The sequence below is a fragment of the Siccirubricoccus soli genome (assembly GCF_024178315.1).
In the GTDB taxonomy this organism is placed as follows: Bacteria; Pseudomonadota; Alphaproteobacteria; order Acetobacterales; family Acetobacteraceae; genus Siccirubricoccus; species Siccirubricoccus soli.
The window spans coordinates 55,228-103,317 of the sequence record NZ_JAMZIK010000009.1 but is presented as its reverse complement, the minus strand read 5'-3'; the positions used below and the strand labels follow the sequence as shown (position 1 = coordinate 103,317).

The 48,090-nt window shown below is 71.6% G+C and carries 45 protein-coding genes and 1 pseudogene (1 of these 46 only partly in view); 23 read left to right on the top strand and 23 right to left on the bottom strand.

What is annotated here, in order from left to right; all coding sequences use genetic code 11:
• The 6 genes and pseudogenes from NJ376_RS01935 to NJ376_RS01910 all read right to left on the bottom strand — a co-directional run.
• A partial coding sequence (locus NJ376_RS01935) for a Bug family tripartite tricarboxylate transporter substrate binding protein (protein WP_252951523.1) occupies positions 1-481 on the bottom strand: 481 nt, incomplete at its 3' end.
• A gap of 293 nt (positions 482-774) precedes the next feature.
• Positions 775-1,755: a Bug family tripartite tricarboxylate transporter substrate binding protein gene (locus NJ376_RS01930; RefSeq protein ID WP_252951522.1), complete on the bottom strand. Its 981-nt coding sequence runs from the start codon at positions 1,753-1,755 to the stop codon at positions 775-777.
• A gap of 5 nt (positions 1,756-1,760) precedes the next feature.
• Complete coding sequence (locus tag NJ376_RS01925) at positions 1,761-2,753, bottom strand: Bug family tripartite tricarboxylate transporter substrate binding protein (protein WP_252951525.1); 993 nt, start codon at positions 2,751-2,753, stop codon at positions 1,761-1,763.
• 269 nt (positions 2,754-3,022) lie between these two features.
• Positions 3,023-3,835, bottom strand: coding sequence for a Gfo/Idh/MocA family protein (locus NJ376_RS01920; protein ID WP_252951521.1), 813 nt, complete (start codon positions 3,833-3,835; stop codon positions 3,023-3,025).
• Between the two features lie 61 nt (positions 3,836-3,896).
• Positions 3,897-4,301 (bottom strand): annotated as a pseudogene (locus NJ376_RS01915) (gfo/Idh/MocA family oxidoreductase); the annotation flags it as partial.
• A 240-nt stretch (positions 4,302-4,541) separates the two neighbouring features.
• Positions 4,542-5,516 (bottom strand): Bug family tripartite tricarboxylate transporter substrate binding protein, encoded by a 975-nt coding sequence (locus NJ376_RS01910; protein ID WP_252951520.1) that lies wholly within the window; start codon positions 5,514-5,516, stop codon positions 4,542-4,544.
• A gap of 286 nt (positions 5,517-5,802) precedes the next feature.
• Here NJ376_RS01910 and NJ376_RS01905 point away from each other — a divergent pair, with 286 nt between their 5' ends.
• From NJ376_RS01905 to obgE, 4 genes are all read left to right on the top strand, one after another.
• Positions 5,803-7,569, top strand: a complete 1,767-nt coding sequence (locus NJ376_RS01905; protein ID WP_252951518.1) for a glucan ABC transporter ATP-binding protein/ permease — start codon at positions 5,803-5,805, stop codon at positions 7,567-7,569.
• 488 nt (positions 7,570-8,057) lie between these two features.
• Positions 8,058-8,375, top strand: coding sequence for a 50S ribosomal protein L21 (gene rplU / locus NJ376_RS01900; RefSeq protein WP_252951517.1), 318 nt, complete (start codon positions 8,058-8,060; stop codon positions 8,373-8,375).
• 15 nt (positions 8,376-8,390) lie between these two features.
• Complete coding sequence (rpmA, locus tag NJ376_RS01895; RefSeq protein ID WP_252951516.1) at positions 8,391-8,660, top strand: 50S ribosomal protein L27; 270 nt, start codon at positions 8,391-8,393, stop codon at positions 8,658-8,660.
• Between the two features lie 225 nt (positions 8,661-8,885).
• Positions 8,886-9,890 carry a GTPase ObgE gene (gene obgE / locus NJ376_RS01890; protein WP_252951515.1) on the top strand — a complete coding sequence of 335 codons (1,005 nt, stop codon included), beginning with the start codon at positions 8,886-8,888 and terminating at the stop codon, positions 9,888-9,890.
• A 166-nt stretch (positions 9,891-10,056) separates the two neighbouring features.
• On the opposite strand, the gene NJ376_RS01885 is transcribed toward obgE, so the two are convergent.
• Positions 10,057-10,857: a class I SAM-dependent methyltransferase gene (locus NJ376_RS01885; protein ID WP_252951514.1), complete on the bottom strand. Its 801-nt coding sequence runs from the start codon at positions 10,855-10,857 to the stop codon at positions 10,057-10,059.
• Positions 10,858-10,927: 70 nt separating this feature from the next.
• A complete protein-coding gene (gene denD / locus NJ376_RS01880; RefSeq protein ID WP_252951513.1) occupies positions 10,928-11,914 on the bottom strand; it encodes a D-erythronate dehydrogenase in 987 nt (328 codons plus the stop codon).
• A 153-nt stretch (positions 11,915-12,067) separates the two neighbouring features.
• On the opposite strand from denD, the gene NJ376_RS01875 reads away from it, so the two are divergent.
• A complete protein-coding gene (locus tag NJ376_RS01875) occupies positions 12,068-13,261 on the top strand; it encodes a diaminopropionate ammonia-lyase (protein ID WP_252951512.1) in 1,194 nt (397 codons plus the stop codon).
• Between the two features lie 75 nt (positions 13,262-13,336).
• Complete coding sequence (ugpB, locus tag NJ376_RS01870; RefSeq protein WP_252951511.1) at positions 13,337-14,668, top strand: sn-glycerol-3-phosphate ABC transporter substrate-binding protein UgpB; 1,332 nt, start codon at positions 13,337-13,339, stop codon at positions 14,666-14,668.
• A 72-nt stretch (positions 14,669-14,740) separates the two neighbouring features.
• Here ugpB and NJ376_RS01865 read toward each other — a convergent pair whose 3' ends face one another.
• Entirely contained in the window at positions 14,741-15,193 is a 453-nt protein-coding gene (locus NJ376_RS01865; protein ID WP_252951510.1) for a MarR family winged helix-turn-helix transcriptional regulator, read from the bottom strand.
• Positions 15,194-15,249: 56 nt separating this feature from the next.
• On the opposite strand from NJ376_RS01865, the gene NJ376_RS01860 reads away from it, so the two are divergent.
• Positions 15,250-15,648 (top strand): nuclear transport factor 2 family protein, encoded by a 399-nt coding sequence (locus NJ376_RS01860; RefSeq protein ID WP_252951509.1) that lies wholly within the window; start codon positions 15,250-15,252, stop codon positions 15,646-15,648.
• 90 nt (positions 15,649-15,738) lie between these two features.
• On the opposite strand, the gene NJ376_RS01855 is transcribed toward NJ376_RS01860, so the two are convergent.
• Both NJ376_RS01855 and mdoH read right to left on the bottom strand, forming a co-directional pair.
• Positions 15,739-16,464 carry a class I SAM-dependent methyltransferase gene (locus tag NJ376_RS01855; protein WP_252951508.1) on the bottom strand — a complete coding sequence of 242 codons (726 nt, stop codon included), beginning with the start codon at positions 16,462-16,464 and terminating at the stop codon, positions 15,739-15,741.
• 87 nt (positions 16,465-16,551) lie between these two features.
• Positions 16,552-18,252 (bottom strand): glucans biosynthesis glucosyltransferase MdoH, encoded by a 1,701-nt coding sequence (gene mdoH / locus NJ376_RS01850; RefSeq protein ID WP_256476090.1) that lies wholly within the window; start codon positions 18,250-18,252, stop codon positions 16,552-16,554.
• 98 nt (positions 18,253-18,350) lie between these two features.
• Between mdoH and NJ376_RS01845 the strand changes: the two genes are divergently transcribed.
• Both NJ376_RS01845 and NJ376_RS01840 read left to right on the top strand, forming a co-directional pair.
• Positions 18,351-19,961 (top strand): GMC family oxidoreductase, encoded by a 1,611-nt coding sequence (locus NJ376_RS01845; protein WP_252951506.1) that lies wholly within the window; start codon positions 18,351-18,353, stop codon positions 19,959-19,961.
• A gap of 95 nt (positions 19,962-20,056) precedes the next feature.
• The gene (locus NJ376_RS01840; RefSeq protein ID WP_252951505.1) at positions 20,057-20,782 is read left to right on the top strand and encodes an MgtC/SapB family protein; all 726 of its coding nucleotides are present in this window, start codon (positions 20,057-20,059) and stop codon (positions 20,780-20,782) included.
• 276 nt (positions 20,783-21,058) lie between these two features.
• Here the strand turns inward: NJ376_RS01840 and NJ376_RS01835 are convergent, their stop codons facing one another.
• Positions 21,059-22,231, bottom strand: coding sequence for an MFS transporter (locus NJ376_RS01835; RefSeq protein ID WP_252951504.1), 1,173 nt, complete (start codon positions 22,229-22,231; stop codon positions 21,059-21,061).
• Between the two features lie 299 nt (positions 22,232-22,530).
• Here NJ376_RS01835 and NJ376_RS01830 point away from each other — a divergent pair, with 299 nt between their 5' ends.
• A complete protein-coding gene (locus NJ376_RS01830; protein ID WP_252951503.1) occupies positions 22,531-23,181 on the top strand; it encodes a MarC family protein in 651 nt (216 codons plus the stop codon).
• 9 nt (positions 23,182-23,190) lie between these two features.
• Here the strand turns inward: NJ376_RS01830 and NJ376_RS01825 are convergent, their stop codons facing one another.
• Positions 23,191-24,171, bottom strand: a complete 981-nt coding sequence (locus NJ376_RS01825; RefSeq protein WP_252951502.1) for a Bug family tripartite tricarboxylate transporter substrate binding protein — start codon at positions 24,169-24,171, stop codon at positions 23,191-23,193.
• A 104-nt stretch (positions 24,172-24,275) separates the two neighbouring features.
• Here NJ376_RS01825 and NJ376_RS01820 point away from each other — a divergent pair, with 104 nt between their 5' ends.
• Positions 24,276-25,637 (top strand): LLM class flavin-dependent oxidoreductase, encoded by a 1,362-nt coding sequence (locus NJ376_RS01820; protein WP_252951501.1) that lies wholly within the window; start codon positions 24,276-24,278, stop codon positions 25,635-25,637.
• 65 nt (positions 25,638-25,702) lie between these two features.
• Here NJ376_RS01820 and NJ376_RS01815 read toward each other — a convergent pair whose 3' ends face one another.
• Genes NJ376_RS01815 through NJ376_RS01805 form a run of 3 tightly spaced genes read right to left on the bottom strand, consistent with a single transcriptional unit; the run spans position 25,703 to position 27,752 of the window.
• Positions 25,703-26,398, bottom strand: a complete 696-nt coding sequence (locus NJ376_RS01815; RefSeq protein ID WP_252951500.1) for a DUF4142 domain-containing protein — start codon at positions 26,396-26,398, stop codon at positions 25,703-25,705.
• A gap of 53 nt (positions 26,399-26,451) precedes the next feature.
• On the bottom strand, positions 26,452-26,706 hold the full coding sequence (locus tag NJ376_RS01810) for a PGPGW domain-containing protein (RefSeq protein ID WP_252951499.1): 255 nt from the start codon (positions 26,704-26,706) through the stop codon (positions 26,452-26,454).
• The gene (locus NJ376_RS01805; protein WP_252951498.1) at positions 26,706-27,752 is read right to left on the bottom strand and encodes a DNA adenine methylase; all 1,047 of its coding nucleotides are present in this window, start codon (positions 27,750-27,752) and stop codon (positions 26,706-26,708) included. The genes NJ376_RS01810 and NJ376_RS01805 overlap by 1 nt, the downstream gene beginning before the upstream one ends.
• Before the next feature lie 306 nt (positions 27,753-28,058).
• Between NJ376_RS01805 and NJ376_RS01800 the strand changes: the two genes are divergently transcribed.
• The gene (locus tag NJ376_RS01800; protein WP_252951497.1) at positions 28,059-28,316 is read left to right on the top strand and encodes a DUF2798 domain-containing protein; all 258 of its coding nucleotides are present in this window, start codon (positions 28,059-28,061) and stop codon (positions 28,314-28,316) included.
• A 66-nt stretch (positions 28,317-28,382) separates the two neighbouring features.
• Here NJ376_RS01800 and NJ376_RS01795 read toward each other — a convergent pair whose 3' ends face one another.
• From NJ376_RS01795 to NJ376_RS01785, 3 genes are all read right to left on the bottom strand, one after another.
• On the bottom strand, positions 28,383-29,621 hold the full coding sequence (locus tag NJ376_RS01795; protein WP_252951496.1) for an MFS transporter: 1,239 nt from the start codon (positions 29,619-29,621) through the stop codon (positions 28,383-28,385).
• Between the two features lie 230 nt (positions 29,622-29,851).
• Entirely contained in the window at positions 29,852-31,243 is a 1,392-nt protein-coding gene (lpdA, locus tag NJ376_RS01790; RefSeq protein ID WP_252951495.1) for a dihydrolipoyl dehydrogenase, read from the bottom strand.
• 136 nt (positions 31,244-31,379) lie between these two features.
• Positions 31,380-32,690 (bottom strand): MFS family transporter, encoded by a 1,311-nt coding sequence (locus NJ376_RS01785; RefSeq protein ID WP_252951494.1) that lies wholly within the window; start codon positions 32,688-32,690, stop codon positions 31,380-31,382.
• A gap of 158 nt (positions 32,691-32,848) precedes the next feature.
• On the opposite strand from NJ376_RS01785, the gene NJ376_RS01780 reads away from it, so the two are divergent.
• From NJ376_RS01780 to NJ376_RS01755, 6 genes are all read left to right on the top strand, one after another.
• Positions 32,849-33,394, top strand: coding sequence for a GNAT family N-acetyltransferase (locus NJ376_RS01780; protein ID WP_252951493.1), 546 nt, complete (start codon positions 32,849-32,851; stop codon positions 33,392-33,394).
• 266 nt (positions 33,395-33,660) lie between these two features.
• Positions 33,661-36,267, top strand: coding sequence for a hybrid sensor histidine kinase/response regulator (locus NJ376_RS01775; protein ID WP_252951492.1), 2,607 nt, complete (start codon positions 33,661-33,663; stop codon positions 36,265-36,267).
• A gap of 16 nt (positions 36,268-36,283) precedes the next feature.
• Positions 36,284-36,787 (top strand): chemotaxis protein CheW, encoded by a 504-nt coding sequence (locus NJ376_RS01770; protein WP_252951491.1) that lies wholly within the window; start codon positions 36,284-36,286, stop codon positions 36,785-36,787.
• Positions 36,788-36,798: 11 nt separating this feature from the next.
• Complete coding sequence (locus tag NJ376_RS01765) at positions 36,799-37,197, top strand: response regulator (RefSeq protein WP_252951490.1); 399 nt, start codon at positions 36,799-36,801, stop codon at positions 37,195-37,197.
• Complete coding sequence (cheB, locus tag NJ376_RS01760) at positions 37,194-38,282, top strand: chemotaxis-specific protein-glutamate methyltransferase CheB (protein ID WP_370287765.1); 1,089 nt, start codon at positions 37,194-37,196, stop codon at positions 38,280-38,282. The genes NJ376_RS01765 and cheB overlap by 4 nt, the downstream gene beginning before the upstream one ends.
• Positions 38,279-39,106 carry a CheR family methyltransferase gene (locus tag NJ376_RS01755; RefSeq protein ID WP_252951489.1) on the top strand — a complete coding sequence of 276 codons (828 nt, stop codon included), beginning with the start codon at positions 38,279-38,281 and terminating at the stop codon, positions 39,104-39,106. Before cheB ends, NJ376_RS01755 begins: the two co-directional genes overlap by 4 nt.
• A gap of 279 nt (positions 39,107-39,385) precedes the next feature.
• On the opposite strand, the gene ctrA is transcribed toward NJ376_RS01755, so the two are convergent.
• Positions 39,386-40,132 carry a response regulator transcription factor CtrA gene (gene ctrA / locus NJ376_RS01750; RefSeq protein ID WP_252951488.1) on the bottom strand — a complete coding sequence of 249 codons (747 nt, stop codon included), beginning with the start codon at positions 40,130-40,132 and terminating at the stop codon, positions 39,386-39,388.
• Positions 40,133-40,293: 161 nt separating this feature from the next.
• On the opposite strand from ctrA, the gene NJ376_RS01745 reads away from it, so the two are divergent.
• Both NJ376_RS01745 and NJ376_RS01740 read left to right on the top strand, forming a co-directional pair.
• A complete protein-coding gene (locus NJ376_RS01745) occupies positions 40,294-41,628 on the top strand; it encodes a FliI/YscN family ATPase (RefSeq protein WP_252951487.1) in 1,335 nt (444 codons plus the stop codon).
• Positions 41,618-42,010, top strand: coding sequence for a hypothetical protein (locus tag NJ376_RS01740; RefSeq protein ID WP_252951486.1), 393 nt, complete (start codon positions 41,618-41,620; stop codon positions 42,008-42,010). The genes NJ376_RS01745 and NJ376_RS01740 overlap by 11 nt, the downstream gene beginning before the upstream one ends.
• Before the next feature lie 223 nt (positions 42,011-42,233).
• Here NJ376_RS01740 and hppD read toward each other — a convergent pair whose 3' ends face one another.
• Together hppD and phhA are read right to left on the bottom strand one after the other, a co-directional pair.
• The gene (gene hppD, locus NJ376_RS01735) at positions 42,234-43,331 is read right to left on the bottom strand and encodes a 4-hydroxyphenylpyruvate dioxygenase (RefSeq protein ID WP_252951485.1); all 1,098 of its coding nucleotides are present in this window, start codon (positions 43,329-43,331) and stop codon (positions 42,234-42,236) included.
• Positions 43,332-43,342: 11 nt separating this feature from the next.
• Positions 43,343-44,191 (bottom strand): phenylalanine 4-monooxygenase, encoded by an 849-nt coding sequence (phhA, locus tag NJ376_RS01730; RefSeq protein WP_252951484.1) that lies wholly within the window; start codon positions 44,189-44,191, stop codon positions 43,343-43,345.
• 117 nt (positions 44,192-44,308) lie between these two features.
• Here phhA and NJ376_RS01725 point away from each other — a divergent pair, with 117 nt between their 5' ends.
• Together NJ376_RS01725 and NJ376_RS01720 are read left to right on the top strand one after the other, a co-directional pair.
• Positions 44,309-44,782, top strand: coding sequence for an Lrp/AsnC family transcriptional regulator (locus tag NJ376_RS01725; protein WP_252951483.1), 474 nt, complete (start codon positions 44,309-44,311; stop codon positions 44,780-44,782).
• 90 nt (positions 44,783-44,872) lie between these two features.
• Entirely contained in the window at positions 44,873-46,429 is a 1,557-nt protein-coding gene (locus NJ376_RS01720) for an alkaline phosphatase D family protein (protein WP_252951482.1), read from the top strand.
• A gap of 81 nt (positions 46,430-46,510) precedes the next feature.
• Here the strand turns inward: NJ376_RS01720 and NJ376_RS01715 are convergent, their stop codons facing one another.
• A complete protein-coding gene (locus NJ376_RS01715; protein WP_252951481.1) occupies positions 46,511-47,971 on the bottom strand; it encodes a catalase in 1,461 nt (486 codons plus the stop codon).
• Positions 47,972-48,070: 99 nt separating this feature from the next.
• On the opposite strand from NJ376_RS01715, the gene NJ376_RS01710 reads away from it, so the two are divergent.
• Positions 48,071-48,090: the 5' end (the start) of a LysR substrate-binding domain-containing protein gene (locus NJ376_RS01710; protein WP_252951480.1), read on the top strand. The gene runs 892 nt beyond the window's last position; the window shows 20 of its 912 coding nt (coding positions 1-20); it begins with the start codon at positions 48,071-48,073; its stop codon lies beyond the right edge, outside the window.

Sequence of the window (48,090 nt, the reverse complement as noted above, 5' to 3'; positions counted from 1 at the left end):
GGGAGCCGCCGCTGCCGGCGCTGCCATAGTTCATCTGCCCCGGCCGTGCCCGGGCCAGCGCCACCAGCTCCGCCACGTTCCGCGCCGGGGTGGAGGGGTGGACGAAGATCAGGTTCGGCACCGTGGTCAGCAGGCCGATGGCGGCGAAATCGTCCGGCTTCACCGGCATGCGGTCGCCGAACAGGGAGTAGTTGATGGCCGTGGTGGCGATGTTGCTCGTCACCAGCGTGTAGCCATCCGGCTCCGAGCGGGCGACCAGCTCGGCGGCGATGTTGCCGGTGGCGCCGGGGCGGTTCTCCACCAGCACCGGCTGGCCGAGCAGCGGCGCCAGCCGCTCCGCAGCCAGCCGGGCGGCGATGTCCGTGGTGCCGGCGGGCGGGTAGCCGACCACGAGGCGGATCGGCCGCGCCGGCCAGGCGGGCTGCGCCAGGGCCGGGCTGGCGAGCGGCAAGGCGAGCAGGGCGCGGCGGGGCAGCTTCATGGCAGTCCTCCCTTGCGTCGCTGACCTCGGCGGGCCGCGCGCTTGGCGGGAAGTCTGGACGTGGCGCGGGGCCAGGGACAAGCCTTGGCTGCGGGAGGCTGGCCGAGGCCGGGCCGGGCGCTGGCTCGCCCTGGCATGGACGCCGCGGCGGCGCAGCCCTTCAGCGGCTCATGCTGGGGCAGGCCAGGCGTGCCTGCCCCACCCGCGGCCCTTCGCGGAGGAGGGTGCGGGATTTCCGGAATGGGGCGAATCCGGGATTCCCCAAAGCCGCGCGGCGGTCTGGCGGGCGGCGGCTAATCCACCTTCGCCCCGCTCCGCCGCACCACCTCGGCCCATTTCTCCCGCTCGGCCGCCATGAAGCTGGCGAAGGTCTCGGGCGAGGTGCCGCCCTCCGGCGTCAGCGCCGGCTTCTCGCCGCCCAGCGCCGCCATGCGGGTGCGGAAGGCGGGGTCGCGCGCCACCGCATCCACCTCCCGCCCCAGCCGCTGCAGCACCGGGGCGGGCGTCGCCGCCGGGGCGAGGATGCCGAACCAGGCCGTGGCCTCGAAGCCCTTCACCCCCGCCTCGTCCAGGGTCGGCGCATCCGGCAGCACCGGGCTGCGGGCGGCGCCGGTGGTGGCCAGCGCCCTGAGCTTCCCATCCTTCACGAAGGCCAGGGCAGAGGGGATGTTGTCCATCCCCACATCCACCCGCCCGGCCATCAGCTCCGTCAGCATGGGCGCGCTGCCGCGATAGGGCACATGGGTCAGCGGTGCCCCGGTCATCATCTTGAACAGCTCGCCGCAGACATGCGGAGAGGAGCCGATGCCCGCGGTGCCGTAATTCAGCCCGCCCGGCCGCGTCCTGGCCAGCGCCACCAGCTCGGCCACGGTCTTCGCCGGGCTGTCGGGCGGCACCAGCAGCACATTGGGCACCCGGATCAGCATGCCGACCGCCGCCAGGTCCTGCGGCTTGTAGGGCATGCGGTCGCCATAGACGGCGAAGTTGATGGCGCCGGTGCCGATGGTGGTCAGCAGCAGGGTGTAGCCATCCGGCTCCGCCCGGGCGACGAACTCGCCGCCAACATTGCCGCCAGCGCCGGGCCGGTTCTCCACCACCGCGGGCTGGCCGAGGCGCGGCCCGAGCGCCTCCGCCGCCAACCGCCCGGTGAGGTCGGTGGTCCCGGCCGGGGTGAAGGGGATGACGAGGCGGAGCGGCCGCTGCGGCCACCCCTCCTGTGCCCGCGCCATGGCGGGGGCGGCGAGCAGCGCGGCAAGCAGGGGGCGGCGGTGCATGGCGGCTATTCCACCGTGGCGCCGGATTTGCGCACCACTTCGCCCCATTTGGCGATCTCGGCCTTGATGAAGGCCTCGAAGGTCTCGGGCGAGGTGCCGCCATCCGGCGTCAGCCCCGGCGGCATGCCGCCGAGATCGGCGATCTTCGCCTTGGTCTCCGGCTCCTTCACCGCCGCGTCGATCTCCCGGCCCAGCCTTTCGATGATCGGGCGCGGGGTGCGGGCGGGGACCTGGATGCCGAACCAGGCCGTCGCCTCCACATCTGGGAAGCCGGCCTCGGCGGTGGTGGGCACATCCGGCAAGGCGGGGGTGCGCTGCTTCGTCGTCACCGCCAGGGGCCGCAGCCGCCCGTCCCGGATATGGCCGATGACGGAGGGCAGATTGTCGACCGCCACCTCGATTCGTCCCGCGATCACCTCCTGCAGCATCGGGCCGGCGCCGCGGAAGGGGACGTGCTGCATCTGGATGCCGGCGACGGTCTTCAGCAGCTCCCCGGTCAGGTGCAGGGAGGTGCCGGCGCCGGAGCTGCCATTGTTCAGCTTGCCGGGATTGGCGCGGGCGTAGTCCACCAGCTCCTTCAGCGTGCGGACCGGCAGGCTGTTGGTGACGAAGATCAGGTTCGGCACCTGCAGCATCAGGCCGCAGGCCGCCAGGTCCTCCGGCTTGTAGGGCATCCTGCTGCCATAGAGGCTGTAATTGATGCCGCCGGAGGAGACGGTGGCCATCAGCAGCGTGTAGCCGTCCGGCTCGCTCTTCGCCACGAAGTCGGAGCCGACATTGCCGCCGGCGCCCGCCCGGTTCTCCACCACCACATGCTGGCCGAGGCGGTGGGTCAGCCGCTCCGCGAGGATGCGGGCGGCGATGTCCGTGGTGCCGGCCGGGGTGAAGGGGACGACGAGGCGAATGGTGCGGTTGGGCCAGTTGGCGTCCTGCGCCCGGAGCGCCGGGGCGGCAAGCAGGGCGGGCGCGGCGGCCAGCAGCGTGCGGCGATGCAGCATGAGTCGAACGTTCTCCCGATTTTTCCCATTCCTAGCACGCCAGGGCGGGAGGAGCGAGCCGGGAGCGTTCCGATCCGCTGGCGCGGCTCGGGCCGGTTGGCGAACGGGTGTCAGGCTGGCCCGGCTCCTGCTGCCGGCGGGGCGCATCAGCGACCCCGATCCCTCGCCAGCCTCCGCGTCGCCCATGCCCTGAGCGTGATTGGTTGAGGCCAAATTGACCGAACCGCGATCACGCGCCCAAACGAGGGGCGAGAGCGAGATTTCTTGCTTTAGGTCGGCGCCGGGCCGCGCGTCGGCGCTGGGGGCTGAGGCAGGCGTTCCAGCCGCCCCTCCGCGGCGGCAGAGCGGGCGATGGCCTCCATCAGCAGGTGGTCCTGCAGGCCTTCCTCGCCTGGGGTGTGCGGCCGCTTTCCTTCGCGGATGCATTGCGCGAAGTGGTCGATCTCCGCGGCGAACTGGTTGCGGTGGCGAAGCTGCGGCTGTTCCTCCAGCACCGCGCCCTCGCCCTTCCGCAGCACGCGGAGCCGCTGGCCGCGATAGGCGAAGGCCTCCAGCAGGTCCAGCCCGCCCGCCTCGGTCTGCGCCCGCCAGCTCTTCTCCTGGAAGGCGCCGTAGCTGGCGGTGCATTGCGCCAGCGCGCCGGAGGGGAAGCGCAGCTGGAAGGCGACGCTCTCCTCCACCTCCGCGAAGCGGGCATCGCCGGGCGGGCTGCCCATCCAGGCCTGCAACTCCACCGGTTCCTCGCCGGTCAGGAAGCGGGCGGCGGAGAGGCAGTAGAGGCCGATATCCGGCAGCGCCCCGCCGCCGGCCATGCGCCGGCTGTAGCGCCATTGCGGGCCGGGCCCGTTCACCTGGGTGTTCACCGCCTGGAGGAAGCGCAGCCGGCCGAGCGCGCCCCCGCGCAGCAGCCCGATGGCGGCGCGGTTGAAGGGCTCGTACTGGGTCCGGTAGGCGATCATCAGCAGGCGCTGCGCGGCGGAGCAGGCGGCGATCATCTCCCGCGCCTCGGCGCTGCTGTTCGCCATCGGCTTCTCGCAGAGCACATGCTTGCCGGCAGCGGCGGCGCGCCGCACGAACTTCATGGTGCATGCCGTTCGGCAGGGCGATGTAGACCGCCTCCACCGCCGGATCCTCCGCGAGCCGGTCGAAGCCGGCATAATCATGGAGGGCGCGGTCGGGGATGCCGTATTGCGCCGCCACCACCCGCGCCTTCTCGGGATGGCCGGAGACCAGGGCGATCGGCCGGGGGTGGCGGCATTCGCCGAAGGCGGGCAGCACTTCCTCCAGCGCGATGCGGCCGAGGCCGATGACGGCGAAGCCGACGCGCCGGCCGGGCGGCGCCGGGGCCGGGGGCGGCGGGCTCTCCGGTTCCGCCGCGCCGCGCCAATTGGGGAAGCGGATGCGGCCATCCTCGACATGGCCGGCATCGATCGGGGAGGGCGGCGGATAGGGGCCCTGGGCCTGGGCGATGCCCGCCAGCGCCACGCCCGCCGCCGCCAGGCCGGGGACGCGCAGGATCCCCCGCCGCGTGCTGTCCTGCTCCGCCATGTCGCTGCCCTTCCGCCGGAGCGGCGGCAACGCCGGGGCGACGCGCGGGGTTCATGCCGGCGGCCCTGCACCGACCCGCCGCCCGGCGCCGTGCCCCGGCATGCCTCGCGGCACCCGCCTGCCCTGCGGGATGCCGGGGCCGGGTGCGCGGCCGGTATGTCCTTCAGTCCGGCGCACAGCCGCCACCCCAGCCCTGCGCGCGATACCCGGCCGGAAAGCGGGGACCTGCCGGGCCGGGTCTCAGTCCACCTTCGCCCCGGCGCGGCGGATGACCTCCGCCCATTTCGCGTTCTCCGCTGCGCAGAAGGCGGCGAAATCGGCGATGCTGCCGGGCCGCACCCGGGCGCCCACCATCTCGGCCCGCGCCCGCACCGTCGGGTCGGTGCCGATCGCCCGGGTGTCGGCATTCAGCCGCTCGAGGATCGGCTGCGGCGTGCCGCGCGGCGCCTGCAGGCCGAACCAGGCGGTCGCCTCATAGTCCGGCAGACCGCTCTCGGCGACGGTCGGCACCTCCGGCAGGGCCGGGGTCCGCTCCGCCGTCGTCACCGCCAGGGCCCGCAGCTTGCCGTCCCGGATCATGGCGATGGCCGAGGGCAGGTTGTTCACCGCCAGATCGATCCGCCCGCCGAGGAGCTGGTTCACGCTGTCCGCCCCGCCGCGGAAGGGGATGTGCAGGATGTCCACATGGGCGGCCGCCTTCAGCATCTCCCCGGAGAGGTGCAGCGAGCTGCCATTGCCGGAGGAGGCGTAGGAGAGCTCCCCCGGCCTCGCCCGCGCCGCATCCAGCAGATCCGAGAGGCTGCGATAGGGGCCGTCCGCCCGCACCACGATCACATTCGGCACATCGGCGAAATAGGCGATGGGCACCAGATCCTCCGGCCGCCAGCCGATGCGGCTGTGGAGGTGGGGCAGGATGGCGACGGTGCCGATGGAGCAGAACAGCAGGGTGTGCCCGTCCGGCTCCGCCCGCGCCGCCATCTCCGCCGCGATCACCCCGGCGGCACCGCCGCGGTTCTCCGCCACCACGGGCTGGCCGAGCCGGGCGCCGAGCCCATCCGACAGCAGCCGGGCAAGCAGATCCGTGGTGCCGCCGGCGGGAAAGGGGACGATCAGCCGGATGGGCCGCGCCGGCCAGGGCTGCGCCCGGGCCGGCCGGGCGGCGAGCACCGCGGGGGCGGCGAGCACCGCGCGCCGGGATGTGATGGGGTTGGTCATTCCGGTCTGTCTCCTCCTCGGCTCGGGGAACTTCCGTCCCCTTGTGCCGATCATCTTGCACTCCTGCCGCCGTTGCCGGCGGCGGGCAAGCCTTGCGGCTGGCCGGTCGGGGCCTGTAGGCAGCGCCCGCGGTGGTCGCCCATGGCCGCCGCCGGTGTCATGGTTTCGGGGTCGGTGGACCCCGGGACCGGGACATCGGCCTTCGAACGGAGAGGTCTGCTGATCCCTTCCGTGCGCGGGCGAGGTCCGCGGACCCCGGGGGCAGGACACGAGCAGGGACGGCCTGATGTCTTTCGTTACGCTCTATCGCCGGGTGCTCGGGCTGCTGGCGCCGGATCGCTTCGTGGCGATCGGCCTTGGCCTTGCCAATGTCGCGCTGGCCGGGCTGCTGTTCATGGAGCCGGTGCTGTTCGGCCGGGTGGTCGATGTGCTCTCCCACGCCCAGGGGATGACCCGGTCGGCGGTGTGGGATCAGGCGCTGACCCTGCTCGCCCTCTGGGGTGCGGTCGGGCTGTCCGGCATCGGCGCCAATGTCGCCGTCTCCCTGCTCGCGGACCGCATGGCGCATCGCAACCGCCTGGCCGCCATGCACCGCTTCTTCGAGCATGTGATCGCCCTGCCGCTGTCCTTCCATGGGGATGTGCAGTCCGGCCGGCTGATGAAGGTGATGCTGGTCGGGTCGGACAATCTGTTCGGCGTCTGGCTGACCTTCTTCCGCGACCACATGTCCACCTTCATCGCCATGCTGGTGCTGCTGCCGCTGACCCTGGCGATGAACTGGCGCCTGGCGCTGCTGCTGATCGGGCTGGTGGTGGTCTTCAGCGTGGTCACCGGCCTCGTCATCCAGCGGACGGAGGCGGCGCAGGGCCAGGTGGAGCGGTTCCAGTCCCGCCTCGCCGGCAATGCCCAGGATGCGCTGTCCAATGTGATGGTGGTGCAGTCCTTCAGCCGCCTCGGCTCCGAGGCGCGGATGTTCGGGGACATCGTGCGGCAGGTGCTGGACCACCAATTCCCGGTGCTGAACTGGTGGGCGGTGGTCGCCGTCCTCACCCGCGCCTCCTCCACCCTCACCACCATCGCGATCTTCGTGCTGGGGACCGTGCTGCACCTGAATGGGCGGGCGACGGTTGGCGAGATCGTCAGCTTCATGGGCTTCGCCACGCTGCTGATCGGCAAGCTGGAGGGGGCGGTGGCCTTCGTCTCCCGCCTGGTGTTCCAGGCGCCGGCCATCCAGGAATTCTTCGAGGTGATGGACGCCCGGAGCACCGTGCCGGAGAAGCCGGGGGCGCTGGCGCTCGGCCGGGTGCAGGGGCTGGTGACCTTCGAGCGGGTGGGCTTCGCCTATCCCGGCGGCAACCGGATCCTGGACCAGGTGGATTTCGTCGCCCAGCCCGGGCGGACGCTGGCGCTGGTCGGGCAGACCGGGGCGGGCAAGTCCACCGCCATGGCGCTGCTGCAGCGGCTCTGGGACCCGGTGGAGGGGCGGGTCACGCTGGACGGGCATGACCTGCGGGACATCACCCTGGACAGCCTTCGGCAGAATATCGGCGTGGTGTTCCAGGAGAGCATGCTGTTCAACCGCACCATCCGGGACAATCTGCTGGTCGGCCGACCGGAAGCGACGCAGGAGGAGCTGGAGACCGCCTGCCGCATGGCGGAGGCGCATGACTTCATCATCCGCCAGCCGCATGGCTACGACACGCTGGTGGGGGAGCGGGGGATTTCGCTCTCCGGCGGGCAGCGGCAGCGCCTGGCGATCGCCCGGGCGCTGCTGAAGGACCCGCCGGTGCTGATCCTGGGCGAGGCGACCAGCGCCTTGGATGCGGCGACCGAGGCGCGGGTGCAGCGGGCGCTGAAGGCGCTGATGGTGGGGCGGACCACCTTCATCATCGCCCACCGGCTGTCCACGGTGCGGGATGCGGATGAGATCATGGTCTTCGAATCCGGGCGGATCGTCGAGCGCGGCAGCTTCGATACGCTGGTGCGCCAGGGCGGGCGGTTCGCCGAGCTGGTGCGGACGCAGTTGGCGGCGGACCCCGCCGTGGCGGCGTGAAGCTTCCCTGACGGGCCGTGCCAGAGGGGGCTGAAACCGCCTCCCAAGGCCCGCTACGCCGGGCTCGACTGTGCGGCCGGCTCCTTCCAGGGCATGCCGCCCGGGCACGCCTTGCGCCTTCGGTCCCGTCGAGCGCCCACCCAGGCCCCAGCCGTGGCGGCGGTTTCGGGGGCGGGATGCCGCGAAGCAGCGACATCCCCAATTCGAAACCGGTTCCATGGCCCTTACGAATGGTCGCCTCCGGCGGTGTCGAAGGCGGTCTGGTGCGCCTGCGGCCGACGGGCTGGGCGCTCCGGGACCGGCCGGCAGCCGGGCCGGCATTGACTCTCGGCCTCCGCCGCCCCTATACGCTCCGCCTTCCGATGGCCGGACCTGTGCCGGGGCCGCGCATTTGCGTGCGCCGGCACCGCTCCGCCCCTCGGGCCTGTTTCCGCCGGGGCTGCGCCGCCCCCGGCCCCGCACCAAGGCGCGACCAGTTGAGGCCGCAGATGACCTTCGCAGTGATCCGCACCGGCGGAAAGCAGTACCGGGTGACCCCCAACGCCGTCATCACGGTGGAGAGGCTGGAGGCCGAGCCCGGCGCCACCGTCACCATCCATGACGTGCTGGCCGTGGGCGGCGAGGGTGGCCTGACCCTCGGCGCCCCCACCGTGCCGGGCGCCAGCGTGACCGCCACCGTCGTGGAGCAGAACCGCGGCGACAAGGTCATCATCTTCAAGAAGCGCCGCCGGCAGAACAGCCGCCGGAAGAACGGCCATCGCCAGCACCAGACCGTGCTGCGCATCGCCGACATCGCCACCGCCTGAGAGGGGGACTGAGCCATGGCACATAAGAAGGCGGGCGGTTCCTCCCGCAACGGGCGCGACAGCGCTGGCAAGCGCCTCGGCGTGAAGCTGTTCGGCGGCCAGGTCGTGCGCGCGGGCAACATCATCGTGACGCAGCGCGGCACGAAGATGAAGCCGGGCAGCAATGTCCTGGTCGGGCGGACGCATTCCCTGCACGCCACCGTGGACGGCCATGTGAAGTTCGAGCGGAAGGCGGAGGGGCGTGTCCATGTCTCCGTCGTGCCGCTGGCACAGGCGGCGGAGTAGTTCCCCACGCCGTTGCTGCGCAACGCCGCGAGGACCCCGTAGCGCCTCCCTGATCGGCGCCTCGCACAGCCTGCCGCGGCAGGGCAACGGGCGGGACGGTTCGCAGGGTGGAGCCCGAGGGACAAGGTTTCGGGGGGCCGGAAGGCCCCCTTTGGCGTTTCTGGGGTGGGCGATGGCGCCTGCGCCGGCGGGGGCGGGCCCTGTGGACGCCCCGTGGATCGAGCCATGAAGTTTCTGGATGAAGCCAAGGTCTGGGTGAAGGCGGGGGATGGCGGCGACGGCGTCGTCGCCTTCCGGCGGGAGAAGTACATCGAATTCGGCGGCCCGGACGGCGGCAATGGCGGCAAGGGCGGCGATGTGGTGGTGGAGGCGGTGGACGGCCTCAACACCCTGATCGACTACCGCTATGCCCAGCATTTCAAGGCCCGCAAGGGCGGCAATGGCGCGGGCTCGGACCGCACCGGCGCCGGCTCGGACGATGTGGTGCTGAAGGTGCCGATCGGCACCCAGATCCTGGCCGAGGACAAGGAAACCCTGCTAGCCGACCTGGATGCGCCGGGCAGGCGGGTGGTCATCGCCCGGGGCGGCGATGGCGGCTATGGCAATGCCCATTACAAGACCAGCACCAACCGCGCTCCCCGCCGTGCCGACAAGGGCTGGCCGGGCGAGGAGCGCTGGATCTGGCTGCGGCTGAAGCTCATTGCCGATGCCGGTCTGGTGGGGCTGCCCAATGCCGGGAAGTCCACCTTCCTCGCCGCCGTCTCCGCGGCGCGGCCGAAGATCGCCGACTACCCCTTCACCACCCTGCATCCGCAGCTCGGCGTGGTGCGCCTGAATGCCTCCGAGGAATTCGTCCTCGCCGACATCCCCGGCCTGATCGAGGGGGCGCATGAGGGGGCCGGCCTGGGCGACCGCTTCCTCGGCCATGTGGAGCGCTGCGCCGTGCTGCTGCATCTGGTGGATGGCAGCCAGCCGGACCCGGTCGGCGCCTGGCGGACGGTGCGGGCGGAGCTGGAGGGCTATGGGAACGGCCTGGCCGAGAAGCCCGAGGTGCTGGCGCTGAACAAGCTGGACGCGATGACGCCCCAGGCCAAGGCCAGCCGGCTGAAGGCGCTGGAGCGCGCCGCCGGCCGGCGGGTGCACCTCATCTCCGGGGCGACCGGGGAGGGGGTGCCGGAGGTGCTGCGGGCGCTGCGCGAGGTGATGCGGGAGCGCGAGGCGGCCGCCTGACCCGGCGGCTCCCCGCCAAGCCTTCCCGTACGCCGGCGACGTAGGCACTCATGCTTGCCGCGCGGAATGCCGATCCACAGGCGCGCTCCCGGCATGTTCCGCGAGTCTGGCGCGCTGCCGCCACACCAAACCCGGCGCGGGACGTGCGGGTTTTCCGAACCGGCTGTCAGGCCACCCCGCGTACCGCCCAGGCCTGCGCGCGCAGCGGAATACTGCCATCCGCCGCCTGCGGCAGGCTCGCCCGCAGCCGCTCCGCCAGCGCCGCGCGGCGGTCCTCCGGCAGGGCGCGGCAATAGGCCGGCGCCGGCGCGCCGCCGGCGAGGAAGGGCTGCCAGTAATCCGCGAAATCCCGGAAGACGGTCGGGATCTCGATCGCCTCCACCACCACCTGCCGCAGCCCTGCCCCGGTGAACAGCGCCCGCAGCGGCTCCGGCCGGCAGAGCGAGAAGCGCAGCGCCTCGTCCCTGCCTCCGGCCCCTTCCGGGTCCAGTGCCGCCGCCGCATCCCAGAAGCGGCGCATCATCTCCATCCCCTCGGCATAGTCCCAGACATAGGCGGCGACGGTGCCGCCCGGCCGCGCCGCCCGCCGCATCTCCCGCGCCGCCTTCGCCTGGTCCGGTACGAAATTCAGGCAGAGCCCGCTGACCACGGCATCGAAGCTGCCGTCCGGCACCTGCAGCGCCTGGGCATCGCCCTCCAGGAACAGGACCCGCGCATCCTGCACCCGCCGCCGGGCGAAGGCGAGAAAGCCGAGGGACGGGTCGATGCCGGTGACCGAGGCCGGCTCGGCCGTGGCCAGGATCGCCTCGGTCAGCGCGCCGGTGCCGCAGCCCACATCCAGCCAGCGCTCCCCGGGCAGGACGCCCAGCCGCGCCAGGAAGACCGGCGCCACCAGCCGGCTCCAGCGCCCGACATAGGGCTCATAGGCCTCGCCTGCCGCCCAGAGCGGTCCCGGATCCTCCGCCATGGCCCGATCCTGCGGGGTTCCAACGGCGATGGCGAATCAATCCCGCCGTGAACCGGGCCGGCGGCGGGGGTCAGAGCCCCCGCTCCGCCCGGGTCGCGGCCAGGTCGTCCTCGATGAAGCCCTGGATGATCTCCTCCAGACTCTCCTGTTCGGAGAAGCCGAGCACCCGGCGCGCCCGCTGCGCGGTGAAGCTGGCCGGCCAGCCGCCGACGATGGCCTCGATCGCCGGGTCCGGCACATGCTTCACCAGCTTCCGCGCCGCCGGCCCCGCCACCGTCTCCAGCGCGCTCAGCATCTTGCCCACCGTGGCGCTCCGCCCCGGCGGGTTGATGCCGCGATCCAGCCCGAGCGGCGCGGTATCCATCGCCAGGGCGTGCAGAAACCACTCCACCGCCCGGCGCGGGGAGCAGATCCACACCGCGAAATCCTCCGGCACCGGCAGCTCCGTCTCCAGCCCCAGCAGGGGTTCGCGCAGGATGGCGGAGACGAAGGAGGAGGCCGCCTTGTTCGGCCGCCCGGGACGGACGATGACGGTCGGCAGCCGGATGTTCACCGCATCCAGGAAGCCCTTGCGGGAGGCATCCTGCAGCAGCAGCTCCCCGATCGCCTTCTGGGCGCCGTAGCTGTTGCCGGGCAGCTGGCGGGCATCGTCTTCCAGCCGCGCCTCCTGCCCGCCGCCGAAGCTGGCGACGGAGGAGGTGAAGACCACGCGGGGCGGCTTCGGCAGGGCGCGACAGGCGGCCAGCACCGCCAGCGTGCCCTGGATGTTCACCCGCATCCCGAGGTCGAAATCCGCCTCCGCCTGGGCGGAGACCACGGCGGCCAGATGCACCACCGCCGCCGTCCCGGGGGGGATGGCGGCCGCCACCTGCGCCGGGTCCGCGACATCGCCGCCGAGGCTCCGCACCGGGAAGCTGGCCATCGGCACCGGCGGCGCGTGCAGGTCGAACAGCGTCAGCCCGGTGATGGCGCGGTCGCCCAGCCTTCCCTCCTTCGCCAGCCGCTTCGCCAGCTTCTGGCCGAGGAAGCCGCCGCCGCCCAGGATCGTGATCTGCATGGGTCCACCTCCGCCAATCGCCGCCCGGATCCTGGGGTGACGGCCTGTGGGTTGCAAGGCAGCCTGCGGCCGGCGGCGACCCGGCGCGCCCTGATGAGCGAGGATGGCCCTCGCCATGGCGCCGCGGCCGCCGGCGCGCGATATACTGCGGCCATGAGCCTGAGCTTCCCCCGCCGCCCCTACCGGCTGCTTCTCAACCGCCATCACGGCACGCCCGGCCTCGTCACCCTGCCCGAGGCCGGCTTCCGCCGCGCGCAGGAGGAGATCGCCTCCTGGCCCGGCTATGCCGCGACGCCGCTCCACAAGCTGCCGGATGTGGCCACGGCCGCGCGGGTGGCCGCCGTTCACTACAAGGATGAGGGCGGCCGCTTCGGCCTCGGCAGCTTCAAGGCGCTGGGCGGCGCCTATGCGGTGATGCGGCTGCTGCAGGTGGAGCTGGCGAAGCGCGACATCGCCCCGGCCGCCACCGCCGCGGAGCTGGCCGAGGGCAAGTACAAGGAGGCCGCCCAGAAGATCACCGTCACCTGCGCCACGGATGGCAACCATGGCCGCAGCGTCGCCTGGGGCGCGCAGCGCTTCGGCGCGCGCTGCGTGATCTTCGTGCATGAGCATGTCAGCCAGGGGCGGCGCGACGCCATCGCCGCCTATGGCGCCACCATCCGCGTGGTGCCCGGCAATTACGACGACTCGGTGCGGGAGGCGCAGAGAACGGCGGAGAAGGAGGGCTGGTTCGTCGTCTCCGACACCTCCTACCCCGGCTATACCGAAGTGCCGCGCGACGTGATGCAGGGCTACCGGGTGATGGCGGAGGAGGCGGCGGAGGCGCTGCCCGCCCCGCCCACCCATGTCTTCGTCCAGGGCGGCGTCGGCGGCGTCGCCGCCGCCGTCTCCGCCCAGATGCGCGCCCGCTATCCCGGGCAGGTGCCGAAGCTGGTGGTGGTGGAGCCGGAGGCGGCCGCCTGCCTGCTGGCCAGCGCCGAGGCCGGCGCCCCTACCGCCATCGAGGGCGAGCTGGACACGCTGATGGCCGGCCTTGCCTGCGGCGAGCCCTCGCTGCTGGCGTGGCAGGAGCTGGAGCGCGCCGCCTTCGCCTTCATGGCCGTCCCGGACGCTGCCGCCGTGGATGCCATGAAGCTGCTGGCCGCCCGCAGCCCGAAGGTGGTGGCCGGGGAGAGCGCGGTCGCCGGCCTTGCTGGCCTGCTGCTGGCGGCGCGGGAGGGCTTCGGCCGCGCCGCGCTGGGTCTCGAGGAGGACAGCCGCGTGCTGCTGTTCGGCACCGAGGGCGCGACCGACCCCGAGCTCTACGCGAAGCTGGTGGGGGAGAAGCCGCCCGCTTCATCCAACTGACGTTTTTCTGTAACGTCGTCGCCATACCCGGCGGCTACCTCGCCGCCCATCCAGAATCTCCAGGGAGATTGCGCCATGCTGCAGCGCCGCAGCCTGCTTGCCGCCACTGCCTTCGGGCTCGCCGCGCCGCACCTCGCCGGCGCGCAAGGCCGGACGGAGATCCACTACTGGTACGGCCTGGCCGGCCCGCTCGGGGAGCGGGTGGCGGAGCAGGTGAAGCGGTTCAACGAGAGCCAGGACCGCTACACCGTCGTCGGCAGCTTCAAGGGCAGCTACATCGACACCATGACCGGCGCCATCGCCGCCTGGCGCGCCGGCAACCCGCCCCACATCGCCCAGGTGTTCGAGGTGGGGACGGCGACGATGATGGCCGCCGGCCCCGCCATCCGCCCGGTGCACCAGCTCCTGGCCGAGGCGGGGGTGGAGCTGGACCCGGCCCGCTACATCCCCGGCGTGCGCGGCTACTACAGCGACACGCAAGGGCGGCTGATCTCCATGCCCTACAATTCCTCCTCGGCCATCATGTGGCTCAACCTGGATGCCTTCGAGAAGGCCGGGCTCTCCACCACCGACCTGCCGAAGACCTGGAAGCAGGTCCGCGCCGCGGCGGAGAAGATCAAGGCCGCCAACGCCGCGCCGGTCGCCATCACCACCACCTGGCCGACCTGGATCCTGTTCGAGCAGATGGCGGCGATCCACGACGTGCCCTTCTCCACGAAGTCCAACGGCTTCGAGGGGCTGGACACCGAGCTGCAGATCACCAGCCCGTTCTTCCGCAAGAACCTGGACTTCATCCTCGCCCTGCAGAAGGACGGGCTGTTCCGCTATGGCGGGCGGGACAATGCGGCGGATGGCGTCTTCCCCTCCGGCGAGGCGGCCATCAGCTTCAACTCCGCCGGCAACCGCGCGCGGGTGGAGCGGGAGGCGCGGTTCAAGTGGATCTCCGTGCCGCTGCCCTACCATGACGACGTGATCCAGGCGCCGAAGAATGGCGTCATCGGCGGCGCCAGCCTCTGGGCGCTTTCCGGCCGCAACCGGCCGGTGAACGAGTACCGGGGCGTCGCGGAGTTCTTCCGCTTCATCTCGGAGGTCGACATGGACCTCTGGTGGCACAAGAACACCGGCTATGTGCCGATCACCCTCGCCGCCTATGAGAAGGCGAAGGCGGAGGGGTACTACCAGCAGAACCCGGGCGCCGACGCCGCCGTCATCCAGCTCTCCCGCGCCGAACCGACGCCGAACAGCAAGGGCTTCCGCCTGGGCAATTTCGTGGAGGTGCGGAACATCATCCAGGAGGAGCTGGAGAAGGCGCTGCAGGGGCAGCAGGGCGCGCAGGCGGCGCTGGAGGCGGCGAACCGGCGCGGCAACGTGGCGCTGCGGAATTTCGAGCGGGCGAATCGCGGGTGACACTGACGAGGGAGGCTCTGCCTCCCTCGTGCTCCCTCCGCCAAAGGCCGAAAGGCCCTTGGAAACCATGAATCAGGGCTCGGCCAGCTCCTCCAGGATCGCCCGCAGCTCGGCCAGCCGGGCCGGCCCGACGCGCGCGGCAATGCGGGCCTCGGCCTCGGCGGAGAGGGCGATCAGCGCGTCCCAGACGCGCCGGCCGCGCGCCGTCAGCTTCACCAGCCGGGCGCGGCCATCCGTCGGGTCCGGCGCCGTCACCAGATAGCCGCCCTCCGCCAGCCCCTCCACCAGATAGGCCATGCTCTGCTTGGTCATGCCGGCCTGCTCCGCCAGCACGGTCAGGCGGGAGCCGCCGGCCGCGATGTGGCGGAACACCGCGCTGTGCGCCGGCCGGATATCCGGGAAGCCACGCGCCGCCAGCCCGCCATAGACCTCCCGCTGCATCCGCTCATAGGGTTGGCGCAGGAGGAAGCCGAGGGTGCGGCGGGCGGCGGTGATGTTGCGGTCCGACATCTTCGCATTTGACATATAGACAGGTTATCTGTCTATATCGGTCAGGCAGACTGACGACCTCGGAGCCCGCCATGGACCCCATCGCCGCCAACCTCGCCACCGTCGATGCCCACATCAAGGGAGAGGCGCAGGACCCTGCCAGCGTGCTCGGCCTCTATACCGAGGACGTGGTGCTGGAGATGCCGAGCCGCGGCCTCACCCTCACCAGCCATGCGGCGATCGAGGCGAATTACCGCCGCATGTTCGCCGCCATGGCGGAGGTGGAGATCGAGCCCATCCAGCGCTTCGCCACGCGCGACCGCGTGGTGGATGAGTGCCTGGTGCGCTTCCGCCTGGTGGCCGAGGGCTTCGAGAATGCGCCGCTCCCGGTCGGCAGCCGCGTGGAGCTGCGGCTGCTGCACGTGTTCGCCATGCGCGCCGGCAGGATCGCGCGGGAGACGGTGTATGAGGGCTGGCGGCGGATCGGTTGAGGGCCGGAGCGGCTTCGGTTCACAAGCGCTCGCCGAAGCCGCTCCAGGCCTTCGCGGGCAGGGCAGATTCACGCTTTCGGGCGATGCCGCCTAAGGCGATCCGCCCTGTTCCAGCGCCGCCAGCCTCGCCCGCAGGGCGGCGTTCTCCGCCTGCGCCTCCCGCAGCGCAGCTTCCAGCCGCTGCTGGATCTCCCAGTCCTCCGGCAGAGCGGTCGCGTTGGTGAAACCCTCCCGGTCATGCCGGCGGCAATTCCGCGCGGCAGGAAAACGGTCCAGCAGATAGGCCTGGCGAGGCGGTGCCACCGGCGCCTTCACGCAGACCACGACGAAGTCGTTCCACCCGTCCACCCCGCGGGGCAGCGTGCCGCTTTCCACCAGCTGCATCGCCACGCCCTGGCGGCGCGCCCATTCGGCCAGCGCCAGCCCGGCATCCGGGTAGAACCGCCAGACATCGCCCGGATAGCCGTGATAGGCGCCGTTCGAGGGCATGTTGAGATAGAGATGCCCGCCCGGCCGCAGCACCTCCGCCATGTGCAGGAAGGTCAGCCAGAAGGCCGGGTCGTGTTCGAAGCAGGAGGTGGCGATGACCGCGTCGAAGCTTTCCGGCGCGAAGGGCAGCGGGGCGCCGGGCGCGACGACCACATCGACGCCGCGGTCCGGGCCGAGATCGGCCCCGACATAGGTGGTGCCGGGCGGCGCCACGCTGCGCAGGCTGCCATTCACATCCGCCGCGCCAATATCCAGCACCCGTGCCGGGCCAGCCCCGAGATAGGCCGCGAAGAAGGCGGCGCCGCACGCCATCGCCGTGTCATGCATGCCAGCCCGTCCCCCTCCCGCGCCGGTTCCGCGCATTGCAAGCCAGCCGAGGACGGGCATGGCGGGAAGACACAAACCCGTGGGTGCCTATTCCGCCGCCGCCAGCGCCTCCCCCAGCTCCTCCGGCGTCGCCGCCAGCCTCGCCCGCCGCAGCCTGGCCGAAACCCGTGGCGAGGCGGTCAGCACGCAGAACGGCACCGCCGCCACCAGCCCCCCCGCGAAGGGCAGCGCCCAGAGCGCCGCCCCGGGCGCCGCCCAGAGCAGCAGCCCGAACACCCCGAGGCCGAACAGCGTATGCGGCCAGAGCAGCCTGGCCGCATCGCCCCAGCCCACCCCGCGCGCCGCCCGGTTCTGCGGCGCCCAGCCCTGGCCGCCGCCGAAGGGCAGCCGCGCCAGGAACATCGCCTTGTTGAACAGGCTGACCGGGTCCAGCAGCGCGGTGAAGGCCAGCTCCGCCGCCGCGCCGCGCAGGAAGGCCAGCCGCCCGCCATAGCGGGCCGCCAGCGCCGGCCGCAGCAGCACCTCCGCATAGCCGGAGAGCTTGGGGGCGTAGAGCATCCCCCAGGTCACCCCCAGCAGCGCCGCCAGCGCCCCCGCCGGCACCGCGGCGCCGCCCCCGGTCGCGGCATTCAGCACGGCGGCGACCAGCACCCCCACCCAGAGCGGCGCGCCGAGGAACAGCAGGATCGCCTGCAGCAGCTGCCAGCTTCCCATCGCCGTCATCCCCGGCAGGCGCAGCAGGTGCCAGTACTGCATGTTGCCCGCCGCCCAGCGCAGGTCGCGCGCCATGAATTCCGGCAGGGCAGGGGGATTGCCCTCCAGGCTGCCCGCTTCCTCCGGCAGGCAGCAGACCTTCCAGCCGGCGGCGTGCAGCCGCACCGCCTCCACCTGGTCATGGCTCAGGATGGGGCTGCCATCCGGCAGCGTCTCCAGCCGCGCATGGCGGCGGAAGGGCTCGATGCGGATCAGCGCGTTATGGCCCCAGTAGGGGCCCTCATCCCCCTGCCACCAGGCCTGCCCGGTTGCCCAGGCCCGCATCCCCGCCCGCATGCCGAACTGGAACAGCCGCGGGAAGGCCGCCGCCGCCGGCCGCCCGACGATGAGCTGCTGCAGGATGGCAAGGCGGTGATCCGCCTCCATGCAGGCCACCAGCCGCAGCACCGCCGCCGCCGACATCTCGCTATCCGCGTCGAGGCACAGCATGAGGTCGCAGCCCTGGGCGTGGCGGTCCAGGAATTCCATGATGTTGCCGGCCTTGAAGCCGGTATTCGCGGCGCGCCGCCGGTAGCGCGTGGCGGGGTAGCTCTCCCGGAACGCCGCCACCGCTGCCTCCTCCGCCGCCGCCAGCGCCGGGTCCTGGGTGTCCGACAGCAGCCAGGGGGTGAAGCGCCCCGCCGCCCCGGCCGCCGCCAGCCCGTCCAGCAGCCGCGCCAGCGGCGCCAGCACCGCCCCCATCTCCTCGTTGCGGATGCAGATGACGATGGCCGTGCCGAGCCTGGGCGCCGGGCCTGCCCCCCTTGGCGCCGCCCGCCGCAGCGCCGGCAGCACCGCCGCCGGCGGGTCGGGCGAGAGCAGCAGCAGCGCCAGCCCGATCAGGCCATTGGCGGCGCAGAGCGCGGTCCAGGGCGCGGTGCCGGCGAAGCAGAGGAAGCCCAGCACCTCCCACGCCGTCCAGCCCCCCGGCGCCATGACGCGCGCGGCGAGGCCGAGCTGCAGGGCGGTGAGCAGCAGGAGCAGCAGGGCGAAGATCAGGCGGCGTCGGGTCACTTCCGGAATGTGCCGTCGCAAAATGGCGGAATCGGGACGGCAGCGCCGCCCCGGACGGCTTGCCGCCCCCGCCGCCCCATGGCGTGATGGGTGGTGACATAAAAGGAGGGAACGGCTTCATGCCGGAAGCGGATTACGTGATCCTGGGCGGGGGCTCCGCCGGCTGCGTGCTGGCCGCGAGGCTCTCGGAGGATCCGGGCGCCCAGGTGGCGCTGCTGGAGGCCGGGCCCTGGGACACCAACCCCTGGATCCACATCCCCATGGGCTTCGCCCGGCTCTACGTCACCCGCAAATTCGATTGGAACTACCAGACGGAGGGCGAGCCCGAGCTGGGCGGCCGCAGCGTCTACTGGCCGCGCGGCCGGGTCATCGGCGGCTCCGGCAGCGTCAACGGCCTGGTCTTCCTCCGCGGCTCCCCGCGCGACTACGACCGCTGGGCGCAGAGCGGCGCCCGCGGCTGGAGCTATGAGGACTGCCTGCCGGCCTTCCGCAAGCTGGAGACCTTCCACAGGCCGGAGAGCGAATACCGCGGCACGGACGGCCCGATGCAGATCGCGGAAGTCCCGGCGCCCACCCCCGGCTGCCGCGCCTTCGTCGAGACCTGCGTGAATCTCGGCTTCCCCCGCAACCTGGACAATAATGGCGAGTGGTTCGAGGGCGTCGCGCCCAACCAGCTCAATGTCCATAACGGGGTGCGCTGGTCGCCGGCCACCGGCTATCTGCGCCCCGCTTTGAAGCGGCCGAATCTGCGGGTGGAGACGGAGCGCCTCGGCCTTCGCCTGATCTTCGAGGGCAGGCGGGCCGTCGGCGTCGTCGTGCGCAATGCCGCGGGCCAGGAGGAGACCTGGCGGGCGCGGCGGGAGGTGATCCTCTCCGCCGGCGCCATCGAAAGCCCGAAGCTCCTCATGCTCTCCGGCATCGGCGACGGCGCGGCGCTGCAGGGCCTCGGGATCGAGACGGTGCACCATGCGCCGGAGGTGGGGCGCAACCTGCAGGACCACTTCATGGTCCGCCTCGCCTTCCGCACCAGGCCGGTGGACAGCCTGAACGAGACCCTGGCCAACCCCCTGAAGACCGCGAAGATGGGGCTGGACTGGGCGCTGCGCCGTCGCGGCCACATGACGATCGGCGCCTCCGAGGCCAGCCTCTTCGCCCGCGTTCTGCCGGGCTCCGAGGAGCCGGAGGTACAGTTCCAATTCGTCAATTTCAGCCTGGACACCTCCAACCAGGCGCTTTCGGCCAGCAAGCTGGCGAAGCATCCCGGCTTCACCTTCAATTTCTGCCAGTGCCGGCCGGACAGCCGGGGCGAGATCACGCTGCGCAGCCCGCGCGTCGAGGACAAGCCGCGCATCCGGGCGAATTACCTGACGCATCCGGGCGATGTGCGGGTGATGCTGGAGGCGGCGAAGCTGGCGCGGAAGATCGCCGCCACCAACCCCTTCGCCGGGCTGGTGGAGGAGGAGGTCTCGCCCGGCCCGGCGACGCAGGGCGACGACGCCTTCCTCGACTACCTGCGGACCAGCGGCACCACCGTCTACCACCCCTGCGGCACCAACCGCATGGGCACGGATGACAGGGCGGTGGTGGACACGGAACTGCGCGTGCGCGGGGTGGAGGGGCTCAGGGTGGTGGATGCCTCGGTGTTTCCCTTCATGCCGTCATCGAATATTCACCCGGCAGTGCTGATGACGGCGGAGCGTGCAGCGGAGAAGATCCGGGGGCGTGCCTGATTCGGGCGCCGGGGAAGGGCGCTGCCCTTCCCCGAGCGCCTTCCCGCGAGGGCCGAAAGGCCCTGAACCCCTGAGCCTCTGTCTAGGATCCAAGCATGCAGCAGCTCGCCGCCGTCAAGAGCTTCGCGCTGCTGCCCTTCCTCGACAGCGTCGTCAGCCTCGCCACCGCCTTTCTGCTCGGCACGCTGATCGGGGCGGAGCGGCAATACCGCCAGCGCACGGCGGGGCTGCGCACCAATGTGCTGGTGGCGCTCGGCGCTGCCGCCTTCGTCGATGGCGCCATGCGGCTGGATGGCGCGGGCGGGGCGGTGCGGGTCATCTCCTATGTCGTCTCCGGCGTCGGCTTCCTCGGCGCCGGGGCGATCATGAAGGAGGGGCTGAACATCCGCGGCCTGAACACCGCGGCGACTCTCTGGGGCTCCGCCGCGGTGGGGGCGGCGGCGGGGAGCGACCTGGTCGCCGAATCCGTGCTGATCGCCCTGCTGGTGCTGCTGGCGAACACCGCGCTCCGCCCGCTCTCCGAGGCGCTGAACCGCCGCCCGCTGCGCGAGGCCGCGACCGAGGCGACCTACGAGATCCAGGCCATCGTCGCCGATGAGCGGCTGGGCGAGGTGCGGGCGGCGGCGCTGGAGGCGCTGGACGCCAAGGGCTACCCGATCCGCGAGACCCGCACCGAGGAGCGCTCCGACGGGACGACGGAGCTGGTCGTCATCCTCGGCGTCACCGTCGCCGTGGGGGCGGAGCTGGACGCCATCGAGGCCGCGCTGTCCCGCATGTCGGGCGTCCGGCATGCCAGCTGGGCTATGCGCACCGCCGAATAGGCCGCTTATACCGGCCGCGCGACAGGCCGACCAATGTAGGGCTAGGGCCTGTTAGGGACCGGGCGAGGCGGAGGACTGGCGAGGGATTTGTGTGCTGCAGGAGGGCGGCTTGCCAAGGCTGGTGCCTTGGCAAGCCGACCGACGCTCCCAGTGCGAAAAAGACCCGCCAGACCGACCCGATGCCCAATCTCTAACAAGCCTTGAGGGCGCCCAGCCGCTACACCAACCCTGCGCGCGATGCCCGGCCCGGAAGGCTGGGCCTCTCCAAGCCGGGTATCACGCCCGCGCCGGCCGCCGGCGCACCAGCCGCGCCATCGCCACGCAGCCCAGCAGCGGCCCCGCCGCCAGCACCGCGAAGGCACCGCCGCCCCAGCCCAGCCAGGCTTCCATCGCCGGCATCAGGTGGATGGCCGGCAGGGTGAGGGCGAAGCCCAGGCTGGTCTGCACCGTCAGCATGGTGCCGGCGAGGCCGGGCGGCGCGTATTCCGCGACGGTGGCTGAGAATTGCGCGGAATCCGCCACCGCCGCCGCGCCCCAGACCAGGCCCAGCGCCACCACCAGCCAGGTCGGCCCGCCGAAGGCCGGCCCCGCCAGCAGGCAGCAGGCGGCGCTGACGCCCATGGCCCAGATGGTGAATTCCGGCCGGCCGATGCGGTCCGCCACCAGCCCCCCGGCGATGCAGCCGAAGCTGCCCGCCGCCAGCACCGCAAAGGTGGCGACGCCCGCCGCGCGCGGCGCCCCGAGGCTCGCCGCCAGGTAGGCGCCGATCCAGGCCCACATCGCGTAGAGCTCCCACATATGGCCGAGATAGCCGAGGGTCGCGAGCCTTGTGCCGCGGCCGCGGAACAGCTCCAGCGCCAGGCCCGGGCGGAAGGGCGGCGCCTTGGCATGGCGCGGGCCGAGCCGAACGCCGAGGATCAGCACCGCCCCCAGCAGCGCGCCGAGCGAGGCGGCGCCGACCGTGAGGCGCCAGTCCAGCCCGCCCAGTGCATTGACCAGATGCGGCGCGCCGGAGCCGAGGGTCAGCCCGCCGACCAGGAGCCCCACCACCAGTCCGGCGTCGCGCGGCCCGGCCCAGCCCGCCGCCAGCTTCATCCCCACCGGATAGATGCAGGCCAGCGCCAGGCCGGTGGCGCCGCGCGCCGCGATCATCCAGGGATCGCCGGGCGGCAGCAGCAGCAGGGCGGCATTGGCGGCGGCCCCCAGCAGGCAGGCGGCGGCGACCAGCCGCCTCGGGTCCAGCCGGTCCGGCAGGGCCAGCGCGGCGCTGGCCAGGGTGCCGAGCACGAAGCCCGCCTGCACCCCGCCGGTCAGCCAGGCGAGGAAGCCGGGCGGCAGCGGCGCGTCCCGCGCCATGGCCGGCCCCGCGGCGGTGCCGGAGAACCAGAGGGAGAGGGCAAGGAGCTGGGCCAGGGTGACCAGCGCCAGGCTGCGGAACTTGGCCGTCATGCAGGGTGGACGCCTCGGCTGGCCGTGGGGGTGGGGATCATGCCGGCACGCGGGCGAGGGGCGCCAGGGTGGTGGGGCAGCGGGATGATCCGGGTGGAGCAGGACCGGGGGCGCTGCCCCTTGGCGGCAGTGCCGCCAAGCCTCCGCCGGGGAGGATACTCCTCCCCGGTCCGAAGGCCGGACCCGTGGGTTGGGGCTTTGGCCTTTGCGTCGGCGTCCCGGATTCCGCATTCTCCGCCCGCAACAGGGGGGCGGGGTCGCATGCAGGGGCTGGGCGGGGCAGGGGCGGCGCGCGTCCCGTGAGCGAGCTCACCAACACCTTCCTGCTGGTCTATGCCGGCCTCTTCCCGATCGTGAACCCGATCGGCGGCGCGCCGCTCTTCCTTGGCCTCACCGCGCTGCGGACCCCGGCGGAGCGGCACCTGCTGGCCCGCCGCGTGGCGGTGAACAGCGCCCTGCTGCTCATCGGCGCGATGTTCGTCGGCTCCCACCTGCTGGTCTTCTTCGGCATCACCCTGCCGGTGGTGCGCATCGCCGGCGGGCTGGTGCTCGTCGCCTTCGGCTGGCGGCTGCTGCATTCCGGCCTCGACATCGATGGCGAGACGGCCAGCCGCGCCGGGGGGCCGGCCGAATCCGATTCCTTCTACCCGCTGACCCTGCCGCTGACCGTCGGGCCCGGCTCCATCTCGGTTGCCATTGCGCTCGGCAGCCAGCGGCCCAGCGAGCACACCCCCGCCGAGGTGGCGATGCTCGCCGCGGCCGCGCTCGCCGGCATCCTCGCCATCTCCCTGACCGTTTTCGTCTGCTACCGCTTCGCCGAACCGCTGATCGCCCGGCTCGGCGACAGCGGCATCAACATCGTGGTGCGGCTTTCCGCCTTCATCCTGCTCTGCCTCGGCATCCAGATCCTCTGGACCGGCTACAGCACGCTGGCGCCGGTGGCACGCTGAGCCGGCCGGCTATTCCACGGAAGCGCCGGAAGCCCGCACCACCGGCGCCCATTTCGCCACCTCCGCCCGCATGAAGGCGTCGTACTCGGCGGGACCCAGCGGCAGCGGCTCGGCACCGAACTCGCGGTAGCGCTGGGCGAAGCCGGGATCCTTCAGCGCCGACACCAGCTCCGCCCCCATCCGCTCGATGATCGGCCGCGGCGTCGCCGCCGGCGCGGTGATGCCGTACCAGGAGGCGACGTCGAAATCCGGCACCCCCTCCTCCTGCAGGCTCGGCAGCTCCGGCATGGTGGCGGCGCGCTGCGCGGTGGAGACGGCCAGCGCCCGCAGCATCCCCGCCAGCACCTGCTGCCGGCTGGCCGGGGCGTTGTCGATGGCGAAGAGCACCTCGCCGTTCATCACCGCGGACATGCTGGGCGCCGTGCCGCGATAGGGCACATGCGTGGTCTCGACGCCGATGCGCAGCCCGAACAGCACGCCGGAGAGGTGGGAGGAGGTGCCGGTGCCGGCCGAGGAGAAGGTCGCCTTCTCCGGGTTGGCGCGGATATAGGCCACCAGCTCCTTCACGCTCCGATGCGGGCTGTCCCCCTTCACGATCAGCACGTTCGGCATGGCGGCCAGCCGGGCCACGCCCGGCAGGTCCTTCAGCGGGTCGAAGGAAAGGCGCTTGTAGAGCGTCGGCCCGATGCCATGACTGGCGATGTGGTTGATGTAGAAATTGTAGCCATCGCCGGGGGAGCGGGCGACGTTCTCCGCCCCGACCATCCCGCCCGCGCCCGGCCGCGGGTCCAGCACCAGGGGCTGGCCCAGCTTTTCCCGTAGCCGGCCCTCCAGGATGCGGACGAGGATGTCGGACACGCCGCCGGCCGAGCCACCGATAACGAAGCGGAGCGGCCGCTCCGGCCAGCCGGCCTGGGCACGGGCCAGCCCGGGCAATGCAAGGGCGGACAAGGTGAGCGCGCAACGGAGCGCTGCCCGGCGTTGCAGCATGTGGGGTTCCTCCTTGGGTTTCCGCAATGCTGCCTGCCCCCTGGCGTTGACGCAAGCGCGGCGGGGGGCGAACCTGACGCCCGATCGGGCAAGAGGAAACGGCCATGCGCCAGATGCATCTCATCGGCTTCCTGCAGGCGCAGAACTGCACCATTTTCGCCAGTTCCTGGCGGCATCCGGAGAGCCGGGTGGACTTCCTGACCGCCGACCATTTCCAGGAGATCGCCCGCATCCTGGAGGCGGGCAAATTCGACCTCGGCTTCTTCGACGACCGGCTCTCCATGCCGGATCGCTACGGCAGCGACCACGTCCACACCATCGAGAACGGCATCCGCTGCGTGAAGATGGACCCGGTGGTGGTGCTGACCATGATGGGGGCGGTGACGAAGCATCTCGGCCTCGGCTCCACCGCCTCCACCACCTATCACGAGCCCTTCCACATCGCCCGCATGTTCCAGACGCTGGACCTGATGAGCGGCGGGCGGGCGGCCTGGAACATCGTCACCTCGGTCAATGATGGCGAGGCGGCGAATATGGGCCGCGACGAGACCATGGAGCACGACCGGCGCTACGACCGCGCCGACGAGTTCGTGGAGGTGGTGCTCGGCCACTGGGACAGCTGGGAGGACGACGCCCTCATCCTCGACAAGGCGACCGGCCGCTTCGGCGACGGCAGCAAGGTGCACCGGCTGGACTACAAGGGGCGCTACCTGAAGAGCCGCGGCCCCTTCACCGTGCCGCGCAGCAGGCAGGGCCGGCCGGTGCTGATCCAGGCCGGCAGCAGCGGCCGCGGCAAGCGCTTCTCGGCGCGCTGGGCGGAGCTGGTCTTCGTCGCCTATCACGACGTAGAGGCGGGCAAGCGCGACTACGCCGCCTTCAAGCGGATGGTGGCGGAGGAAGGCCGTGACCCGGACCAGGTGAAGGTGGCGACGCTCTGCAACCCGATCTGCGCCGCGACCAAGGCGGAGGCGGAGGATCGCGCCGCGCTGATCGCCAAGCTGCCGCTCGAGATCGACAGCCTCTCCCTGCTCTCCGAGGCGCTGAATTTCGACTTCGCCAGCAAGGGCATGGACGACCCCTTCACCGACGAGGAGATGGCCAGCATCCAGGGCATGCACGCCATGCGGGACCGGGTGGTGCAGGCGACGGGCAAGAAGAACCCGACGGTGCGGGACTTCATCCAGGCCACCGGCCGCGGCCGCCCGCGCATGGACATGGTGGGCGGGCCGAAGGAGATCGCCGACAAGCTGGAGGAATGGTTCACCAGCGGGGCCTGCGACGGCTTCGTCATCGCCGCCACCATCATGCCCGGCAGCTACGCCGATTTCGTGAAATACGTGGTGCCGGAGCTGCAGCGGCGCGGCCTGCACCGCAAGGAGTACAACGGCACCACGCTGCGCGACCATCTCGGCCTGCCGCGCTCCGTGCCCGGGGATTGGCGGGCGAAGACGCTGGCGGCGGAGTAGGCGCCGTCACGACCAGGCCGTGACCGGCCGGCGGGGTGCGGGGGCGCCCTTGGCGCCCCCGGCCCTCAGCCCCCCTGCTGCATCTGCCGCGCCAGCCGCAGATGCTCCTCCAGCGAGGGCAGCGTCGCCGAGGCCCATTCCCGCAGCTTCGCATCCTCCCCGGACGCCGCGTAATTGCGGAACAGATCCACCGCCTGCTGATGCGCCTGCAGCTGCTGGCGGATGTAGACCTGCTCGAACTGCGCCGCCGGCGCGCCGTCGAGCTGCTGCAGCAGCGCCAGGTGCTGCTGGTCGAGCCCCGAGCCCCGGCCGCCGCCACCCTGGGCCGGCGCCATGCCGGTGCTGGTGCCGGCGGCGCTGCTGCCGGCGGCGCCGGGGCCAGGGCTGGCGCCGCGCGGGGCGGCGGTCGCCGCCGCCACCTCCGGCCGCAGCCGCTGCAACTCCGCCGTCGTCTTCTCATGGTCGCGGATCATGTGCTGCGCGAATTCCCGGACGCGCGGGGTCTGGGTGCGCTCGATCGCCAGCCGGCTGCTGGCGATCTCGAAGCGGTCGCTCATCGAGGCAAGCCGGACGAATTCCTCCGCCGAAACCGCCTCGGCACGGTTGCCGGTGGCGCTCGGGGTGGTGGTATCGCGGGCACCGGGGACGCCGGATTGGGCATTCTGCCCCTGGGCGGCCTGGGCGCGCTGCTGCTGGGTCTGGGCGGCGGCCGGCAGCGCGGCCAGCAGCGCGGCGGAGGCGAGCAGGGCGAGGCGGGTCATGGCGGCCTTCCTTATCTCCGTGTCGCGCTGCAACGGTCTCCGCCGCGTCGGGTTCATGGCAGAAAGCGGCGCAATCTCTCCCCCTGCCGGGTGCCCCAGGCGATCAGCCGCGCCTCCAGCGCCTCCACCCCCCGAATGGCGTGCGGCCAGCGGCGTTCCAGCGCCGCCATGGCGCGCCGGGCCCAGGCATAGCGGTGGCGCAGCACGAAGAGGCCAAGGGCGATGAACAGCCCGCCCTGCAGCACCGGCAGCACCAGGCCCAGCACCCCCAGCACGAGCAGGCCGAAGCCCGTCGCGGTGCGCAGCATCAGGCGGCTTGCGAGGAGGGCAGGGCGATCCGGGTCTCGCTGACCACGAAAAGGTATTCGGTGTTGGTCAGCCTGCCGACCGTGCCGACCTTCTCGCCCTGCGGGTTGTGGATGCCGATCTTGGCGCCGACATAGCGGCCATAGGGGATCTCGATCACCTGCAGATGCCCGCGCGGCGCCAGCATCGCCTCCAGCGCCTGGCGGGAGAGGTAGCCCTCGTCGCTGAAGGAGACGACGAGGCGCGGGCAGCGCAGCGCCGCGATGGTGCGCGCCAGCGCCGGGCCGATGCCCGGCCGGCTGTTGAAGGCGGAGCGCCGGGTCCGCACATCGGCCCGCTTCATCGCCACCCCATACACCTCCGGCTGGTCCCAGCGCACCAGCGTCTCCCAGAGATGGTAGTTCCCGAGATAGCTGTGCTGGTTGTAGGGCGGGTCGAGATAGGCGAGCTCGCCCTCGAAGCCCGCCGCGGCCGCCTCCGCCTCGGCGCAGCTCGCCGCGCAGCCGCCGGCGGCCGGGCGCGGCAGCAGCTTCGGCAGGCGGAGCTGGATGGGGTTCAGCGCTCGCGGCGCCCAGCGCTTCATATAGGCCATCTGTAGCCCGGCGGTGGAATCGACCCGGTCGGCGGCTTCCAGCAGCGCGGTCAGCAGCACCGCCTCCAGCTCCGGCTCGGCGCCGAGGGCGGCGATGCCCTCCCGCATCGCCTCGATCCGGGCGCCGTTCTCCGGGTGGAAGTAGCGGGCGGCGATGCAATAGGTCTCGGTGAACCAGCCATGGCGCGGGGGCAGGCGTTCGAGATCCGCCAGGATGCGCTGCGCCGTCTCGCCCCAGCGATCGGCATCCGCCTGGACGTAGCAGGTGGCCAGGGTGTGGGCGAAGGCATTGTGGTCATTGGCCAGCACCCGGTAGCCGGCGGTCTTCAGCGCATGGCCGACCCGGGCGGTGCCGGAGAACAGATCCGCCACCCGCGCCCCCGGCGGGGCGGCGGCCCCGATGGCCGAGAGGATCTGCGGGAGCAGGGCGCGCTTGCTGCCCAGGTACTTGATCATGCGGAACGGTGCAGCCTAGAGCATTTTTCACCAGGGCAGGAAAGCGTCCTCACTTTCCACGCCCCGCTATACGGCTTTGTAGGGGACGGAGGCGCCGGATCCTCAGGGGTTTGTACGGACTTCCGCGGGGATGCCGCGGCGGGAGAGCGGGCGGCGAAGGGTTTGACAGGCGCCTCCCGGGCGGGGCGTGGCCTGGCTGGCAGGCGGCTTGCACCGGCTGGGGCCTCCCTGCCGGCTTGCGGCCGGCGGGGAGAGGATGCGATTGCGGCATGTCCTTCGCCGCGCCAGGACCGTAAAACCACACCCATGACCCCGTTCCGCTTCCGCAAACTGCCGGCGCGATTCGCCACGGTGCTGCTGCCTTTCCTCCTCTCCCTCATGATGACCTTCATCATCTCCGGCATTTCCACCCTGCTGGCGCTGGGGCCGAGCCTTGCCTTCCTGCGCGCCTGGCCGGTGTCCTGGGCGATGTCCTGGATGATCGGCTTCCCCACCCTGCTGGTGGTGCTGCCCTTGGTGCGCCGGCTGGTCGGCAAGCTGGTGGCGGCGCCGGAAGCGCGGTAGCGCACGGCACCCGCTGGCGCCGGGGGGGCTGCCGCGCGCCGGGCGGCGGGCAGCCGCGCGGCCGGCTCAGCGCCGGCCCACCCTTGGCAGGAAGGCGGTCGCCAGCCCCAGCAGCGGCAGGAAGGCGCAGATGCGATAGACGGTGTCGATACCCTTCCAGTCCGCCATCCAGCCCAGCGCCGCCGCGCCGAGCCCGCCCAGGCCGAAGGAGAAGCCGAAGAAGATGCCGGCCACCAGCCCGACCCGGCCCGGCATCAGATCCTGCGCATAGACCAGGATGGCGGAGAAGGCGGAGGCCATGATGAAGCCGATCAGCACGGTGAAGACCGCGGTCCAGAACAGCCCGGCATGGGGCAGGGCAAGGGTGAAGGGCAGCGCGCCGAGGATGGAGAACCAGATCACCGGCACCCGTCCCACCCGGTCCCCCACCACGCCGCCGGCGAGGGTGCCGAGCACCACCGCGCCCAGATAGAGGAACAGCAGCAGCTGCGCCTGCTGCACGGAGACGCCGAAGGTCTGGATCAGGTAGAAGGTGTAGTAGGAGCCGAGGCTGGCGCTGTAGACGTTCTTGCTGAACAGCAGCACCACCAGCACCAGGATGGCGAGGCCAACCTTCCGCCGCGGCAGCGGCACGACGCCCGCCCCGCCCTTGCCGTGCGCCTTCGCCGCCACCGCCCCGGCCGCGCGCTTCGCCGCATACCAGCGGCCGACCTGGAACAGCACCAGCATCCCCAGCAGCGCCGCGGCGGAGAACCAGACGATGCTCCGCTGCCCGGCCGGCACCACGATGAAGGCGGCGAGCAGCGGCCCCGCGGCGGTGCCGGCATTGCCGCCCACCTGGAAGAGCGACTGCGCCAAGCCGTAGCGCCCGCCCGCCGCCATCCGCGCGACGCGCGAGGCTTCCGGGTGGAACACCGCCGAACCGAGCCCGATCAGCGCCGCCGCCAGCAGGATGACCGGGTAGCTCGAGGCCTGCGCCATCAGCAGCAGCCCCAGCAGCGTGGAGCCCATCCCGGCGGCCAGGGAGTAGGGCTGCGGATGGCGATCCGTCACCAGGCCCACCACCGGCTGGAACAGCGAGGCGGTGCACTGGAAGGCCAGGGTGATCAGCCCGACCTGGACGAAATCGAGCCCATAGGTGGTTTTCAGGATGGGATAGAGCGCCGGCACCAGCGACTGCATCATGTCGTTCAGCAGGTGGCAGAAGCTGAGCGAGAGGATGACCGCGAAGGTGGTGCCGCCATCCGGCCGGGCCTGTATGCCGCTGGGCGCGGTGCCGCGCAGGGTTGCTTCCTGTCCGCTCATGGCCGTCCGTTTCCGCCGTTGCGGCCACTATAGCCGGCGGCTTCCGAGGCACCAGCGCCAGAACCCCCGCCCGGCGATGGCGGACGCGCTGCATGACGCCGGCGTCATCTTCCGGGCTCGGGCAGGCCGGCGCCTCCGCGTTCGTGCCGGAGGGCGGATCGCTCCGCCTGCCGTCACGGCGTGGCCGGCAGCGCCGTGGAAGCTGCAGGCGCCGCCCGGCCGCCTGGCAGTCAGATATGGATCGCCCGGCCGGCGACGGCCAGCGCGGCTTCCTTCACCGCCTCGTTCAGGCTGGGATGCGCATGGCTGGTGCGCGCCACATCCTCGGCGCTCGCGCCGAATTCGATGGCAAGGGCCAGCTCCGCAATCAGCGTGCCGGCATCCGGGCCGACGATATGGGCGCCCAGCAGCCGGTCCGTCTTCGCATCCGCGATCAGCTTCACGAAGCCGTCCGTGTCGCCCATCGCCCGCGCCCGGCCATTGGCGGTGAAGGGGAATTTGCCGGCCTTGTAGGCGGTGCCCGCCTCCTTCAGCTGCTCCTCCGTCGCGCCAACGCTCGCCACCTCCGGCCAAGTGTAGACCACCGCCGGAATCGCCTCGTAATTCACATGCCCGGCCTGGCCGGCGATGATCTCGGCGACGGCGACGCCCTCCTCCTCGGCCTTGTGGGCCAGCATCGGCCCGGTGATGACATCGCCGATGGCGTAGATGCCGGGGACGTTGGTGGCGAAATGCCCATCCACCTTGATCCGCCCGCGCTCGTCCAGCGCCACGCCGGCGGCATCCAGCCCCAGGCCCTCGGTATAGGCGCGGCGGCCGATCGCCAGCAGGACGACATCGGCCTTCAGCTCCTCCGCCGCGCCGCCCGCCGCCGGCTCCACCGTCACCGTCACGCCATCGGCGCCCGGCACCGCGGCCGTCACCTTCGACTTCAACTTGAACTTGAAGCCCTGCTTCACCAGCACCCGCTCGAAGGCCTTGCAGGTCTCGCCATCCATCCCCGGCAGGATGCGGTCGAGGAACTCCACCACCGTCACCTCGGCGCCGAGCCGGCGCCACACGCTGCCGAGCTCCAGCCCGATGACGCCGGCGCCGATGACGACCAGGTGCTTCGGCACCGCGCCCAGCTCCAGCGCGCCGGTCGAGGTGACGATCTGCGTCTCGTCCACCGGCACGCCCTTCAGCGGCACGCTCTCGCTGCCGGAGGCGAGGATGATGTGCTTCGCCTCATAGACCTCCTCGCCCACCGCCACCTTGCCGGGGCCGGTCAGGCGGCCGGTGCCCTTCAGCCAGGTGACCTTGTTCTTGCGGAAGAGGAATTCGACGCCCTTGACGTTGGCCGTCACCACCTCGCCCTTGCGGGCCTGCATGCGGGCGAGGTCGAGCTTCACCCCTGCCACCACCACGCCATGGTCGGCCAGCTTGTGGGCGGCTTCCTCGAAATTCTCGCTGGATTGCAGCAGCGCCTTGGAGGGGATGCAGCCGATGTTGAGGCAGGTGCCGCCCAGCGTCTCCCGCTTCTCCACGCAGGCGGTCTTCAGCCCGAGCTGGGCGGCACGGATGGCGGCGACATAGCCGCCGGGACCGGCGCCAATGACGATGACGTCGAAGCTCTCGGGCATGGGCAGGGATCCTCAGGGAAGGTCCGAAAAATCGGCGGGAAACTGACGGGATTGCGGGCGGGAGGCAAGCCTGGGCGCACCGGCGCCCGCCCCTGGGCCCCGGACCGTCTCCGGGTCCGAGGGTCTGGCGACCGACCTACCGCGCGCCATGCTCGCGGCTCAGATGGCTCTCGATCCGCGTCTCGGGCATCGCCCAGGCGGTCAGCAGGGCCAGCACGAAGAAGCAGGCGACGTACCAGAAGAAGCCGGATTCCGCGCCGATGCTCTTGAACCAGAGGCCGACATACTCGGCGGTGCCGCCGAACAGCGCATTGGCGATGGCATAGGGCAGGCCGACGCCGAGCGCCCGCACCTCGCCGGGGAACAGCTCCGCCTTCACCAGCCCGCTGATCGAGGTGTAGCAGGACACCACCGCCAGCGCCCCCAGCACCAGCAGGGCGGCGATCACCGGCGAGTCCACCCGGCCGATCGCCGTCATCACCGGCACCGTCATCACCGCGCCCAGGGCGCCGAAGGCCAGCAGCATGGTGCGCCGGCCGACATGGTCGGACAGCGCGCCGAAGGCCGGCTGCGCCAGCATGAAGACCAGCAGCACCACGGCCATGGTCGCGCTTGTCGTCTTGGCCGCGAAGCCCGCGGTGTTGACCAGGTATTTCTGCATGAAGGTGGTGAAGGTGTAGAAGGAAAGGCTGCCGCCCGCGGTCAGGCCCAGCACCAGCAGCAGGGGCTTCGGGTGGCGCAGCAGGCCCCGCAGGGAACCCGCCTCCGGCCGCCTTGCCGCGCTGGCGCTCTGCGTCTCGTGCAGCGCGCGGCGGAGAAAGAGCGCGACGATCGCTGCCGCGGCGCCGACCACGAAGGGGATGCGCCAGCCCCATGCGCGCATCTGCGCCTCGGTCACCAGCAATTCCAGCAGCACGATGACCAGCACCGCCAGCAACTGCCCGCCGATCAGCGTCACGTACTGGAAGCTGGCGTAGAAGCCCCGATGCCCGGGCGCCGCCACCTCGCTCATATAGGTGGCGCTGGTCCCGTACTCCCCGCCCACCGAAAGCCCCTGGGCCAGCCGCGCCAGGGTGAGCAGCACCGGGGCCGCCAGCCCGATGCCGGCATGGGTTGGCAGGATGGCGATGACCAGGCTGCCGAAGCACATCAGCAGCACCGAGGTCATCATGGCAAAGCGCCGCCCCCGCCGGTCCGCCAGCCGGCCGAAGAACCAGCCACCGATCGGCCGCACCAGGAAGCCGACGGCGAAGACCCCGGCGGCGCTGAGGAGTTGGGTGGTGCGGTCCCCGGCAGGGAAGAAGAGCGGCGCGAAATACAGCGCGGTGAAGGAATAGGCGTAGAAATCGTACCACTCGACCAGGTTGCCGGAGGACCCGCCGATGATCGCCAGGATCCGGCGGCGGCGGTCGGCGGCCTCGTCGAAGGCCTGGGGGCTGGTATCCATGGCGGCTGTCCTCCGCCCCCTGCAAGCTCGGGCGGGGGCGGGAGTTGCGCAATCATGGTCGATTCGGGCCCGGCCATGCATCCCGGACAGGGCTCCCGGATGTCTAGCTGCACTCCTCCGGCTGGACAGGATGCGCCGCCCGCCGCACCATTCCGCCCATGTCCACGCCCGACCTCATCCTCCGCGACAGCATGGAGGCGGATCTTCCCGCCATCACCCGCATCTATGGCCATTGGGTCCTGCATGGCCTGGCGAGCTTCGAGCTCGACCCGCCGAGCCAGGCGGAGATGGCGAAGCGACGGGCGGCGGTGCTGGAGGGGGGATACCCCCATATCGTCGCTACCGACCGGGAGGGGACGGTGCTGGGCTATGCCTATGCCAGCGCCTACCGCACCCGCCCGGCCTATCGCTTCACCTGCGAGGATTCCATCTACGTGGCGCCGGAGGCCGGGCGGCGCGGCATCGGCCAGGCGCTGCTGCCCCTGCTGGTGGAGCGCTGCGCGGCGGCGGGCTTCCGGCTGATGGTCGCGGTGATCGGCGACAGCGGCAATGCCGGGTCCATCGGCCTGCATGCCCGCTGCGGCTTCGCCCGGGTCGGCACCCTGCCGGCCATCGGCTGGAAGCATGGCAGGTGGGTGGACAGCGTGCTGATGTCCCGGCCGCTGGGGGAGGGGGCGACCACCCCGCCGCCGCCGGGCGCCTGAGCGCGGGGCTCCGCCCCCGGAAGCCCCGGCAGAGAGCGCTGCCCTCTGCACCCCTGCCGGGACCAGGACCTGGCCCCGAACCCGGTCTGGGTTTGCTGGCTCCGCCGCTTGGTCTGAAACTCGGACGGTAATCCGGAGGCGGCGCTCCTGGCGGGGCGTGCGGCCTTTCCTGGGCTGCCCCAGGCCTTGGCGCCCTGTCGCCGCTTTACCGAATCTTCGGCGCTCCCCCGCGAAGATGGCCGGCGCAGCCATCGCGGGGCCGGATTATGGACGATCTTCTCGCCGACTTTCTCACCGAGACCCATGAGGGCCTCGTGGCCCTGGATGCGGCCCTGGTGCGGCTGGAGCGTTCGCCGGAGGATGCGGCCACCCTCTCCGAAGTCTTCCGCATCGTCCACACCATCAAGGGCACCTGCGGCTTCCTCGGCCTCTCCCGCATGGAGGCGGTGGCCCATGCCGGGGAGAATGTCCTCGGCCGCTACCGGGACGGGACCCTGCCGGTCACGGCGGGCGGCATTTCCCTCATCCTCAAGGCCTGCGACGCCATCCGCGCCATCGTGGCCGGGCTGGAGGCCGGCGGGGCGGAGCCCGAGGGCGACGATGCCGGGCTGATCGCCGCCCTGAATGCCGAGGCGAATGGTGAGATGGCCAACGCGCTCGCCGCCCCCGCTGCGTCGCCCCCCGCGCCGGAGCCGGTCGCCGCCCCCGCCCCGGTGGCCCGCGCGCCGGAGCCGGAGCCCACCGCCGCGAAGGCCGCCGCCCCTGCCCCGGCCAGGCCCGCTGCCCCGCCGGCCGAGGCGGAGGCCGCCCCCGGCGGCGGCGTCGCCGCCCAGACCATCCGCGTCTCCGTCGATGTGCTGGAAGACCTGATGATGCTGGTCAGCGAGCTGGTGCTCACCCGCAACCAGCTTCTCCAGCTCGCCCGCACCCAGTCGGACAGCGCCTTCTCCGTCCCGCTGCAGCGCCTCTCCCACATCACCTCTGACCTGCAGGAGGGGGTGATGAAGACCCGCATGCAGCCCATCGGCAATGCCTGGGCCAAGCTGCCGCGCCTGGTCCGCGACCTCTCGGTCGAGCTCGGCAAGAAGATCGAGCTGGAGATGCGCGGCGCCGAGACCGAGCTGGACCGCCAGGTGCTGGAGCTCATCAAGGACCCGCTGACCCATATGGTGCGCAACAGCGGCGACCATGGGCTGGAGGGGCCGGAGGACCGCCGCCGCGCCGGCAAGCCGGAAACCGGCCATATCCGGCTGAACGCCTACCACGAAGGCGGCCACATCATCATCGAGATCGCCGATGACGGCCGCGGACTGAACATCGAGCGCATCCGCCAGAAGGCCCTTACCCAGGGCCTCGCCACCGAGGCCGAGCTGGCGGGCATGTCGGAGCGCGAGATCCAGCGCTTCATCTTCCGCGCCGGATTCTCCACCGCCGCCGCCATCACCGCCGTCTCCGGCCGGGGCGTCGGCATGGATGTGGTGAAGACGAATATCGAGAAGATCGGCGGCACCATCGAGGTGCATTCGAAGGAAGGCGCCGGCACCAAATTCCTCATCAAGATCCCGCTGACCCTGGCCATCGTCTCCGCCCTCATCGTCCAGGCGGGCAGCGAGCGCTTTGCGGTGCCGCAGATCGGCGTCGTGGAGCTGGTCCGCGTCGGCGGCGAGGGCGCGGCGAAGCTGGAGCGGATCAAGGACGCGCCGGTGCTCCGCCTGCGCGACCGGCTGCTGCCGCTGGTCCGCCTTGCCTCCCTGCTGCAGCTCGATGACGCCCCGGCGCCGGAGGAGACCGGCTTCGTCATCGTCACCCAGGTCGGCGCCCATGTCTTCGGCATCATCGTGGACCGGGTCTTCGACACGGAGGAGATCGTGGTGAAGCCGGTGGCGCCCATCCTGCGCCACGTCACCATGTTCTCCGGCAACACCATCCTCGGCGATGGCAGCGTCATCATGATCCTCGACCCGAACGGCATCGCCCGCGCCACGGGGGTCGGCACCGAGGGCAGCGCCGGCGATGCGGAACGGGATGCGGCGCGGCCCGCGCATCTGCTGCACTCCGACACCAAGACCGCCATGCTGCTGTTCCGCGCCGGCGATGCCACGCCGAAGGCGGTTCCCCTCGGCCTCGTCGCCCGGCTGGAGGATGTGGCACGGGAGAAGATCGAGCTCGCCGCCGGCAAGCCGCTGGTGCAGTACCGCGGCCAGCTCATGCCGCTCGTCCCGCTTTCCGGCTTCTGGGACATGGGCACGGCGCCGGAGCGCCAGCCGGTGCTGGTCTTCTCCAATGGCGACCGCGCGATGGGGCTGATGGTCGAGGAGATCCTCGACGTGGTGGATGAGCGGCTGGTCATCGACGCCGCGGGCGAGCGGCCGGGCTATCTCGGCAGCGCCGTCATCTGCGGCAAGGTGACGGAGGTGATCGACACTGCCTGGTGGCTGCGCCAGGACGGCGGCGAGGATTGGTTCGGCGCCCAGGGCGGCGCCGAGAAGGGCCATGGCCAGCGCATCCTGATGGTGGAGGACAGCGCCTTCTTCCGCACCCTCGTCGTCCCCGCCCTCAGCGCCGCCGGCTACGCCGTGACCGCCGTCGCGGATGCCGAGGAAGCGCTCCGCCTGCGCGAGGCCGGCGCGGAATTCGAGGCCATCATCTCCGACATCAACATGCCGGGGATGAACGGCAATGCTTTCGCCCGCGCGGTGCGGGAGGGCGGGCCCTGGCAGGATCTGCCGATGATCGCGCTCGCCGGCCGGGCCGAGCCGGCCGACATCGCCCACGGCCGGGAGGCCGGCTTCACCGACTACGTCGCCAAATTCGACCGCGCCGCGCTGCTGGAGAGCCTCCGGCAGTGCCTGGCCATGACGGTCGCGGGCTGAGGAAGGAAGGACCATCATGCAGCAGGCCATGACGGGCGCGGCGGCCGAGTCCGCCAAGCCCTCCGCCCGCGGTGCCTCGCCCCTCGGCGATGCCGCAGCCGAGAGCTACCTCACCCTCACCGTCGCCGACCAATTGTGCGGCGTGCCGGTGCTGGCGGTGCGGGACGTGCTCGGGGCGCAGACCATCACCCGCATCCCGCTGGCGCCGCCGGAGGTGGCGGGCAGTCTCAACCTTCGCGGCCGCATCGTCACCGCCATCGACCTCCGCCGCCGCCTCGGCCTGCCGGCACGCAAGCCGGAGGAAGGCCAGGCGATGAGCGTGGTGGTGGAGCGGGACAATGAGCTCTACTCCCTCCTCGCCGACCAGGTGGGCGATGTGCTGCCCCTGCCGCGGGCGGACCGAGCGCCCAACCCGCCGACCCTCGACCCGATGTGGCGGGAGGTTTCGGTCGGCGTGCACCGGATGGGGGAGCGGCTGCTCATCCTGCTGGATGTCGAACGCATCCTGGCGATCGGCTGAGGGCGGGCGCGATGAGCGAGCGCGCCTCCGCTGCCACCTGCCTGGTGGTCGATGACAGCCGCGTGGTCCGCAAGGCGGCCCGGCGCATCCTGGAAAAGCACGGCTTCCAGGTACAGGAGGCGGAGAACGGCGAGGAGGCGCTGACGGCCTGCCGGCACGCCCTGCCCGATTCCATCCTGCTGGACTGGAACATGCCGGTGATGGACGGGCTGCAATTCCTGGTGGAGGCCCGCCGGGAATTCGGCCCGGACCGGCCGATCGTGGTGTTCTGCACCACCGAAGGGGCGATGGACCGGATCGTCACCGCGCTCGAGGCCGGGGCGCAGGAATACGTCATGAAGCCCTTCGACGAGGACATCCTGCGGGACAAATTCGTCCAGGCCGGGCTGCTGCAGGACGACGCCGCGTGAGCCAGGCCCCGATTGTCCGGGTGATGCTGTGCGATGACAGCGCCACGGTGCGCTCCGCCCTGGCCCGTGTGCTGGAGGCGGATCCCGAGATCAAGGTGGTGGCGCGGGCCGGCGATGGCCGCCAGGCATTGGAGACGCTGGCCGGCATGTCCGTCGCGACGCGGCCGCAGGTGGTGCTGCTCGACCTCGAAATGCCGGTGATGGACGGCATGACGGCGCTGCCGCTGCTGCTGAAGCTGGTGCCGCGCCCTGTCGTCATCGTCGCCAGCGCGCTGACGCAGAAGGGCGCGGCCGTCACCATGGCGGCGCTGCGCGCCGGTGCGGCGGACTACATTCCGAAGCCCGGCGCGGCCGGCGGCGGGCTGCATGATGCGAGCTTCCGCGCGGAGCTGGTGGCGAAGGTGAAGGGCTGGGCGCGGATGGGCCGTGCCGTCGCCGCGCCGCGACCTTCCCGGCCGGCACAACCGAGCCTGGTGGCGCTGCTGCCGCGCCGTGGGGTGAAGGCGATCGGCATCGGCTGCTCCACCGGCGGGCCGCAGGCGCTGGCCACGCTGGTGCGGGGGCTGAATCGCAAGGTGCCGGTGCCGGTGGTGGCGGTGCAGCACATGCCGGCCGGCTTCACCGCCATGCTGGCGGACCATCTCAACCGCCTCGGCACCCTCGGCTGCGCCGAGGCGCGGGATGGCGAGGTGCTGGAGGCAGGCCGGCTTTACCTGGCGCCGGGCGACCGGCACCTGCTGGTGGAGGCCGCGAACGGCAGGTTGGTGGCGCGGCTGAATGACGGGCCGCCGGAGAATTTCTGCCGCCCGGCGGTGGACCCCATGCTGCGCAGCCTGAACGCTGCCTGCGAGGGCGCGGTGCTGGCGGTGATCCTGACCGGCATGGGGCATGACGGCCTGGCCGGCTGCAAGGCGGTGGCTGCCGCCGGCGGCGCGGTGCTGGCGCAGGATGAGGCGAGTTCGGTGGTCTGGGGCATGCCCGGGGCGGTCGCCCGCGCCGGCCTCGCCCGCGCCCAGCTGCCACCGGAGGGGTTGGCGGAACAGGTGCTGGCCCTGGTGGCCAGCCGAGCGGGAGCCTTCGCATGAGCCCGGATGGCTTCGCCTTCATCGCCGGGCTGGTGAAGGCCCGCTCCGGTCTCGTGCTGACGCCGGACAAGCAGTACATGCTGGACACCCGCCTTGGCCCCATCCTGAAGCGGGAGGGGCTGGCAAGCCTGGATGCGCTGGCGCTGAAGCTGCGGGAACCGCGCGCCCTGGCGCTGGCCGAGGCAGTGACCGAGGCGCTGACGACGAACGAAAGCAGCTTCTTCCGCGACGGCAAGCCCTTCGAGCATCTGAAGCGTCTGCTGCCCGCCCTGGCCGCCGCGCGGCCGCCGGGGGCCACGCTGCGGGTCTGGTCCGCCGCCTGCTCCACCGGGCAGGAAGCCTATTCCATCGCCATGCTGGTGCAGGAGCTGGGCGCGGAGACGGCTGGGCGGAAGGTGGAGATCCTCGGCACCGACATCTCGCAGGAGGTGCTGTCCCGGGCGCGGGAGGGATTCTACACCCAGTTCGAGGTGCAGCGCGGCCTGCCCGCCAAGCTGATGGTGAAGTATCTGCACCAGGAGGCGGGGCGCTGGCGGGTCAATCCGCCGCTGCGCGCCATGGCGCGGTTCGAGCATCTGAACCTGCTGGCGGATTTCCGCCATCTCGGCCGGTTCGATGTGATCTTCTGCCGCAACGTGCTGATCTATTTCGATACCCCGACCAAGACCCGGGTGCTGAACGCACTGGCAGAGCGGCTGGCGGCGGATGGCGTGCTTTATCTCGGCGGGGCGGAGACGGTGCTGGGGCTGACCGACCAGCTCATCGCCCTGCCGGCGGAGCGCGGCGCCTATGAACGTCGGCAGGCGGTGGCGAAGGCGGGCTGAGCGCGAGCGACCGAGGCCGGATCGGCCGAACCGTGAAGCATGCGGGCAGACGATGAGCTGGAGCGGGATGGGTGGGCGACGCTCGGCCAATCCCGCGCCAACTGCGGCCGCGGCTGCCAGGCCGGGGCGGCGCGTGGCCGGGCTGCGAGGCATGCCGGGCCTTCCCGGACGGGCAGAAAAAAGGGCGGCTCCCGTTCGGGGGCCGCCCAGTTGCGTCTGACGGAGGATCTTGCGACCCGGCCAGGGCCGAAGGGGTGGTACCCCCGGCGGGCCGGATCCTTAAGCGGCGACGGTCGTCGTCAGCGGAATGGCGCTGCCAGCCACGGGGGCGTTGGGAAACCGCGTACCGGCCTGCTGCGGGTCCCGCAGCACATAACCGCGGCCCCAGACCGTGCCGATCAGGTTGTCCGCGCCCGCCTGGGCGAGCTTCTTGCGCAGCTTGCAGATGAAGACGTCGATGATCTTCACCTCCGGCTCATCCATCCCGCCATAGAGGTGGTTCAGGAAGGCTTCCTTGGTCAGCACCAGGCCCTTGCGCAGGGTCAGCAGCTCCAGGATCGCGTATTCCTTGCCGGTCAGGTGGACCGGGGCGCCGCCGATGGTGACTTCCCGCGAGCCGAGGTTGAGGGTGAGAGGGCCGACCGAGAGGCTGGGCTGGGCGAAGCCTTTGGTGCGGCGCACCACGGCCTGGATGCGGGCCACCAGCTCCTGCCCGTCGAAGGGCTTGGTGATGAAGTCGTCGGCGCCCATGCCGAAGCCCTTCACCTTGGCCTGGGGCCGCGCGAGGCCGGAGAGGATCATGACCGGGGTTTCCACCCGCGCGGCGCGCAGGCGCCTCACGACCTCGTATCCTTCCATATCCGGAAGAACAAGGTCGAGCAGAACCACGTCGTAATCGTAGAGGCGCACCAGCTCGAGCGCTTCCTCGCCGGTATCGACGGCGTCGACCACCATGGCGTTGGCCTTGAGCATGGCGACCAGGCCCCGGGAGGCGGCCAGGTCGTCCTCAACCAATAATACGCGCATGTCTCACTCTCCTGCACGCCAGACGTGTATGGAGATACCACTTATGCGTGTGTTGTGAAGAGGAAATTCATCGCTTTGGGCGTACCAAGATACGAGACAAATCCTTGAAAGACGATGAAGGCACGATGCCGGGGAGAGAAACGCTTTCTTATCAAATTGTTATGAAAATCGACCGGGCAAGCCTGGCGTTGCGGCGCCAGCCTGCGGCACAGCTGCACGGTAAGGTTGTATCGGCGGGAAGCCTCTCAATTTCCGTCACGGGCCTCGATCCCTGGTTGCGGATCGGAGCCAGGTTGCGCCTCTCACCCCCTGCCGCGCCGGCGGTGGAGGCAGAGGTGGTGGGCTTCGCCGAGGGGCACGCCACCGCCCTCGCCTTCGGGCCGCTGGACGGGGTCGGCCCCGGCACCCCGGCCATGCTTGCCCCATCGGCCAGCCTGGCAGTGGACGAGACCTGGCTGGGGCGGGTGCTGGACCCGCTCGGCCGGCCGTTGGACGGCAGGCCGCCGCCGCCTCCCGGGCCTCTCGCACGGCCGGTCCGCGCCGCCCCACCCCAGGCCGGCCAGCGCGCCCGGCTGGGGCCGCGGCTCGATCTCGGCGTCCGGGCGCTGGATGCCTTCGCCACCTGCCGCCGCGGCCAGCGCCTCGGCCTTTTCGCCGCCTCTGGCGTCGGGAAATCCACCCTGCTCTCCATGCTGGCGGGCGGGGCGGCCGCCGATGTGGTGGTGCTGGCCCTGGTGGGCGAGCGGGGGCGGGAGCTGCGGGAATTCCTCGAGGATGATCTGGGGGCGGCGGGCCTCGCCCGCTCCGTGGTGGTCTGCGCCACCTCCGACGCCCCGCCGCTGATGCGGCGGGAGGCCGCCTATGCCGCCATGGCCATCGCCGAGCATTTCGCCGATCAGGGCCGCCAGGTGCTGCTGATGATGGACAGCGTCACCCGCTTCGCCATGGCGCTGCGCGAGATCGGCCTCGCGGCCGGGGAGCCGCCGACGACCCGCGGCTACACCCCTGGCGTCTTCGCCGAACTCCCCCGCCTGCTGGAACGCGCCGGGCCGCGGGAGGAGGGCTGCGCCGGTGCCATCACCGGCCTCTTCACCGTGCTGGTGGAGGGTGACGACCATGACGAGCCGGTGGCGGATGCGGTGCGCGGCATCCTGGACGGGCATGTGGTGATGGATCGCAGCATCGGGGAACGCGGCCGCTACCCGGCCATCGACATCCTCCGCAGCCTCTCCCGCACCGTGCCCGGCTGCCTGCGGCCGGATGAGGCGGCGCTGATGCGGCGGGCGCGGGCGGTGCTCGCCCTGCATGCGGAGATGGCGGATCTGGTGCGCCTCGGCGCCTACCGCCCCGGCGCCGACCCGGCGGTGGATGAGGCCATCCGCCTGGCGCCGCGCATCGAGGCGATGCTGGGCCAGGGCAAAGGCGAGCGCGGCACGGTGGAAAGCGCCTTCGCGGCGCTGGCGGCGGCGATGGAGGAAACGGCGGATGCCGCGTGACCCGCTTGCCGTCCTGGCCCGGCTGCGCCGGCTGGAAACCGAGACGGCACGGCGCCGGCTGGGCGAGGCCTATGGCCGGCTGGGCGCGGCCGAGGAGCGGGTCGAGGCGGCGGCGGCGGCGCTGACCCTCCAGGCCGGGCATGGCCTGCCGGCGGATTATGGCACCTGGCTGCAGCGCGGCCTGGCGGAGCGGGAGCGGGCGCAGCGGGCCGTGGGCGTGGCGGAACGCGTGGCCGCCGCGGCGGCCGAGGCGCTGGGCGAGGCGCGGGCCGCCGAACGCGGGCTGGAGAAGCTGCGGGAGGCGCGGGCCGAGGCGGCGGCGAAGCGGGCGGCACGCAAGGCGCAGGCGCTGCTGGACGAGGCGGGAGCGAGAGGGAGGTAGGTCGGTGGGCCGCCCCGGGCGCCGGCAGGGGGGGCGCTGCTCCCATCGAACGCATTCGTTCGATCGCCCCCCCCGGGGCCCAGGACCCGGCCCCTGGTCCGAGTTCTCGAACCTGGCCCGCCCGGTGACCTTCCGCGGCTTTGCCTCGGAAGGCTGTACGGAGCCCGGGGCAAGAAGCGATCGCCGGGGGCCCCGCGAGGGCGCGAAGCGACTTCGTTGGGAGCTACGCCAGCACCCCACGCCGGATCTGATCCAGTTCGATGCTCTCGAACAGCGCGCGGAAATTGCCCTCGCCGAAGCCCTGGTCGCCCTTGCGCTGGATCAGCTCGAAGAAGATCGGGCCGATCACCGTGCCGGTGAAGATCTGCAGCAGCCGCCCGCCCTCCGGCGTCGGCGCGCCATCGGTGAGGATGCGGTTCCGCGCCAGGCGGGCGATCTCCTCCGCGCTGAGATCGGGCATGCGCTTCGGCAGCAGCTCGTAATAGGTATCCGGCGTGTCCATGAACTGGATGCCCGCGTCCCGCATCCCCTCGACGCTTGCAAAGATGTCCTCGGTGCCGAGGGCGATGTGTTGGATACCCTCGCCCCTGTAGGCGCGCAGATATTCCTCGATTTGGCTCTTGTCGTCGCTGCTCTCGTTGATCGGGATGCGGATTTGGCCGCAGGGGCTGGTCAGCGCGCGGGATTTCAGCCCGGTCAGCTTGCCCTCGATGTCGAAGTAGCGGATCTCACGGAAGTTGAAGAGCTTCTCGTAGAACTGCCACCACACATCCATGCGGCCGCGATGGACATTGTGCGTCAGGTGGTCGATCACGGTGATGCCCTGGCCCTTGGGCTTCGGCTCGGCGCCGCCATGCCAGCGGAAATCCACCTCGTAGATGCTGCCGCGTGCGCCGTAGCGATCCACGAAATAGAGCAGCGAGCCGCCGATGCCCTTGATGGCCGGGATGTTCAGCTCCATCGGCCCCACCTTGCCCTGCACCGGCCGGGCGCCGAGGGCGATGGCGCGGTTATAGGCCGCGGCGGCATCCGCCACGCGGAAGGCCATGGCGCAGGCCGAAGGCCCGTGCACCCGCTGGAAGGCCTGGGCGAAGCTGTCCGGCTCGGCGTTCAGGATGAAGTTCACATCGCCCTGGCGCCACAGCGTGACGCGCTTGCTGCGATGCGCCGCCACCGGGGCGAAGCCCAGCCGGGTGAACAGCGCCTCCAGCGCCGGCAGCTCCGGGCCGGTGAACTCCACGAATTCGAAGCCATCCGTGCCCATCGGATTGGCCTCGGAGATGCGGCCGGCGAGGTCGGTGCGGTCGGGAGGGATGTCCATCAGGCGTCTCCTCAGCGGATGGGATGGTCGCCGTCGGCGGCGGCGCCGGGCGGGATGGGCGCGGCATCGCGCGCCGCTTCCAGCAGCGCCGGCAGGCGGCGCATGGCGGCGAAGAGCTCCGCGAAGCTCTCGATGACGAAGTAGGTCGGCTGCAGATCGTCGATGAAGTAGTCGCTGCGCAGCACCCGCCAGAGGTCGAAGCGCAGCCGCCGCGGCGCCGTCCCCGTCACCGCGTGGCGCGTCTCGGCGGAGGAGGAGAGGATGCCGGCACCATAGGCGCGCAGCGCGCCGCCCCCTGGGCCAGCCTCGCGGATCAGGCCGAACTCGATCATGTGCCAGTAGAAGCGCGCCAGCGGCTTCAGCGCGCCGAGCCGCATGGCCTGCTCGCCCAGGCGGCCATAGGCCTCCAGCACCTCGGCGAAATCGGGCTCGGTCAGCAGCGGCACATGGCCGAAGGCATCGTGGAAGATGTCCGGCTCGACGATGTAGTCCAGCTCCTCCGGCCGGCGGATCCAGGCGGTGACGGGAAAGCGCCGCGCCGCGAGATGGGCGAAGAAGGGCGCATCCGGGATCAGCCCTGGCACCGGCACCAGGGAGAAGCCGGTGGCCGCGCGCAGCAGGGCGGAGGTCGCGGCGAGGTCCGGCACGCCATCGGCGAAGGGCAGGCGCGCCAGGGCGGTGCGGTAGGAACTTGCGGCATGGCCGGGCAGCAGCGCCGCCTGGTGCTGGTAGAGGGTGCGCCATGTGGCGTGGTCGGCCGCGCTGTAGCGCAGGCTCTCGGCCGGCAGAGTGCCGTCCGGCGCGGCGGCGGCGTAATTGCCGCGCAGGAAGCCGGGCAATTCCTGGACGCTGGCGGACATCGCGTGGCCTCCGCTTTCCAACGCAGGAAGGATGCCGCATCCGTCTTGGCGAATTGCAGCGAATTCGGCCGTGATGGCCGCTAGATTGGGCGGAAGTCACTCACCGAGGGCCAATCCATGGCAAAATCCACCCTGGAACTGGATGCCATCGATCGCCGTATCCTGCGTGCCCTGCAGCGCGACGGCCGCCTGCCGGTGGTGGCGCTGGCCGAGCAGGTGGGGCTGTCCCCCACCCCCTGCCAGCGCCGGGTGAAGCGGCTGGAGGAGGCGGGCGCCATCGCCCGCTATGCCGCGCTGCTGGACCCGGTGCGGCTCGGCCTGCCCTTGCAGGCCTTTGTCATGGTGGCGCTGGAGAGCCATGCCGAGGAGGTGGTGGCCCGCTTCCACAAGGCCCTGGCGGAACGCCCGGAAGTGCTCGCCGCCTATGCGATGAGCGGCGAGATGGACTACCTGCTGCATGTCCTCGCTGCGGATTTCGAGGCTTATGCCGAGTTCGCTCTGAAGGCCCTGCTGCGCATGCCGGGGGTGAAGGAGACACGCAGCTCCTTCGTGCTCTCCACCCTGAAGCCGCCGGGGGAGGTGCCGGTGTGACCCACCCCTGCCGCACCGAGCGCCGGCGGCCAGGGCGTCACCTAAGGCGCTGGCTCGACGGCATCGGGCGGCGCGCGGTAGCCTCCGCCCATGCAACGTCGTGCCCTGCTGCGCGCCGCGCTGGCCGCGCCGCCGCTCATACTGGCGACATCCGCGGCCTGGACGGGGGGCGGGACACCCTTCGCCACGGGCGTTGCCAGCGGTGATCCCTGGCCGGACAGCCTGCTGCTCTGGACCCGCCTGGCGCCCCAGCCCCTCGCGCCCTTCTTCGGCATGGCGCCGGAGGCCACGCCGGAACTCACCTGGGAGGTGGCGGAGGATCCCAGCTTCCGCCGCATCGCCGCCGCCGGCCAAGTGGTGGTGAGTGCTGCCGAGGGCTTCTCCGCCCATGTCGAGGCCGGCGGGCTGCGGCCAAGCCGGGATTATTGGTATCGCTTCCGCCTGGGCGGCGAGGTCAGCCCCACCGGCCATGCCCGCACCGCGCCGGACCCGGTGTCGCGGCCTGAGCGGCTGCGCTTCCTCACCGCCGGCTGCCAGCACATCGAGCATGGCTGGTTCACCGCCTGGCGGCACGCGGCGGCGGAGGAGGCGATCGACTTCGTCTTCCACTATGGCGACTACATCTACGAATATGCTGGCCGCCAGCCTGGCCAGCCGGGCGGCTTCGGTCCCGTGGTGCGCAGCGCGGCGGGCGGCAAGTGCCGCGCCCTCGCCGATTACCGCCGGCGCTACGCGCAATACCAGTCGGACCCCGATCTGCAGGCGGCGATGGCGGCGCATGCCTGCATCCCGAGCTTCGACGACCATGAGGTGGAGAACAACTGGGCCGGCGAGCAGAGCGAGGCGGATGGCCGCAGCGCCCGCCACCCGATGGCGATGCCGCGGGAGGAATTCCTGGCGCTGCGCGAAGCCGCCTTCCAGGCCTGGTGGGAGGCGATGCCGCTGCGCCCGGCCCAGCGGCCGCGCGGCGCCGGCATCCTCGCCCATCGCCGCTTCCGCTACGGTCGGCTGCTCGATCTGCACGTGCTGGACACGCGGCAATACCGGGACGACCAGCCCTGCGGCGACGTGAATGGTCCCGCCTGCGCCGAGGTGGCGCGGCCGGACGCGCAGATGCTGGGCGCGGCGCAGGAAGCCTGGCTGCTGGAGAATGCCGCCCGCTCCGAGGCGCGCTGGCAGGTGCTGGCGCAGCAGGTGATGCTGATGCCGCGGCGCCTGGCGAATGACGGCATCGCCCCGGACAAATGGGACGGTGCCCCCGCCGCCCGTCAGCGCCTGCTGGAGGGGCTGGCGGCGCGGGGCCTGGCCCCGCCGGTGGTGCTGACCGGCGACATCCACAATGCCTGGGCGGGCGAGGTGCCGGTGGCGGAGGGCGGCCCCTCCCGCGCCGTGGAGTTCGTTGCCACCTCCATCACCAGCGGCGGCGACGGCACGGAGACCACCCCGGGCGCCACCGCGGCGCTGGCGCGCAATCCGCACATCCGCTTCTTCAACAACCGCCGGGGTTACTGCCTGCACGAAGCCCGCCCCGACCGGTTGGAGACGGTATTCCGTGCCGTCGCCGCGGTGACGCGGCCCGACGCTGGACGCGAGGATCGCGGCCGCTTCGTGGTGGAAGCCGGCCGCGCCGAATTGCTTCCCGCCTAGCGGCGTCAGGGCAGGCCCGGGGCCAGGCCCTGGCTCCGGCGGAGATCGACCGCATGCGGTCGATGGGGGCGGCCCCGGCTTCTACTCCGCCGCCTGCCGGGGTGCCTGCCGGGCCGCGACCGCCGCCCGCACCCCCGCGCCGTACTCCGGGTGCACCTGGTCGAACAGCCGGCATTGCCGCTCGATGATGTGGTCCGGCACGCCGCCCATCGCATCCGCGATGTTGCTGAACAGCCTCTGCCGCTGCCCGGCATCGAACAGCAGGAACAGCGCCCGCGGCTGGCTGAAATCGTCGTTCCCCTCGCGATGGTCCCAGCGCGCCGCATCGCCCGAGAGGCGCAGCGGCGGCTCCGCCACGCCCGGGTCCTGCGCTGGCCCGCCCATGCTGTTCGGCTCGTAATAGGCGTCCGGGTTGCCGGTGTCGTTGCGGAAGAACCGCATCGCCCCGTCCTTGTGGTAGTGGTGCACCGGGCAGCGCGGGCGGTTCACCGGCAGCGCCTCGTAATGCGTGCCGAGGCGGTAGCGGTGGGCATCCGCATAGCTGAAGATCCGCGCCTGCAGCATCCGGTCCGGCGAGGCGCCGATGCCGGGGACGAAGTTGGAGGGGCTGAAGGCAAGCTGCTCGGTCTCCGCGAAGTAGTTCTCCGGGTTCCGGTTCAGCTCCAGCACGCCGATGTCGATCGGCGGGTAGTCCTTGTGCGGCCAGACCTTGGTTAGATCGAAGGGGTTGTAGGGCGTCTTCTCCGCCTCCAGCTCAGGCATGATCTGCACTTGCATCTTCCAGCGCGGGAAGTCGCCGCGCGCGATGCTGCCGAACAGCGCCTCCTGGTAGCTCTCGCGGGACCGGCCGATGACGCCGACGGATTCGGCATTGGTATGGTGGCGGTGGCCCTGCAGGGTCTTGAAGTGGAACTTCACCCAGAAGCGCTCGCCGGCCTCGTTCCACAGCCCGTAGGTGTGGCTGCCATAGCCGTTCATGAACATCGGCGCGACCGGCAGGCCGCGATCCGACATCAGGATCGTCACCTGATGCAGCGATTCCGGCGAGAGCGACCAGAAATCCCACATCGCCGTCGGGCTGCGCAGATGGGTCTGCGGGTGGCGCTTCTGGGTGTGGATGAAGTCCGGGAATTTCAGCGGGTCGCGCACGAAGAAGACCGGGGTGTTGTTGCCCACCAAATCCCAATTGCCCTCGGGCGTGTAGAATTTGATGGCGAAGCCGCGCACGTCGCGCTCGGCATCCGCCGCGCCCAGCTCTCCGGCCACGGTGGAGAAGCGCAGGATCAGGTCCGTCTTCGTCCCCGGCTGCAGCACCTTGGCGCGGGTGTAGCGGGAGATGTCGCCGGTGATGGTCAGCGTGCCATAGGCGCCCCAGCCCTTGGCGTGCACCACCCGCTCCGGGATGCGCTCCCGGTTCTGGTGGGCGAGCTTCTCGAGGAGCTGCCAGTCCTGCAGCAGCACCGGGCCGCGCGGGCCGGCGGTGAGGCTGTTCTGGTTGTCGGCGATCGGCGCGCCGGCGGTGGTGGTCAGGCGGTCCGGCATGACGGCTCCTTTCTCTCTGGTCCCGCGAAAGCTACGGAGGCAGATCCATAGGGAGAAATCGTTTGTTCTGATCGGCCCAATAGGATCTATCTATTCCTCATGAACCTGCGCGATCTCCG

Excerpts from the sequence above, each read along its gene's own strand:
- hppD (WP_252951485.1), bottom strand. The coding sequence starts at position 43,331 with ATGGACATCCCTCCCGACCGCACCGACCTCGCCGGCCGCATCTCCGAG.
- NJ376_RS01785 (WP_252951494.1), bottom strand. The coding sequence starts at position 32,690 with ATGGATACCAGCCCCCAGGCCTTCGACGAGGCCGCCGACCGCCGCCGC.
- NJ376_RS01720 (WP_252951482.1), top strand. The coding sequence starts at position 44,873 with ATGCAACGTCGTGCCCTGCTGCGCGCCGCGCTGGCCGCGCCGCCGCTC.
- NJ376_RS01770 (WP_252951491.1), top strand. The coding sequence starts at position 36,284 with ATGCAGCAGGCCATGACGGGCGCGGCGGCCGAGTCCGCCAAGCCCTCC.
- NJ376_RS01835 (WP_252951504.1), bottom strand. The coding sequence starts at position 22,231 with ATGACGGCCAAGTTCCGCAGCCTGGCGCTGGTCACCCTGGCCCAGCTC.
- NJ376_RS01840 (WP_252951505.1), top strand. The coding sequence starts at position 20,057 with ATGCAGCAGCTCGCCGCCGTCAAGAGCTTCGCGCTGCTGCCCTTCCTC.
- NJ376_RS01800 (WP_252951497.1), top strand. The coding sequence starts at position 28,059 with ATGACCCCGTTCCGCTTCCGCAAACTGCCGGCGCGATTCGCCACGGTG.
- rplU (WP_252951517.1), top strand. The coding sequence starts at position 8,058 with ATGACCTTCGCAGTGATCCGCACCGGCGGAAAGCAGTACCGGGTGACC.
- rpmA (WP_252951516.1), top strand. The coding sequence starts at position 8,391 with ATGGCACATAAGAAGGCGGGCGGTTCCTCCCGCAACGGGCGCGACAGC.
- NJ376_RS01885 (WP_252951514.1), bottom strand. The coding sequence starts at position 10,857 with ATGGCGGAGGATCCGGGACCGCTCTGGGCGGCAGGCGAGGCCTATGAG.
- NJ376_RS01920 (WP_252951521.1), bottom strand. The coding sequence starts at position 3,835 with ATGAAGTTCGTGCGGCGCGCCGCCGCTGCCGGCAAGCATGTGCTCTGC.
- NJ376_RS01865 (WP_252951510.1), bottom strand. The coding sequence starts at position 15,193 with ATGTCAAATGCGAAGATGTCGGACCGCAACATCACCGCCGCCCGCCGC.
- NJ376_RS01780 (WP_252951493.1), top strand. The coding sequence starts at position 32,849 with ATGTCCACGCCCGACCTCATCCTCCGCGACAGCATGGAGGCGGATCTT.
- NJ376_RS01805 (WP_252951498.1), bottom strand. The coding sequence starts at position 27,752 with ATGATCAAGTACCTGGGCAGCAAGCGCGCCCTGCTCCCGCAGATCCTC.
- ctrA (WP_252951488.1), bottom strand. The coding sequence starts at position 40,132 with ATGCGCGTATTATTGGTTGAGGACGACCTGGCCGCCTCCCGGGGCCTG.
- NJ376_RS01910 (WP_252951520.1), bottom strand. The coding sequence starts at position 5,516 with ATGACCAACCCCATCACATCCCGGCGCGCGGTGCTCGCCGCCCCCGCG.
- NJ376_RS01725 (WP_252951483.1), top strand. The coding sequence starts at position 44,309 with ATGGCAAAATCCACCCTGGAACTGGATGCCATCGATCGCCGTATCCTG.
- NJ376_RS01715 (WP_252951481.1), bottom strand. The coding sequence starts at position 47,971 with ATGCCGGACCGCCTGACCACCACCGCCGGCGCGCCGATCGCCGACAAC.
- NJ376_RS01815 (WP_252951500.1), bottom strand. The coding sequence starts at position 26,398 with ATGACCCGCCTCGCCCTGCTCGCCTCCGCCGCGCTGCTGGCCGCGCTG.
- NJ376_RS01810 (WP_252951499.1), bottom strand. The coding sequence starts at position 26,706 with ATGCTGCGCACCGCGACGGGCTTCGGCCTGCTCGTGCTGGGGGTGCTG.
- NJ376_RS01905 (WP_252951518.1), top strand. The coding sequence starts at position 5,803 with ATGTCTTTCGTTACGCTCTATCGCCGGGTGCTCGGGCTGCTGGCGCCG.
- NJ376_RS01860 (WP_252951509.1), top strand. The coding sequence starts at position 15,250 with ATGGACCCCATCGCCGCCAACCTCGCCACCGTCGATGCCCACATCAAG.
- NJ376_RS01845 (WP_252951506.1), top strand. The coding sequence starts at position 18,351 with ATGCCGGAAGCGGATTACGTGATCCTGGGCGGGGGCTCCGCCGGCTGC.
- NJ376_RS01855 (WP_252951508.1), bottom strand. The coding sequence starts at position 16,464 with ATGCATGACACGGCGATGGCGTGCGGCGCCGCCTTCTTCGCGGCCTAT.
- NJ376_RS01820 (WP_252951501.1), top strand. The coding sequence starts at position 24,276 with ATGCGCCAGATGCATCTCATCGGCTTCCTGCAGGCGCAGAACTGCACC.
- lpdA (WP_252951495.1), bottom strand. The coding sequence starts at position 31,243 with ATGCCCGAGAGCTTCGACGTCATCGTCATTGGCGCCGGTCCCGGCGGC.
- NJ376_RS01875 (WP_252951512.1), top strand. The coding sequence starts at position 12,068 with ATGAGCCTGAGCTTCCCCCGCCGCCCCTACCGGCTGCTTCTCAACCGC.
- NJ376_RS01925 (WP_252951525.1), bottom strand. The coding sequence starts at position 2,753 with ATGCTGCATCGCCGCACGCTGCTGGCCGCCGCGCCCGCCCTGCTTGCC.
- ugpB (WP_252951511.1), top strand. The coding sequence starts at position 13,337 with ATGCTGCAGCGCCGCAGCCTGCTTGCCGCCACTGCCTTCGGGCTCGCC.
- NJ376_RS01795 (WP_252951496.1), bottom strand. The coding sequence starts at position 29,621 with ATGAGCGGACAGGAAGCAACCCTGCGCGGCACCGCGCCCAGCGGCATA.
- NJ376_RS01930 (WP_252951522.1), bottom strand. The coding sequence starts at position 1,755 with ATGCACCGCCGCCCCCTGCTTGCCGCGCTGCTCGCCGCCCCCGCCATG.
- NJ376_RS01765 (WP_252951490.1), top strand. The coding sequence starts at position 36,799 with ATGAGCGAGCGCGCCTCCGCTGCCACCTGCCTGGTGGTCGATGACAGC.
- NJ376_RS01825 (WP_252951502.1), bottom strand. The coding sequence starts at position 24,171 with ATGCTGCAACGCCGGGCAGCGCTCCGTTGCGCGCTCACCTTGTCCGCC.
- NJ376_RS01740 (WP_252951486.1), top strand. The coding sequence starts at position 41,618 with ATGCCGCGTGACCCGCTTGCCGTCCTGGCCCGGCTGCGCCGGCTGGAA.
- NJ376_RS01745 (WP_252951487.1), top strand. The coding sequence starts at position 40,294 with ATGAAAATCGACCGGGCAAGCCTGGCGTTGCGGCGCCAGCCTGCGGCA.
- phhA (WP_252951484.1), bottom strand. The coding sequence starts at position 44,191 with ATGTCCGCCAGCGTCCAGGAATTGCCCGGCTTCCTGCGCGGCAATTAC.
- obgE (WP_252951515.1), top strand. The coding sequence starts at position 8,886 with ATGAAGTTTCTGGATGAAGCCAAGGTCTGGGTGAAGGCGGGGGATGGC.
- denD (WP_252951513.1), bottom strand. The coding sequence starts at position 11,914 with ATGCAGATCACGATCCTGGGCGGCGGCGGCTTCCTCGGCCAGAAGCTG.
- NJ376_RS01755 (WP_252951489.1), top strand. The coding sequence starts at position 38,279 with ATGAGCCCGGATGGCTTCGCCTTCATCGCCGGGCTGGTGAAGGCCCGC.
- NJ376_RS01775 (WP_252951492.1), top strand. The coding sequence starts at position 33,661 with ATGGACGATCTTCTCGCCGACTTTCTCACCGAGACCCATGAGGGCCTC.